This is a genomic window from Paraglaciecola polaris LMG 21857 (genome assembly GCF_000315055.1).
GTDB lineage: Bacteria > Pseudomonadota > Gammaproteobacteria > Enterobacterales > Alteromonadaceae > Paraglaciecola > Paraglaciecola polaris.
In genome coordinates this window covers 57,672-115,342 of sequence record NZ_BAER01000044.1, presented here as the reverse complement: position 1 = coordinate 115,342, position 57,671 = coordinate 57,672, and the positions used below count along the sequence as shown (strand labels likewise).

Genomic DNA, 57,671 nt, shown 5'->3' with positions numbered 1-57,671 from the left:
GATAAGCTGAGTCGTGTTGTACCAACAAGCTCGCCACTTTTAAGTTGATTTAGGCTGTGCAAAATAGAAAATCCGATTTAGGTAAATAAGAAATGCGACGCGGTAAAGTCGTGGAACGCGCGCTAGCCTAATGAAAAAGGGCGAAAAAAGATAGTTCAGTGGCTTATTGAAAAGCATCAGCAGTAGTGGCTGACAATCTGTGTCACAGTCACCGATTAAGCTTATATTGGCAGCAAAGTCACAGTTGCTGCTTGACGCACTAACGCTTTAAACAGCGGAAAGTTGGAGCGCTTTAGCCTGCGAGGGATTTTCCGGTGATTTAACTTGTTATGTAACATGTGTCACGAGCCTTTCATGATGTTTTGATTAAGCTCTTCAAATTCTTGCATTAATCTATCGCAGGCAGCCTTTTTAGCCTGACAAAGAGCTTTCATTTGAATATAAATACTTTGGTTTTTCTCAAGCACTGTACGCTTTACTGCTACTGGATGCGCAGGGTGAGAATCTGGAGTAAACGACCATAAGACCATATTAGAATTTTCTTGGTCTTCGATGATTGTCCACCCGCCTTGCACACTAGTTTTCGTCCCATCTTTATTTTTTAATGCATCCAAAGCTAGCGCGACTGTTTTAAAACCAATTGAGCTATTTTCATCAGCATATGACGGGGCGGAAAGTAATGCAGCCCAACAAATTACTATGATTCCAAATTTCACATTACTCTCCTTGTTACATAATGCTTATTATCGAGCATGTCGTATATGTAACTGCTCGGGTTAATTTTTATTGTCATCATAACAAGCATTTACCGTTTAATTTCATTAGATATTTTCACTCGTTACCCTGTTCTTACGGCAATAAGCGTAAGAACAAAAGGAAACCTGACGGGGTCGCCACGACTTTTATGCTTCTTATTAAAAGCGATGTGAAAAATATTTTCCATAATTAAATGGATAACTTAGCAATTTCCTGAAAAACAAAGTGAGACTTAAAAAATTTAAATAATATGAAGGGTTTACAGCAAGGCTGTACTAATAGTAAGCAACGGTTTAGTCTTTTGGGGCTAGGGCTTTGTGTACCCTTTATAACCTCGCGTGTTGATCAATCTGTTACTAATCACACTGATCTGCCCTATTCAGACTGATATCATAGGACTTGTTTTTTCTCGATGACCATTATCAAGAGTTCAGCGGCCGCTTTTGCATCACACAAGGCTCTGTGATGATGATCCAATGACAAGCCGTACTCCTTAGTCAACTTACCCAATGCATATGACTTTGAGCCTGGGTAATATTTACGCATCTCGCGCACGGTGCACAGCTTAGGCATAGAGAAAGTGCGATCTAATCGCTCGTATTCTAATTTAAAGAAACCATAATCAAAATTCACGTTATGAGCGACAAAAATACCGTTTTGCATAAACGCTTCAAGTGTGTCCAGCACCTCACAAAAAAGCGGGGCATCTTCTACCATTTCATTACTGATACCCGTTAAACGCGTGATAAAATGCGGTACGCGTCGCTGGGGGTTAATCAAGCTACTCCAGCTGTCCACCACCTTGCCGTTAATCACTTTTACCGCACCAATTTCGGTAATACGATGACCCGGTTTGCATCCACCTGTGGTTTCTACGTCAATTACCACATAGGGTTGCTGGGGGTTGTAGCGCCACTCAACTTGGCATACACCCACATCAAAACCAGCACTTTGCAGCGCATCAATACTGACCAATTGATTAGCACGCAGTTGATCCCCAGGTGCTTTAACTTCTTCGAAGCGTAGTTGATTATCTTCGATGACCATCAAGTCAGGGTAGCCGTCTTTTAACCCTTGATAATTTTTGGCCATAGCCCGTAAATGGTTCACCACCCACTGCCCGTCAACATGCTGTAAAAACATACCGACTATTTCAAGCATATCGCTGTGCCAGTGAAAGATCCCGTTAGGCTGACCATAGTAGCGACTGGCAATTTGCGTGATATACCTCATAGCAAAACTAGTGTTGCTACCATTTTTATATTGTGTGAATAGTTTTAGTCGAGACTCCACCTGTTCACTAAGCTCTTCATACAGACAGTTTTCTTTAACTAAGCGAGGTCGGCGTTCAAATTCTGAACCTGTGGCACGCGTAGCTTCATTAAATAGTTCATGCCAAAACGTTAATCCGAATAAGGCCCGAAATAGACGGTTTTCTGTTCTATAGGCAAGTATTGCCAAGCATTCATCCCCCGAGCTGCACGAGTCTTGTGCCCTGTTGGGCTGCATATCTTCGTAGTAACGTTTTACACCCAGTTCAACCCTATCTTTGTATACTTCATCGATATACAGTTTTCGACTATGTTCACGCAAACGCTGTGTGCGCACACTTAGCTTCTTTTGGTTGAACTTACGCTGGTAAAAATCAAAAGCGAACAAGCTTAGTTCGTCGTCTTTTGGGGCACTTAAGATCGCTTCAAGTGCGAACTTGGCTTGCGCTTTATCACTTTTGTAGATTTCCCTGATCAAACGCTCTTGGGCTTTTTGATGGGATGACAACTGCCAAAATGCCAGAGCCTTTTCTTTGTCTATGGCCAATAATGCGCAGCCTAACTCGTACCAAAAGTGTGCCGCATATTCGGTTGCTATGCTCCCTATCGGGCGTTGTTTAAGCTCAGCGTTATCCGTTAGTTCAAGCAGCACTTGTCCGTCAAGCAGGGCCAAGGCTTGCTTTTGACAGGCAAAATAGAAAGCGCTTTGGGCTTCTTCAATACAGTCGAATCCCGGGCCTTGTTGTGGGGATTTTTGGCGAGTTTTGAGTACACCCAAATCACGCATTGAGAATTTATCCAGTGCGCTATTAAGGTTGCCAAAAAATAAAAATAATAAATATTGCCACTCCTGAACAAAGGTTTTTATTTTGAAATCAGAGCATATATTGTGCTGAGCAATATGCTTGGGGTCAGCATCACACACCAGCGCGAATAATTCAGATTTTGCCGCGCTTTTCTTAAAAACTATGCCACTGCCACTAAGCAGCTCTGCCAATTGCATTTTATTGAGCCCGCTCAATAAGGATGGAATATCCTTAAACGTAAGGCTGCGTAAAATCCCCAGTTCCTGCAAAATATCTAGCTGAGTTTGACACGCTTCAATCTCAGCGTAGTTGAACTTACTACAGGCAATTAGCGGTCCTTTTCGATTAACGACTCTGACAAACATACACTGAGTATTATAGGGCAGCCGTTTGAACTTGCGGATAAAAGTCAGGTGCTCAGGCAGCAACAGTGATGCACAATGAGATTCTGTAAATCGAATAAACTCGAAGAAATGATCTAGGTAATATTTTTCAGGTAATACAAGGGAGCGCACCTTAGCGACTCCAGAGGCCTTATTAGTCATCAAGTGAAATGCTATCAATCAATAAACAAAACTCACCTTCTTGTCTATCGCTAATAAAAAAGCCAAGTTGTTGCACATCCAACCAATTAAGCTTAGGCGCATCGGGTACGCGCTTGCCACGCAAAGTCGCTTTAAATTCATTTAATTTAAAGCGGAAGGTTTGCCACACATTGGCTTGGGTAGTAAAGCCGGCGCTATAAGAAGGACAACCTTTTTGCACACCACTTTTGAGACGCAGTTGATAACGTTTGCCATCACCCATGACTCGGATCGTTAACTCACTTTCCAGTGCGACATTCGAAACAAACACACGCCTGTTAACCGATGCAAACCCGCCGTTGTTATCAAGAGAAACATGACCACTAAATACCGCCAACTTATCCAGGTGCGTTAACTGCGATTTAGACACACCACCCATCACGCCATCGTTCAGCGATTGCCAGCTGTCGTTTTCGTTAATTTTAAAGAGATTCATCGAGGCTGTGTCCATTTTCTGCTACCCACACTTTTATACAGTGGTTCATACAGTATTTTAACCAGCTTTTACAACTTGGTGCAACAAGGGAATTACAAATATCTGCCTTCATCCGTTTTTTTGCCAATACGTTGAGCATGATCCCAAAGTTCAATCACCGCCAACACATCAGGCTATGTTTACACATGCGATATGCTAAGAAACAGCGCATTTGCAATTGTGCGCCTTGACCATAGTAAAGGCGCCCACTTTCCCGCGATTCAATCCGTTAGGGATCCCCCATAGCGTTGCATAGCCTAAACAGAGCGTTTATCCTTCTTCTTAACCGCCTTTTCGGACTGAAAATCAACCATGAAAATCAAAGTTGTATGTTTATTATTTAGTATGTCTTGCGGTGTCGTTTTTGCCGCTCAAGATAATGCAACAGCAATCCCGAGCCAAACCCAAGTCATCGACCGATTTGCCCAGCTCGCGCTTGAATGTGTACACAAAGAGTACCCAAATATCATCAAACACATGATGACAAGTAATGAAGATGTTAAAAACCCTAAGCGGCTATACCCTGCTTTTTACGGATGCTTTGACTGGCATTCTTCGGTGCATGGGCATTGGTTACTGACCCGTATTGCCAGTCAATACCCCGACTCTGCCCACTATCAAGAAATTATGGCAAGCCTCAGTCAAAGTTTCACCGAAGAAAACATGCAGGGCGAGTTGGCTTATTTTAATCGTGAAGATACCGGCACCAGCTTCGAGCGACCTTACGGCCTTGCATGGTTTTTACAGCTCACCACTGAGCTGCGCGAATGGGATAACCCGCAAGCTAAGCTATGGCTAAAGAGATTAACGCCATTGGAGAATAAAATTGTCGCTAACGTGAGTGATTGGTTACCAAAGCTGTCGTTTCCCATTCGTGTGGGTGAGCATAGTCAAACCGCTTTTGCCTTTGGCCTGATGCTAGACTGGAGCAACAAAACTAATAACCTAGCTTTTCATCAGTTACTTATCAATACCACGACCCGTTTGTACGCTAGTGATGTGAATTGTCCATTAGCTTATGAACCGTCAGGGCAAGATTTTTTGTCTCCGTGTATTGCTGAAGCAGACCTAATGCGCCGTGTGTTACCCAAAAGTGAATACGCAAAATGGTTGGCTGAATTTTTGCCGTCTATCCCTAAAAATGGTGACGGCAGTTGGCTGACCGTGGCAACAGTGGTGGATAAAAGCGATGGTAAGTTAGCGCATTTGGATGGTTTAAATTTAAGCCGAGCGTGGATGCTCGAAGGTATCGCATCTGCCTTACCGGATGACGATAAAAGACTGGAAGCCATCCAAAGTGCAGCTCGAAAACATCACCAAGCTGGCATTAATTCAGTCATACATGATATGCACTATATGGGCAGTCATTGGTTAGGCAGTTTTGCCACTTACTTAACCACTCAGCGCGGTTTGCATCAAGAGTAAAAACCACCTTGTTAATAGAATTTCTATTGGGAACTTTGATGAGCAAAATGACAAAGGTTCCCAATATTCGCCATATGGCTGCTCAACCACCGGCGAAGCAGCAAAAGTAGCCGTTGCCGCTGCAGGGCTTGGCAACGGCTTTCCCATTCAATGCAATAACGGCGATCTCATTTCCCTAAATAGCTGATTCTCGTCGTTCTTAATCTTCAACCTTGACCCATTGTTGATTGTGTTTTTCCACTTCAAAGCGGGCCCAATTATGGAATTCTTTTCGCAGGCACATATGCGTTTCATACCCACCATCACCCGCTAATACCTTGTAAATCACTTTGTCTTTACTGCTGTGAGTATTAACAGGTGCGGCATCCACTACTTGGCGAATACTCCAAAGTCTGCCTAACTTGCCGTTACTGTATATGCGTCCGGCAATTATCTGAGCTGGATGCGTGATATTTTTCTCTGCATTGTTTTTTTGCTAACTCAAGCAAATCCGTTAGGCCATCTGGGGTGATATCCACATAAGAGTCAAGCTCCTGCATCGCGGCAGCAAAATCTTCTTGGGTCAGATCATATTGTCTATCGCTAGATTGCGGGCTCACGGGCTTTTTGAGTTTATGGGCTAAGTGTACTGGGTAACGACGCCAGCCAAAAAACCAGTTAAAACATGATGTTACCGTCATGATAACCAAAATATTGAGTGCTAAAGGCATCCACAAAAATTCATAGCCCAGCGCATCAATATCTGCGCCGCCAATAACGATAGTTAGCGCCGTTGCTCCCCCTGGAGGATGAATACAACGTAGGTAATACATGGCACCAATAGCGATACCCACGGCAAATGCTGCCACCCAAGGCCCATGGCCAAGTAATTTAACGCATGTTATGCCCAGCACCGCCGAAATAAGGTGTCCGCCGATCACCGCCCAAGGTTGAGAGAGCGCGCCGTGTGGCACTGCAAAGAGTAAGACTGCACTGGCCCCCATAGAAGCGATAATCAATACACTGCTGTTGACACTCAATATTTGAGACTGCACTACCATATGCATGACCCACATAATGCCCGCTATCCCCAGTGCTCCGCCTATTGCCGAAATCACTTTTTCACTATGGCTTGTGGTATTAACCGAAAATCCGAAAAGCAGTTTTAGTTCATTGATGGTGGCTTGTAACTTCATTAAATAGCGTGACATTGGGAAATCAGGCGAGGATCCTATGGGAAAACAAGCAAGAGGTACAAGTAAATCGCTATATTTCATCCATGTAAGCTAGTTATTTTTCATCTAATTTATAATCTCCAGCTAGACTGGCAAATTGGCAATACACTGCCCCTACGTGGCAACGCGATTCCCATACCTAGGTGATGTATGCCTGCCTTAACAGATAACATTATCAGCACAACCGTTTCAACAGTCGCCGTTTTAATCTAGTTCAACAACCATTAGTCACGCGCTTATTTATCCTCGGAGGTTTCCAGCCCGAGTGTTTTTTTCACTTCCTCGAACAAACCTTCTGATTCACCTCGGGAAGCAATCGACAAACCGCGATCAGATAAATAAAAGCTATCTAGTGAAAACAGATAGTCACGACTTTGGGTCAAATACGTCACCACATCGTCTTCATGCACATCCGCAGACTGAAGCTCTTTAGCATATTCTTGAGACTGGCCTAGTTCGTAGAATTCGGATAACGCATTTAGATCATTAAGCTTTGATTGTAACTTTGGGTTTTTATCTAAATACTGCTGTAACTGTGCTAGCCCTTTATGGTCGGGGTTTTGATCGCTACTGACTTGCCATTGACCATCCTGTTGACTTAACTGCACATCGAAGGTTAAACCTAAATCCTTTGCGGCTTGCGTTAAATCTTCTGTCACTGGGCGCAAATTAAAGCTCAACATATTGTCTAATGTTTGAAGATTTAGGCCATTCTCACCAGACTTTAAGCGCGCCAACGCATCATCTATATTTCCCGATGCTAAATTGCTTTGCACACCGGTAATTTCTGCGTAGATGTTGTTTTTTTGATTGCTTACCGCACTTTGCAGTGCGTTATCTGACTGAGTGGAATTAGAAATATAATCAAACAAAGTTAAAGCTGATTGCTGTATCTGCATCGGATGCGTCCTTCGTTTTCTCACAAGGTTATTGTGAAATCGGCTCACTCGGTAGGTAAAGTCAGCACGAAAAGTAATGAATATAGCTTTGAAATAGCAAACCTTAGGCCAATACTTATTTCAGTCAGAAAATAAAAACCGGAGTCAACTCAAGACACTACATGCATAAAATTTACACTTGCTCGGCTGCTCAGCCTATTCGCAACCTGTAACCATCATGATAAAGTGAGCGACAAATTCTCGTCTATCTTCATTTTACAAAAAGGAATTCACATGGACTTTTTTGTCGGCTCTTACGCCACTTCCCCCGCATGGGAAACTTGGGATCCTGAAGCAGAGCAAGCTTACTTTGCAAAGTTGAAAACCTTTACCCATCTGCAAGGGCTCGAACATCCCTTTACCGGCACTTTACATCCACATGATGATGACTGGTTTATGGCGAATGTCAGTGCTAAATGGCAGTTTGTTTTTACCTGCGTACCTGGCACCATGGGTGCACTTGGTAAAAACCCTCACTTTGGTATCGCTTCAGATGATGAAGCCGGACGCCAAGAAGCGCTTGTTTTTATGCAAAAAGCCTGCGATGCCATAGGCAAGCTTAACCGTGGCCTTGGGCGCAAAGCGGTAAAAGCCATAGAAGTACAGACCGCCCCGGATAGAAGCAAGGCAAGCGGTTCAGCGAGATCCCTGAAAGCTTCCCTAGAAACCATGCTAAGTTGGGACTGGCACGGTGCAGATATTGTCATTGAACACTGCGATGCACTGGTGCCTGAGCATGACCACGCTAAAGGCTTTTTATCGCTGGATGATGAAATTACTGTGTTAAAGGAACTTAACGCCTCCAAGGATGCAAACTTAGGTATCTTAATTAATTGGGGGCGTTCAGCCATTGAAACCCTCAGCACTGACGGCGTATTAACGCACATCGAGCAAGTTAAACAGCAAGGTTTATTCAAAGGCTTGATGTTCTCGGGCGTAACCGATCAATCGTCACCTTACGGTATATGGAAAGACACTCATATGCCTGCAGCGAAAAGCCCGAATGTTGCTTTCGGCGCTGAGCATTCATTGTTAACTGAACAAGAGATACACCGCTCATTGGCAGCTTGTGGTCACGCATTAACCCAGGACTCAATTGTTGGCATCAAACTAGGCATTCGCCCTAAAGATGCACCACTTGAACCTAGAGTGGGCTACAACCAGTCGGCGCTAGCTATGATCGAACGCTTTTTTAATTAGCTGTCGCCCTGCGGCTGATATAACAGGTCGCAGCAAAGTAACGCTATTAGCAGCGTATGTCTCTGCTTCTTAGGTTGATTGATACTTTCCTAATAGGTCTCGGCTGTCTACATTAGAATACGAAACAAGGTTTACTTAAATTTAAACGCTATCGAAAAAGGTGATTCATGGAAGAAATAGAAATAACCTGGCTGCGGGCAAGTCGAATATGGTGGAGTTGGGCGTGGCGCACCATGCTTTGGACTATATGCACAGCAATATTATTTGGCTTCATAATTGGTTTTGTCATTGCCATAATGGGCATTCCAATCGAACCCTTTACGCCATATATTCAAACTTTCGGGGCATCTATAGGCATATTTTTTGGGATTTTGGCGTTTAAAATTATCCTGGCCAAACGTTTTAACGGTTTTCGCATAGTATTACTGAGGACCATTGATCCAAAAGCGCTTAAGATCGATGCATAACTAAATTTAATGACATGATTATTCGCTGACCACTGTTGGCCAGCGATACGTGGGTCTGCTGTTATTTTGCAGCAATATGTACTTTGATTACCAGCTCAGATCGTCGGGGATTTCGTAGTCGGCATACCAGTCTTCATCTTCACTGTTTTTGGCTTTTTCTTCTGGCAGGATATCTGCACGATACAATACGTAACTTTCGTCACGCTCGGCAATTTTGTCGGCTACCGGCATAGGTATAAGCTCGTACGCGTCGTTGAGTTTAACAATAGCTAATTGACCTTGCGTGATCTGGCTATGTATTTTTTTATCCACGTAAATGCGCTTTATCACATTATTATCGCTGAAGTTACACGCAATATCACCGATTTTACGTGATTGTTTGTTCACATTAATCATTTGCACAATTTGCGCTTGAACCGCTTTTTTCTCAGCCTCTGCTTTCGCTTTTTGATTTAGCTCTCTGTCACGGGCTTTTTTCTGTTCTACTGACTTTTCTGCTGCAACTTTGCTTTCGTTCGTTTCTTGAACCTTATGATTTTGCTTCGCTTTCGCCTGTTTGTGTTTTTGCTGACGTACTTGCTTCGCTTTTTTCTTATCAGCGAGGCCTGCTTGTAAAAGTTGTTCTTGCAGTGACAATGCCATTCTCGAGCCTATTCAATTGAATGCATAAAGCCGGTAAGGATAAGTTACCAGCTTTTAACTATAAAGATTTGTGGGTAGTGAAATAAAACGCTACTTTGCTTTTTTGCGTTTATCTTCGACTGTCCATTTGTTATCGCTATACCAAGCAGACCAACCTGTGGCTTTGTTCTCTTCGTTTTCACTCATAACATACTGCTGCTTAGTTTTACGACTGTATCGAACCAGGGTGTCATTACCATCTGGATCTTTAGCAGGTGCATCAGCTAAGTAATAAAACTTAGGGGATAAACGATCTCTAAAGCGCGCTAATTCAGCCACATGCGGGGCTCTGGTTTCACGAGATTTAGGGAAGTTATGCGCCGCTAAAAATATACCAGACGCACCATCACGTAGTACAAAATGCGCGTCAGATTTAACGCACTCCAGCTCAGGCAAATCAACGGGATCTTCCTTAGGAGGTGCAGCCTCACCACTTCTTAATAATTTACGGGTGTTCTTACATTCTTCATTTGTACAACCGAAATACTTACCAAAGCGCCCTGTTTTCAGTTCCATGTTTGAAGCGCATTTATCACACTCAATAATGGGTCCATCATAACCTTTGATCTTAAAGGTACCGACTTCGACTTCAATGCCAGGGCAGGTAGGTGTGTTACCACAAACGTGCAACTTGCGGGTTTCATCTACTAGGTAGCTGTCCATGGCTGTTGCACAGATGGGACAACGACGCTTGGCTCTAAGTATTTCAGTTTCCAGCTCTTCTTCGTCCTCCACCTTGATGACTTCATCCCCAAAGGTCAGATTCATCGTACCCGTACAACGTTCCTTTGGCGGTAAGTTGTAACCTGAACATCCCAAGAAAACCCCAGTACTGGCAGTACGAACATTCATCGGACGGCCACATTTTTTACATTCGATATCGGTTGGTACGGCTTGGTTTAAGCGCATACCACCTTCTTCGGGATCTTTCTCAGCCTGAATAAGTTTTTTCTCGAAATCACCGTAAAAATCGTTCAGTACGTCTTTCCAAGACACTTTACCGTTGGCAATCTCATCGAGCTCTTGTTCCATTTTGGCTGTAAAGTCGAAACTTAATAGATCGTCAAAGTTCTCTAGCAATCTATCGTTTACAATTTCACCCATTTTTTCCGCGTAGAAACGCTTACTTTCAAGGCGCACATAACCACGATCTTGAATGGTAGAGATGATGCTAGCGTAGGTAGATGGACGACCAATACCTCGTTTTTCTAGCTCTTTAACCAAAGAGGCTTCGTTAAAACGTGCCACAGGTTTAGTGAAATGCTGTTTGGGATCAAGTTGCTTCAACACCAGGCTCTCGCCTTCTTTTACATCAGGCAACAAGAAATCTTCTTCGCCTTTTTTGCGCTGAGGATTTTGTACCTTAGTCCAACCATCAAACTTCAACACCCGACCTTTTGCCGTTAATTCGTAATCCGCTGCAGCAACACGAATTGTACTCGCGTCGTATTTCGCCGGCGTCATCTGACACGCAACGAACTGACGCCAAATCAACTCATACAAGCGCTGAGCGTCACGTTCCATTTCAGACATAGACTCAGATTTTAGTAACACATTTGACGGCCGTATCGCTTCGTGAGCCTCTTGTGCACCTTCTTTGCTACCATATTTAAGCGCATTTTCAGGTAAATAATTGGCACCAAAATTGTCACCGATATAATCGCGACAGGCATCAACCGCTTCTTTGCTTAAATTAGTTGAATCGGTACGCATATAGGTGATGTGACCCGCTTCGTACAAGCGTTGGGCCATCATCATGGTTTTCTTAACCCCAAAACCTAACCGCGTGCTCGCCGCTTGCTGTAGCGTCGAGGTAATAAAGGGAGCAGACGGACGGCTTTGTGTCGGCTTAGAGTCACGGCTCACCACCTTATAATCTGCACCATCTAAATGGGCTAATGCAGCGTCGGTTTGCGCCTTATTAACCGGTTTAAATGCCTTGTCGTTGAATTTAGCAACCTGCATGCGCAGATCACTTTCTTTTGCGGTAACAAGGTCTGCGTGCACATCCCAAAACTCTTCAGGAACGAATGCTTTGATTTCACGTTCACGCTCAACCACTAGGCGCACTGCAACGGACTGAACACGACCAGCAGATAACCCTCGGGCTACTTTTTTCCATAACAATGGCGAGACCATGAAACCAACAATTCGGTCCAAAAAGCGTCGTGCTTGCTGAGCATTCACTCGCTCAATATTGACTTTACCAGGTTCAGAGAAGGCTTCTTGAATCGCGTTTTTGGTGATTTCGTTAAACACCACACGCTGATAATCCTTGCTCGGATCATCAATTAATTCTTGTAGGTGCCATGCAATGGCTTCCCCTTCTCTATCCAAATCCGTTGCGAGATAAATGGTATCGGCGTTTTTGGCTAATTTTTTCAGCTCATTAACGACTTTTTCTTTACCATTTAACACTTCGTAATGGGCTGCCCAATCGTCTTTTGGATCGACGCCCATACGGTCAACTAATTTCCGATATTCATGCTCACGTAAATACGCATCACGTTTCTTTTCCGATAATAATTTCAGCTCTTTTGCCGGTTTTTTAGGCGGAACTTTGCCTAACGCTTTGGTTGGAAGGTCTCGAACGTGGCCTACACTAGATTTAACAATAAAATCTTTGCCGAGATATTTATTAATTGTTTTCGCCTTTGCCGGTGATTCGACAATGACCAGAGACTTTGCCATATAATTAGTCTTAACCTTTGAATTTAATAGGGTTTTTAGGTGAACCTCTATAGAAGGATGCGTTCACCTCTTTAAAATGCTTTTTAACATATATCGACAAAGTGAATAGAAAACAAGTTCTTCTTCATACTTATCCGATAATCGTTGCATGCGTGTACGGATCTCTGCTCAGATTTTAACCGCCTCGATTGGCAGCGACCATAAAACCAGTATAATGCTGACCATGACACACCTTAATGAAGATGGAATTGTCATTTTCAAGGTCAATTTTTTCGCTGTCGTTTAGCGAATACGGATGCGCACATGAGGATAAGATGAAGCAGTTTGAAGTGAATTTTGACGGACTCGTTGGACCGACCCACAATTATGCCGGTTTATCATACGGTAACGTTGCCTCGTTAAATAACGCGAGTGCCGTGAGCAGCCCTAAACAGGCTGCTAAGCAGGGTTTAAAGAAAATGAAAGCCCTTGCTGACCTTGGTATGATTCAAGGCGTGCTGGCCCCTCAGGCGCGCCCTGACGTAGATGCTTTAAGACGTTTGGGTTTCTCTGGCTCAGATGCTGACGTGTTACAGCAAGCTGCAAAGCAAGCACCTGCGATATTTCAAGCCTGCTGCTCCGCATCCAGTATGTGGACCGCCAATGCTGCAACTGTATCTCCAAGCGCTGACACAGCTGATGGTAAGGTTCACTTCACTCCAGCAAATTTGACCAATAAATATCACCGCTCTCTGGAGCCTCAGGTGACTGGAAATATTCTCAAGGCGACGTTTGCTAATTCACAATACTTTAGTCACCACACGCACTTACCGGACAACGAGCATTTTGGCGATGAAGGAGCGGCGAACCATACTCGCTTATGCCATGAATACGGTGAGAGAGGTGTCGAGTTATTTGTTTATGGCCGCTATGCATTTGATAAAAGTAAACCAGCGCCGGTTAAGTACCCTGCTCGGCAAACGTTTGAAGCCAGTCAAGCCATTGCACGCTTACACGGTTTGAGCGACGACAACGTGGTCTATATTCAGCAAAACCCCGACTTGATAGACCAAGGTGTTTTCCACAACGACGTGATCTCAGTCGGGAATCAAAATGTGCTTTTTTATCATGAACAAGCCTTTTTAGACACAGACAAAGCACTGGCCGAAATTAAACAAAAATACGGTTCAGGTGAACTGCATTTCATCAAAGTCACTAGTGAGCAAGTGAGTGTTCAAGACGCAATTAAAAGTTATTTATTTAACACCCAAGTGATTACCCTAGCAAACGGTGAAATGGCGATTATTGCGCCCACCGATTGTGAAGAAAACCCCGCGATTTCAGCATACCTTGATGAGCTTGTTACGCTCAATACCCCCATTAAACACATTCGATATTATGATGTGAAACAAAGCATGCGAAATGGTGGTGGACCTGCGTGCCTGAGGTTACGCGTAGCCATGAATCAAACGGAGTTAGCCGCCGTCAATCAAAGTACAATGATGAATGACGTACAATTTGAACGTCTCAACAATTGGGTCGATAAACACTATCGCGATCGCTTGTCCGTTGACGATTTACGTGATGTAGCTTTGCTAAATGAGTCACGCACTGCCCTTGATGAGCTAACGCAATTATTAAAACTAGGCTCGGTTTACCCATTCCAAAAAGGGTGATTTTTGCTCATTAATCCTGGGGTGTTTTCCGTAACTATTATCGTTAAAACGTAGGTAATAAAATCAACCTAAAAAAAAGCCCGACATCATGTATTTGATATCGGGCTTTTTTGTTGTTTTCTCTGGATATTTTAACGCATTTTAAAACGTCCTAATATCGAGATTCAGCGCTACAAGATATCGTTGCAATTGAATGACTCACCATAAGGGTTAGCAGGCGGGGCTGATGCTTGGTCAGTTAAATCGCCCGCCGCTACGCCCAAACTATAATCATGTTGTTCAGATGATTCACTGCCCTGGGACTCGCCATTGGCGGTAATAGAGACGGTCGTCCATGCTCCAAAGTTTCTAGGATAACTTAATGTAAAAACCACTTGGCCGTTGTCATCCGTTATGCCTTGGGATTGAACTGCCACCACATTGCCCGGCGTTAATTGCTCATCCCCGTTAGAGTCTTCACCTTCATCAAGAATACCATTGCCATTAACGTCTTCATTGTCACAAATGGCCGTTACATTTTTATTCCACACGTTGGTAGTGGTGTTGAATGTCCAGAACCCTTTTTGGTATGTGCCACCCACGTTAAATGCCTTTGGCGGGGCTGAAAACGTAATGTTGGCATTTTCAACTGGATTGGAATCAGGATCCGTCACAAAAGCAGAAAACTCTTTGGTGTATGAAGACTCGGTAGGTGACTGAATGAGGTTACCGGTACCAAATACAATATCGAAAGGCTTGTCCCCCACCGTCAGCAAGGTGAATGCAGACACACTCTGGGTATCATCCACTGTGCCATATACTTTAACGCCTTCGAACGAACTTAACGCATTCGAGGTATAAACGGTTTTGGCAATACCACTTCGATCAGTGGTGGCTTGATTAGGGGATATTTGTCCGCCGCTCACATCATCCAATAAAAAGTTAATGGTTTTGCCTTTGACTAAATTACCACGAGCGTCGCGTACAACCGCACTTATGGTACTGATTTCGCCCGTTGGGCCTATTGAATCTGGTGTAGCATCCACAATAATATTGTCAGCGACGGTTGCCACAAATTCAATTTGGGCGCGTGCAGTCACTTGATTGCCATCACTGTCTGTACCGGTAGCAGAAACGGTGGCAAAACCTGCATTATCAGATGAAATCGCAAAACTCACTAAGCCGTCACTATCCGTTGTTTTGGTGCTTGTGGCTATGGTACCTCTAGATGTGGTTAAAGTTACCTGGGCACCAGATACAGCGGCATTATTCGATAACCATGTTAAGCCCAGCGACTGTGATTGGTTTAACGCAATGTCGTCATTAGGCACACCCGTAAAGCTAAAGTTATCCGGTTGCACAGTAACACTGAATTCACCTTGGTCGTTTAAGGCACTGGCGCTAATAGTGTCAATACCAGCGATGTTGCCAGTATACGTAACCGTAACTTGACCATTGCTAGCAGTCGTTGGCGTGGTTGTGCTTAACAAACCATTCGACGCGGATAAATTAATCTGTTGATTGGCCACGCCATTGCCATCAGAGTCAAGCAAGCTCAAGGTTAAATCAACGGGATCGTTTAATATGACAGAACTTGGGCCATCAATATTTACTGTGGTCCCCACAACCGAAATCAATAATGTTTGACTTAGCACACCCGTAGTTGCGGTTACTTGAATTTTGCGGTTTTGACGGTTGTTCTGGGTGGTAAGCGTTGCTGTCGCTTGACCATCGGCGCCAGTTGTACCTTGCGTAATCATAAGCGCGGCATCAGCATCTGCTGAAAACACCACATCAACACCTTCCATCAGTACGTTCTGTGCGTTTTTAACCAGTGCAATCAGTTCAATACTATCGGTACCACTAGAGGGTAACTGCACTGCTCCAGCAAACAGATCGAGCGCGCTAGGCTGAACATTAACTTGTGTGGTTCCCTCTGAGGTGAAAGTAGTACTGGCGGTTTCACCGCTACTGAGCGTAGCAATGACTTCACCCGAACCGGAGTTTTCGCCTACCAGCAAGGTTATTATTGCTTCACCTGTAGTACCCGTGGTGGCGGTACCTGAGTCATTACTGAATTCTGCCAAATTTTCAGAGCTGAAGGTAAACGTGACCAGCTTGTCAGTAGCAATGGCGCCTGTGCTGTCAGTTACACGAGCCGTTAAGGTTAAAGGGGTTGAAGCACTTAATTGCGAGGCTGTTTGTCCGTTTACATCAACTAGGCTCAAGGTAACGACATAGGTTGTCGTACCACCGCTATTATCGCCGCCGGTGGATGACCCCTCTCGGGAAATAGAATCTGAACCGCCGCCTCCACAAGCAAATAATGTAAACAATAAAAAGCTGCTTAAAAGCAATCTTGTGCGTTGATACATACAAATAGTCCTTTGTTTTTAGTAGTTAATGAATGCTATGTGTCACATATCTGAACATTTTAGTAGTTCAGCTTGTCGAGCAAACTTGCTAACCTATGGGCAATAATAATAAATTCAGGAAAATCATGAGCCAATCCCTTCCCTCCAACCCCGAAAAATTCAGCTTAACTGCCAGAATATTTTTCGCCATGCTGGCCGGCATCGTAATCGGTAGCCTTCTTCAGCAACTGTTTGATGATAGCGGAGATTTTTCGTTTAGTGTATTCGGGTTAGAGGTTTCTACGTATGGGCTTTTAGTCGATGGTATATTTAACGTAGTTGGGCAAATTTTTATCGCCAGTTTAAAAATGTTGGTGGTGCCTCTGGTCTTTGTTTCTTTGGTCTGTGGCACAGCTAGTCTGTCAGATCCAAGCAAGCTGGGGCGCTTAGGCGGTAAGTCAATTTTGCTTTATATAGGGACAACCGCCATTGCTATCAGTTTAGCCGTGGGCTTTGCGTTATTGGTCTCTCCCGGTGAGTCGATTAATATGACAACCGATGCCGCTTATCAGGCGAAAGAAGCGCCAAGTCTGGGACAGGTTATTATCAATATGATGCCGTCAAATCCAGTCAGTGCTATGGCCGAAGGCAATATGCTGCAGATTATTGTCTTTTCTGTATTATTTGGCGTGGCCATGTCTATGGCTGGAGCAGCTGGCCAGCGTTTAACGGCAGTATTCGAAGACCTAAGTGAAGTCGTTATGAAGCTCGTGACGATTTTGATGAACTTAGCACCTTATGGTGTTTTTGCGCTAATGGCGAAGCTGTTCGCCACTATCGGTTTTGACACCATAGCCGGATTACTTAAGTACTTTTTGCTCGTCATGTTCGTCTTGGGTGTACATGCTTTTGTTTCCTACCCCATCATACTGAAATTATTCAGCGGGCTTAATCCCATCATTTTGCTCAGAAAAATGCGCGATGCTGCTATCTTTGCTTTTAGTACATCAAGTAGCGGTGCCACATTACCTGTCACTCTGGAAACTGCGACCAATAAACTTGGGGTGAAATCCTCAGTCGCTTCATTCACCATTCCCCTAGGCGCCACCATAAATATGGATGGCACCGCTATCATGCAAGGTGTCGCTACCGTGTTTATCGCCCAAGTATACGGTATAGATTTATCTCTGGGTGATTATATGATGGTGATCGTTACCGCAACACTCGCTTCTGTCGGCACAGCAGGCGTGCCTGGGGTTGGTTTGATTATGCTAGCCATGGTGCTGCAACAAGTTAACTTACCGGTAGAAGGTATTGCACTAATCATAGGGGTTGACCGCTTACTTGATATGACGCGCACAGCCGTTAACGTCACAGGAGATTGCATGGTGGCCTGTATCGTAGCGAAAAGCGAAGGTGAGTTTGATGTGGATAAATACAATGACCCTGACGCCGGTGTAAAAGAAGAGACGCTACATTCCCCTTCTAAAAGCTAATTAATTTTTCGCCCTAAAAAACAAAGGCAGTGCGTACTCGCACTGCCTTTTTTGTATCCGCCGATTAACGCGCATCCGTTAGCAGGTCAGCGCACGACGTATCAACCCTAGCAACCACTGTACTATTTACGCGCCAAAGTCTACTGGCGTAACACAAGCATTTAAGTCAACATCCACTTGGCGCCCATCATTCATTCGTCCTAACCTATGCCCGTCTAGGGCGTTAATGACCTAACACACTCGCGGGGTTAACCTCTGCTGCTTTTTTGGCGGGATACAAAGTCGCTAGTATAGTGAGGGACAAAGCGATGATACCGGTGACATAGACTTCATGCCATTTAAGCTGGGACGGTAAGAAATCAATAAAATAAATATCCCCTGATAAAAATTGGATCCCGGTTAACTGTTCAAATCCCTGGGCAACAGTGGACAAATTCAACGCCATTAACACACCACACGCAAGCCCGATCAACGTACCTATTAGGCCATTAATGAAACCTTGCAGCATGAATATTAAAACGATCCGCCCTTCTGTTGTTCCCATCGTTTTTAACATGGCAATCTCGGATTGTTTTTCGTTGACCGCCATGACGAGGGTCGAAACAATATTGAAGCAGGCGACCCCAATCACCAATATCAAGGTGATATACACCACTACTCGCACCAGTTGAATATCTTGATATAAATGACCTTGTGTACGCGTCCAGTCTGACATATACACTTCTTGGCTGAATCCATAGCCCATTTCACGGGTAATAATAGGTGCTATAAAGGGATCGTGATAACGAAACCTCAGCCCCTGTACGCCATGGGTAATCCCCAAGGTTTCGGATGCTAACTTGAGATGCATATAGCCAATATGATTATCCAGTTCCCCGCCGATATTGACCACGCCGAGTACATTTAACCACAGCGTTTTTGGGGCGCGAATCGACAAGTCATCACTTAATTGAGGAAGTAATAATTTCACTTTATCACCCACTTTGATGTCGAGTTTTTTCATGGCCCCTGCGCCTAACATTACCCCTTTAGGATCGTCACTAAAAGCTTGCCATTGCCCGGTCGGCACACTGTTGAGCATACCATCATTCTGTGCATACTGAGTATCAATACCAACCAACTCGATGGCCTTCATGTTTTTGCCTTTTTGCAACATGCCAGTCGCCTTGGTGTAAGGCTGGATCGACTCGATACGCGAGTCAGTTTCAAATGACGCTATCGCTTGTGGCCAGTCAGCAATGCCGTCGCTCCCGACTGCGTATAATTCGCCGTGAGGAATGATCGACAAAAGGCGATCTTTGAGTTCTCGTTCAAAACCGTTCATAACAGATAGCAACAAAATCAGAACAAAGCAGCCTAGAGCGATCCCTGCAGTGGATGAGGCTGAAATAAACGAAATGTAGCCATTTTGCTGCTTACTGCTGCGAAAACGCCAGGCGAGTTGAAAAATTAGCTTCATCTAAGGGTCTCTTGTTCTATTCGCTTTGCGGCGTCAATTGGCCGTTAACCAGACTAAGTGAGCGATCTAAACGTTTCGCTAATTGAATGTCATGGGTCACCACAATAAAGCTTGTTTGGCTAAGCTCTCGTAGCTCATTGAGCAACTGATATATCCCTTCGCCGGTTTTCGCATCCAAGTTTCCGGTAGGTTCGTCAGCAAGAACTAACTTAGGCTGATTAACCAAAGCTCGTGCGATCGCCACACGCTGACGTTCACCGCCGGATAACATGCTCGGCCTGTGACTTAAACGGTGTGCCAGCCCTACTTTGCTGAGCATTATTTCTGCATGATGCATAGCTTGTTCACGTCTTTCATTGGCAATCAAACGTGGCATGGCTACGTTTTCGAGGGCACTAAACTCGGGTAGTAAATGATGAGCCTGATAGACAAAGCCTAGAGATTGATTGCGAAATTTAGCTTGCTCTGCACTGGAAAACGCAAAAATGTCTTGTTGCTCAAAGAGCACCTGACCCGATGTGGGTTGATCGAGCGCACCAAGTAAGTGTAACAAGGTACTCTTGCCCGATCCCGAGGTGCCAATAATAGCTAGTTGCTCAGATACATTAACTGTTAAGTTCACGTCATTAAGAATTTGCACGCAATTTTTACCATCATCATACTGCTTGGATAGTCGAACACAGCTCAACAGTTCACGCATATTTTTATTTGTTCCTTAACTTGAAGTATCATTAAGACATTAGGATTTTGTCTGGGTGTTTTTTTGCAGGGCGGCACGCTCTCGGCGTTTCCACATTAGTCGAGCGAGTTTTTTCATACTCACATTCTTATCATTTTCATCGACGATTTCTACACCAAGTAATGACTCGGTGAGATCTTCATCTGTCATTATGCCTTCTAAGCCTCCGTACTCGTCCACTACCAGTAGCATATTAGCGCGCTTAGTGTGTAATGGGTGTAGCGCAGCTGACAAGGGCATGCTGCTTAATAAGGTCACCATGTCTTTGCGATAAACACTCAACAGGTTCTTCTCATTTTTACGGATCATAGCCAACAGAATGTCTTTTTTAAGCACATATCCGGTAATTTTTTCTGGCTCTGATTGCTCGTAAATAGGAATACGTGAGAATTCTACTGTGCCATGTTTATGATAAAAGGCTTCCACTGTCATATCTTCTGGCACCGAAAAGATCACCGTACGGTGTGTCATAGCCTTCTTTATCTTTAACTCATCCAAAGACAGCAAATTTTGTAGAATGTTGGCTTCTTGCTTGGCTATTTGCCCTTCCTGATATGACTCATCGGTTAGTACTGCTAACTCTGCCTTGCTTAGCCCTTTTAAAGGCGAATCATCGCTAAACCCAGCTGTGAGCTTGTTTGCCAACACCACAAAAGGATATAAGCATAAAATAAGATACTTTAGGAAGTGGGCTGTAACTGGCGCAAGTTTGCGCCAAAACGTTGCCCCTAAGGTTTTTGGAATGATTTCCGAAAAAACCAGAATAAATAAAGTAAGAATAGCGGAAATAACGCCCATATAGACTTCACCAAAGACTGCAGCGGCTTGTGCACCAGCACCAGCCGCTCCCATAGTATGAGCAACAGTGTTTAAGGTAAGTATTGCCGCCAGAGGGTTGTTGATATTTTGTATTTGCTTACGCAACAGCGCGCCACTCTTGTGGTTTTGTTTTTCAAGCACGGATATATACGAGGAAGACACACTTAAGATAACCGCCTCAGCAATAGAGCAAATAAATGATACGCCCAGAGCTAAGGCGATATAAAATAACAATAAGATCAAGTTAACTCACCCATTCGTCAAAAATACGTCCTGTGATTACGCGCACACAAGGGTAAAATATAAAACAAGCAGTCTACCTCAAGCATTAATTAATGACATGGGTTTCAGCTAGATAGCTGTATGATAGTTAAGATAAAATGTTTCAAATATTTGCCAAGAATTGGCGAAGATAAAATAGAAATAATACTGGTAGGTTACATCATAATAAAATTTAATGGCGGAACGGACGAGACTCGAACTCGCGACCCCCGGCGTGACAGGCCGGTATTCTAACCAACTGAACTACCGCTCCCCATATAAATTTTTGTGTTTTGAAATTGGCGGAACGGACGAGACTCGAACTCGCGACCCCCGGCGTGACAGGCCGGTATTCTAACCAACTGAACTACCGCTCCGCTGTTTCAAAACCGAAAGTACTAAAAGAAATTGGCGGAACGGACGAGACTCGAACTCGCGACCCCCGGCGTGACAGGCCGGTATTCTAACCAACTGAACTACCGCTCCAGTTTCTTTAATACTTTCAACGAGTTAAGAAGTTAATCTAGGACCTTCCCCTCAACCGCGGCGCAGATAATACGGTTAACCCCCTATTGAGTCAACCGCTTTTTCTGAATTTTATCGCTTAATTTCATTATTTTTGTTCGTTTGCCTACGCATTGAGCAATTTGACCAAATTGCACGCAGATTTAGGCTTTATCATCTGAACTATCTGATGCTGCTTTGCTCTTTTTACCTTTGCTTGCTTTATCTGCCTTAGTAGGCTTTTGATCTTTATTGCGTGATAAGCGTGATTTTAAGCTGGCTATCAAACCTAGCTTCGTTACTTCTTTACCCTTAACGGGTACTTTTTCTTTTAGTAACTCGTCAACCGTGGCCGGTTTTTCTTTGGTCATAAACCAAATCAACGTGCCACCGACCATTAATAAAAACACATTAATGCCAATAATCAGAGACACTAATGTCCCAATAGCCATTTCTGGCGCAACATCTTGTCCAAGCAAAGGCGCTGATAACATCCCTTGTGCATTAAGCTGCTCACTGGCTTGCATCGTTGAGGCTGCTATAGCGTTATCATCTATCTCAGGAGCGACAATCGGCTCTTCGGTTAAGAAACTAAATTCTGGCACATCCAATATTAGGTCGCGACCATCTAACGTATTACCAAACGCCGTTAATTTTATTCTGTATACACCATATTCATAATTAACAATCAGATGCTCGCGAACGTCAGGTGTCATGTCAGTAATAGAAAAATTTTGTATGTCCCCGTTTGGGAACTGTACTTTGCCATCAATAAGTAACGATGACATGTCAATATGTTCACGCTCGGCATCAATTATTAGCTTGTGATAGCCACCACCACCGCCATGTCGCTCCACCGAGATGTGAATCGGATTGGGATAAAGCATCACCGGCTCGCCCACTTGCTCTCGAGAAAACATAGGGGTGCTGACGATAAAGGTTGGGATCCATTCGCCAGAGGCAACAGACAAATTGAACTGACCGGTAAACGTCCCATCTAGCGGTTTTTCATCCATCCCCTGACCGTTGTCTTCAAAGGTAGCTATGGTTTGCGAGTCCGCACCAAAATTATTGTAATCAGGGTTATTGGTACTGAAAAATTGCATGTTTAGCGTAACGACATCTCTAAACTCTGAATAATTTATCGGCTCACCACCGTTAGTTAAATACGCGGTTTGCTTCAGGATTTCACCAGAAAAGATGATGTTTGGCAGTGGTTCGGCGTGCAGCGTTAGGTCGCTTATGACCATCACGCGGCTATCCGGCGTAATACTGCCTATTGCTTGCCACGGCCCTGGCACCGGCTTTTTAATGCTTACCATGTCATAGGTAGCAGTATCGAACCAAAATATACTCTCACCGTCGGCTTGGGATTGGTATATTTTACTGCCATCCGGCCTGACTAATACGACAGGTAAACTGCCATAATCACGAAAAAAGACCATGGTAATTTCTTCCACTTCATGATCTATTCGAAAGCGATTTTGCAGCAGCTTAATGCTGTTTTGAAATTCATTACCTAGGGACTCAAGAGGATTGTGCGCTTGTTGCTCCGTCGTGGGGGTTTGCGCATTGGCAGAAACAGACAATAGTAGCGCACTGAATAACAAGGGTTTTAACATAGCGTCCCAAATAATTAGTAAATTGGCGATTATTCACGCCATAAACAAGAACCGCCTTCCTTATTAACCAGATCTAGACGCTTCTCATGCTCTTCTATTTCATCGGCTGTGGCACGTAAAACCTTTAACTGATTTCGACTAGGGTCGAGTCTACGAATATGCTCCACCTTGCCACCACCGTCGGAATTTGATTTGCCTGACAAGTTCAGATCAGTTTGCCCCCCTGTCATCATCAAGTAAACGTCAGCTAATATCTCAGAATCCAGCAAAGCGCCGTGTTTTTCACGGTGGGAGTTATCTATGCCATATCGTTTACATAAAGCATCAAGATTATTCTTCTGCCCTGGGTGTATCTGGCGAGCCATGTTTAGAGTGTCTAAAACGGTGCATATATCAGCCGTTTTTAGTCCCTGCATGGATGCAACACGGGCAAATTCATGATCCATAAACCCCACATCGAACGGCGCATTATGAATAACTAATTGTGCACCTGTGATGAACTGGACAAAATCAGCCGCAACGTCAGAAAAGACAGGTTTATCCAATAAATACTCGTTGGTGATGCCGTGAACTTCTATTGCTTCTTGTTCGATTAAACGCTGAGGGTTAACGTACGCGTGAAAGGTATTGCCCGTTAGGCGTCGATTGAGTAATTCCACACAACCTATTTCGATAATTCGGTGTCCCTGTCTAGGGTCAATACCAGTCGTTTCTGTATCAAGTACGATTTGTCTCATGGGTTCTCAGTTTGTTTCAGGGTGGCGTTAAGTCGCGATTACATTATACTGCGAAAAATTTTAAATGATTGATAAATGAAATGAAACACTTAGAAATTTATACTGACGGTTCTTGTTTAGGTAACCCAGGGCCAGGCGGTTACGGTGCGGTACTGGTATTTGGCCAACACAGTAAAGAGTTAAGCCAAGGATTTATTCATACCACCAACAATCGTATGGAGCTGTTAGCCACCATTGAAGCCCTCGCCAGTTTAACTGAAACTTGCAAAGTCGATCTCACTACGGATAGTCAATACGTCAAAAATGGCATCAATCAATGGATCAAGAATTGGCGTAAAAATGGCTGGCGCACGTCCGACAAAAAGCCCGTTAAAAATGTCGATTTGTGGAAACGTCTAGACGAGCAAGTTAATCAACATCAAGTTGAGTGGCATTGGGTTAAAGGTCACTCTGGTCACCCAATGAACGAACGTTGTGACGTGCTCGCTAGAGACGCAGCATCTGGCAAAGATCTATTACCCGACTCAGGTTTTCAAGCTTAGTCCACTGTGACTGTCAACACAGCTGGAACGTTATTTATCGCTCCAGACTGCGTATTCGTTTCCGTTGGGGTCACTAAAATGAAAACGGCGACCACCAGGAAACGTAAAAATAGGCTGCACTAACTTGCCACTGTGCCTTTCTATTCGTTTTTGGGTAGCAACTAAGTCATCACTGTAAATCACCACTAACACACTACCATTAGCGGTTGATACCGTTTGTTGGGCACAAAAAAAACCACCATCAATACCTGCCCCTGTTATCGCCGCGTAATCGGGACCATAGTCGGTAAATTGCCAATCAAATACCTGACCAAAAAACTCTTTTGTCGCGCTGACATCTTTGACCGGAATTTCTATATAGTTAATTTTATGGTGGTTACTCATATTATCCTCTTTATCTAATGGCATGTGGTGCATCATTCATTATGTGCTAAATATGTCATTTATGTCTGCCAGAATACCAATAAATAGCTCACTCAATTTCCCGACTAAGAGACAACATCTCCGCAATAGCCTGAGTGCCAAGTCTTTTGCTTTGAAAAAGTAAATTTCACTAAAATGACGCTAACGTTTAATTATATGTACTAAAAAGCAGCATAAGTTACATTAATTTACACTTGTGGATTCTAAGATGATCGGATTTTGGTTAGGATGCAGCATCGTTTTTAAGTAAGTGAACCAATATTCATATGTCAACCGATAAAAGTTGGACCAAGTCACTGTTTAGCGGCATTTGGTCAGTACTCAATTTTAGCCGTAAGCTTTTCTTTAATATAATATTTTTAATTATTTTCATTGGGATTATCTCTGTGTTCTTCCGAGATAATGGGCAGATAGGTGTGCAACAAGATTCTGCGCTGGTGCTCAACCTCAAGGGTGATATTGTTATCCAAAAGCATGCAATTGATCCTTTTGAAGCGTTCATGCAAGAAGCGTTGGGACAAGCTGACGAAAAACCTGAAGTTTTGTTACAAGATATATTGCTAACAATAGACAACGCCAAACAAGATCAACGCATTAAAGCGTTAGTGCTGGACTTGCAGGAACTCAATGGCGCTGGCTTAGATAAGCTTGAACAAATTACGCAAGCCATTGATGACTTCAAGCTTAGCGACAAACCTGTTTATGCTATAGGTGACTATTACACCCAGGAGCAATATTACATTGCCAGCCATGCGGACCAAGTCTACATGAATCCAATGGGTTGGATGTTATTTGAAGGCTATGGCCGTTTTGGGATGTACTACAAATCAGCACTGGATAAAATTAAAGCCACCACCCATGTATTCAAAGTAGGCACGTACAAATCAGCGGTTGAACCCATTTTACGGGATGATATGTCTCAACCCGCAAAAGAAGCCAACAAAGCATGGTTAAATGCTATGTGGACACAATACAAAAACAGTGTTGCCCATGCGCGAGGATTGTCACCAAGCAACTTTGACGAGAAAGTGGAAGGCTTCATGGTCAAGTTTGAAAATGCTAACGGTGATTTCGCCCAGTACGCATTGGACAATGGTTGGGTTGATGGATTAAAAACCCGAGAACAAGTGTTACAAGAACTTGTTTCAATCGTGGGTAAAGATGACTCTCCGCGCGGCTACAAACATATTGCGTTTAAGCACTATCTGCACATTGTTAACCCACCCTTGCCCCACATGAGTGGAAATATTGACAAAGTGGGCGTAATCGTGGCCAAAGGTACAATTTTAAACGGTGAACAAAAACCAGGTACGGTTGGCGGTGACAGCACAGCTGAATTATTGCGAAAAGCCCGCTTAGATGACAACATCAAATCTGTTGTGCTGTATGTTGACTCACCAGGTGGCAGTGCGTTTGCTTCTGAAATCATCCGCCAAGAAGTCGAAAACCTCAAAGCTGCTGGCAAACCTGTCGTGGCCCTAATGAGCACATATGCAGCCTCCGGTGGTTATTGGATTTCAGCCAGTGCTGATGAAATTTGGGCTGCACCAAGCACCATTACCGGATCAATCGGCATTTTTGGTATGTTCCTCAGTTTTGAAAATACCTTAGACTACTTGGGTGTTCATACTGATGGCGTAGGCACGACCGATTTTGCAGGTATGGGAATTACCCGTGGTATCGACCCTAAAATGGGACAAGTTTTACAACGTAGCATAGAACATGGTTATGACCAGTTCATTAGCTTAGTCGCGAACGAGCGTCACATGAGTAAAGACGATGTTGATAGTATCGCCCAAGGTCGAGTGTGGATTGGTGAAACGGCACTCGAATTGAACTTAGTGGATCACCTAGGTTATATCGATGACGCCATTTCGGCTGCTGCTAAACGCGCCAACCTCTCAGAATATGACGTAACGTATGTTGAGCGGACGTTAAATAGCAGCGAATTGTTCTGGAACCAACTGTTTGCAAAAGCGTCCGTTATGCTTGCACAAACACAATTCGCCCAAAGTGACAGCAAACTTATTAGTTTAATCAGTAAAGTAACCGCTGATTTTGATAATGTAGTGAAACTAAACGACCCCCGTGGTGTATATGCTTTCTGCTTGACCTGCGATATTTAATAATCTTAATACAACACGCAGCACCCGAAACTATGTTGTTTATAGGTGCTGCGTTTGAATTTAGATCTAGATGTTTTTTCCAATGAAACCACTCCCCTTAACCCATCTTACACCCGTCCATATGCAATCAAACATCACGGCTAGAGTTATCGCTTGCATAGAACACGCAAACCGCCAATTAAACATACGTTTACCTGAGCCCAAAATCAGCTTTAATCAACGAGGGAAAATTGCTGGCTGTGCACGCTTGCAAACCAATGAACTAAGGTTCAACCCTGTCCTTCTAACAGATAATTTCACGGCTTTTATGGAGGAAGTTGTGCCCCATGAAGTGTGTCACCTCGTAGCTTACAACGTATACGGACGGGTAAAGCCCCATGGAAAACAATGGCAAGGATTAATGGAGCATTTATTCGGGTTAACGGGACACACCTACCATAAAATGGACGTGACTAAGGTAACGGGTAAAACATTTGCTTATCTGTGCTTGTGTGGTCAGGTTGAGCTAAGTATACGGCGACACAACAAAATTTTACGCCAACAACAGCGCTATATTTGCCGTCAATGTAATGAAGTTTTACGGCCATCTTAAACGTAAAAGCGGGATTCAGAACCAGCGCTGGGTAAATGCCTTGTCCAAATCATCAAATGCGGTTTTAAGTAAATCTGCTAATTCTTTGTATTTAGGCCGAGGTTTCACATTTGCCACTCGGCATCCCTGCTGTTGCATTTTATAATGAATATCGCGATACCAACTTAACGTTGATGGCGGTAACCACTGATTTGCTCTATGCCCAAGCCACAATAAGCCTTGTACCGGAATGGATAAGAAAAAGATGCCCATGGCAACAGCATTAGGCAAGGTTTCTACGCCGGTTACCGAATAAGCCGAAGCAACGGTTAACACAGCCAATGGCGGCATAGTTTTGATGGCAAATTTAGTAGCGGATATCACCCTACATTCAGGAAATAACGGGTACAATTCCTTCCTGATTGGCCATGTCTGCATATATTCCTGACCATCTTTGAACATTGTGAAAACGGTTTGAGCCATGAGTAACCTGCTGTTTAAGAACCAATGTGTAAGGCATGCTAAGGATTTTAGCGAAAAGTTCACCCTTTAGAAAGTAAACGATATGATTAGTTCGTGCTAAATACGATAGAAATATTACATATAGCAAATTTATTATCCCATAAAGATTGAAAGTTGCCTGTCTAGACGCATTTCTATGCGTAATGAGGGGGAACCTCTTTACCTAATTGGCACTATTGCATAAAATCGCCCACAAATTCATTTTGGAGACATTCATGTCTGAATCAAGACACGTAAAATTACTCATTTTAGGCTCAGGCCCAGCAGGCTACTCTGCGGCAGTTTATGCGGCACGAGCAAATTTGAATCCGGTACTGTTAACGGGTATTCAACAAGGGGGTCAACTTACCACTACCACCGAAGTGGAAAACTGGCCAGGTGATGCAAGTGGGTTAACGGGTCCTGATTTAATGGTGCGTATGCAACAACACGCCGAAAAATTTGATACCGAAATTATTTTTGATCATATTAGTAAGACCGATTTCAGCAAACGTCCATTTACATTAGTCGGCGATCAAGCCACTTATACTTGTGATGCATTGATTATTTGCACCGGTGCTTCGGCGAAATATTTGGGAATGGAATCAGAAACCGCATTCATGGGTAAAGGCGTATCAGCGTGTGCAACCTGTGACGGATTTTTTTATCGTAATCAAAAAGTAGCGGTAATTGGTGGCGGTAACACAGCTGTTGAAGAAGCACTTTATCTTTCAAACATCGCCTCAGAAGTTCATGTAATTCATAGACGTGACACTTTCAGAAGTGAGAAAATTTTGTCCCAGCGCCTGCTAGACAAAGCGGAAAATGGTAATGTGACACTGCACCTCAATAGCACTCTTGACGAAGTACTTGGAGATCAAATGGGTGTCACAGGAGTGCGTATAAGATCCACCACTTCTGATGAAAGTAAAGAATTGGATGTCATGGGATTATTTGTCGCCATTGGTCATCAACCCAATACCGGTATTTTCGAAGGGCAACTAGAGATGCACGACGGCTATATTAAAGTGAATAGTGGCACTGCGGGCAATGCGACCCAAACCAGCGTTGAAGGCGTATTTGCAGCCGGTGATGTGAGTGATCATGTATACCGCCAAGCGATTACTTCAGCAGGGACAGGCTGCATGGCTGCTCTTGATGCTGAGAAATTCTTAGACGCGCAATAAGCCCGTTTTATTAGGCCTCGCAAGAGGCCTGTTTACTGCTATTGAGTCAGTATGATTGAACTTTTTCAATTAGATAGTTCCCTACACTTCCCCCCTCCAGCCCACGCCTTAGACGAGCCTCCTGGTTTACTTGCTTTTGGTGGTGATTTGTCGGTTAACCGATTAATACATGCCTATCAGCATGGGATTTTTCCTTGGTTTAGTATCAATGAACCTATTTTATGGTGGTCACCCAATCCCAGAGGTATTTTGCCACTAAGCAATTTTACTGTTTCTAAAAGTCTGGCAAAATTTATCCGTAAAAGTCCCTATCGCGTCACCGTAAATCATAGCTTTGAGCGTGTTATTCATGCCTGTGCTAAGGTGCCTCGTCAAGCATCAGGTACCTGGATAACGCAAAACATGATCGATGCCTATATCACTTTGCATCATCATGGCAGCGCCCATTCAATCGAAGTATGGGACAGTAAGGAATTAATTGGCGGTTTGTATGGCGTCACGCCTGGTAATCTATTTTGCGGCGAATCCATGTTTCATTACGCGACGAATGCATCGAAGCTTGCTATGTTTCATTTAGTCGCACTGCTGCGTGAAAGTGGCGGCGAATTTATTGATTGTCAGTTACAAAACGACCATCTGGCCAGTTTGGGATGTATAGAAATCCCCAGAAATCAGTTTCTAAACAAACTCAAAGTGGCCGTCAAACAACCGATAAATCATCTATTATGGCAACCTAGGGAATTAACCTAAACACAATGAAATTCGGTATCAGTCAAAGTTTTGCCTGTAGTTACCTATCCGATGAACAAGAGACGCTCCTAGTATATGCTGAAGAATCAGATCACAGCACTTACTATGAAATGCTCATGGGTGCAGGTTTTCGCCGCAGCGGCACACAAATTTATCGCCCGCACTGCGCATCCTGTCATGCTTGTCAGGCAATTCGTATTCCCGTTAATAACTTCACACCTTCTCGCAGCCAAAAGCGTATTCTGAATCGTAATAGCGACATCAAGGTTGTATTGAGCGAAGAGGACAAGGCGCATTATTACCCCTTATATGAAAACTACATTAATTCTCGCCATCAAGATGGCAGTATGTATCCCGCGACCCCTGAACAATATGCAAGCTTTGCCCATGGACAATGGCTAAACCCACTTTATGTTGAGCTGCATCTAGAAGGTGAACTTATCGGCATCGCCGTGACGGATCCATTGGAAAAGGCGCTGTCGGCCGTTTACACTTTTTTCAAGCCATCCTTAGCGCAACGCTCTCTCGGAACTTTCGCAGTGTTGCAACAGATAGCAATTGCAAAACGTTTAAACAAACAGCATCTATATTTGGGCTACCAGATTGATCGCTGTCAAAAAATGCAATATAAGCGCAATTTTTTGCCCCACGAACGTTTTATTGGCCAAAAATGGCAGCTAATTACAAAAAAAGACTGGTAAAGCTTTACACTGAGGTGGTTATTGGGCAAAATCTGCGCGGAATTTTTGAGACTTATTTTATTGATAGAGGTAACAGAGCTACATGGCGAAAGAAGATTGTATTGAAATGGAAGGTACAGTGTTGGATACCCTTCCAAATACTATGTTTCGTGTCGAATTAGAAAACGGTCACGTTGTTACTGCACATATTTCAGGAAAGATGCGTAAGAACTATATCCGCATCTTAACAGGCGACAAAGTAACATGTGAAATGACGCCATATGATTTATCGAAGGGCCGTATTATTTACCGCGCTCGTTAGTATACAGAAAACGAAAAGGCCCAATGTTGCATGACATTGGGCCTTTTTCTATGTCTGAAATTGGGTGTTTAGCAGTTTCCCCCAAACACCAAATGACTTAATTAAGCTTCAGACTTTTCTTTTTTCAATGCTTTGAAGGTAAATACCAGCTTTTTGTTTTTCAGGGAAATTTTCACACTACCACCCTGACTCAATTCCCCGAACAGTAATTCACTGGCTAATTCTTTTTTAACATGCTGTTGAATAACGCGTGACATGGGCCGTGCCCCCATATTTCGATCATAGCCCTGTTCAGCTAACCATTGTCTTGCATCGTTCGTTACATCAAGAGACACGCCCTTATTGTCCAACTGAACCTGTAACTCAACAATAAATTTATCAACCACTTGCAGAATCACGTCTTTTTCTAAGTGATTAAACCAGACGATTGCATCCAAACGGTTTCTAAACTCAGGTGTAAAGACCTTGTTGATTTCAGACATAGCATCGTGGCTGTGATCTTGCTGCTTGAAGCCAATGGACGTACGTATCGTTTCTTGCACACCCGCATTCGTCGTCATGACTAACACTACGTTGCGAAAATCAACCTTGCGCCCATTATTATCCGTCAACGTTCCGTGATCCATCACTTGTAATAAAATATTAAATACATCCGGATGCGCTTTTTCAATTTCATCTAACAACACAACCGAGTGTGGATTTTTAATCACTGCGTCAGTTAATAAACCACCTTGATCAAAACCGACATAACCGGGAGGTGCACCAATTAGGCGACTCACAGCATGACGTTCCATATATTCCGACATATCAAAGCGTAATAACTCAACTCCCATGATATTCGACAGCTGCTGGGTAATTTCGGTTTTACCGACCCCAGTCGGCCCAGCAAACAAGAAGCTACCAATCGGTTTTGTTTCAGTGCCTAAGCCGGCTCGTGACAAACGAATAGCGTCAGTTAAGGTGTCGATAGCTTGATCTTGACCAAACACAACAAGTTTTAGATCTCTATCTAGGTTCTTCAAAGACTCTTTGTCACTAGAAGAAACTGACTTTTCAGGAATACGCGCTATTTTTGAAATAATATGTTCAATGTCAGTCACACCAATGGTTTTCTTGCGCTTAGAAGGCGGTAACAAGCGTTGGCTTGCCCCCGCTTCATCCATCACATCAATTGCTTTATCTGGCAAATGGCGCTCATTGATATACTTTGCCGATAGCTCAGCAGCTGCACGTAACGCTTTATGCGTAAAACGCACACTGTGATGCTCTTCGTAGCGCGACTTCAATCCCATCAAAATTTTCGTTGTATCTGCTACTGAAGGCTCAATCACGTCGATTTTTTGGAAACGACGCGCTAAAGCACGATCTTTCTCAAAAATACCTTGGTATTCTTGGTACGTCGTGGATCCCATGCAGCGAAGTTCTCCACTGCTTAATTTAGGTTTCAATAAGTTTGATGCATCCATCACACCACCCGATGCAGCACCGGCACCAATAATAGTGTGAATTTCATCAATGAATAAAATAGCGTCTGGATCTTTAGCCAACTCTTTCAAGATACCTTTAAGGCGCTTCTCGAAGTCACCACGGTACTTAGTACCCGCAAGTAGGGTTCCCATATCCAAAGAGTAGATTATGGCGTTAGCGATGACGTCAGGCACATCATTGTGAATTATTCTAAAAGCTAACCCTTCAGCAATAGCCGTTTTACCTACACCAGCTTCACCGACCAATAATGGATTGTTTTTGCGTCGACGACAAAGTATCTGAATACTGCGCTCGACTTCAAAGTCACGGCCGATAAGTGGGTCGATTTTTCCTTCTTTCGCCAGTGCATTTAAATTGGTCGCATACTGGTCCAACATGGATGAACCAGCTTCTTGACTCGTTCCTTCTTCATCTTGTTCCACAGAATGAGGACTTTCCTCATCACTTTTTGACACGCCGTGAGAAATAAAGTTAACCACATCAAGACGTGTTACATCCGCTTTCTTCAAAATATACACAGCTTGCGATTCTTGCTCACTAAAGATAGCAACGAGTACATTCGCGCCGGTTACTTCTTCTTTCCCCGACGACTGAACGTGAAATACTGCTCGCTGCAATACTCGCTGAAAACCTAGCGTGGGCTGGGTTTCTCGTTCATTATTTGCGTCTTCAAGCAACAAAGGTGTTGTGTCTTTAACAAAATCGGTGAGTTCTTTCTTAATCACGTCGACATTCGCGCCACAGGCTTGAAGCGCTTCGGTTGCGGAGCCATTGTCGAGCAAGGCTAATAGAAGATGCTCGACTGTCATGAATTCGTGTCTATGCTCTCTGGCAAAGATAAACGCTTCATTTAACGTTTGTTCTAATTCTTTATTTAACATTTTTAGACCCTCTTACTGCGCTAAACCTGTTCCATAGTACACATCAACGGATGTTGATGCTTCTTGGCATACTGGGTGACTTGCATGACTTTCGTTTCGGCAATTTCAGCGGTAAAAACACCGCAAACCGCTCGACCACGATAATGCACAGTCAACATAATTTGATGAGCTTTCTCTGAGTCTAGATTAAAAAACCGAACCAATACTTCGATTACGAAATCCATTGGTGTGTAATCATCGTTATTCAGCAAAACTTTATACATGGGTGGTGGCGCTAACTTTTGCTTAACCGTGTCTAGCTGCTTTTCGCGCTCAATATTAATAGTGTTATCTTTGCTCATAATAAGAAGAATAGTGCCCTTAGTGCAAATTTTGCAGTTTTATTAGCAATTGTTTAATTATCAATTTACCTTGACAAAAACAGGTTAAAAAATCTACATTTTCTAGTGCGACATCTGTTATTTTAACATTTTCGCCTTCCCCATAGTTCATTGTGGGGATAAATATGCGTCAGTTCAAGGGATTAAAAGGAAGCAGAAGTATGGCTGTTGGCAAAGTAAAATGGTTTAACAATGCAAAAGGGTTCGGTTTTATCGTTCCAGAAGATGGGGGTGATGATATTTTTGCCCATTACTCTACGATTCAAATGGAAGGTTACCGCTCTTTAAAAGCAGGGCAAGAAGTGAAATACGACGTACAGCAAGGACCGAAAGGTCTGCACGCTGAAAACATCGATTTTAACGGTGAGCCCGAACAATAAAAATTGAGCATAAAAAAAGCAGACCTTAGGGTCTGCTTTTTTATATCTAATTAAAATTTATTATTTAAATTCTTTTAGGATGGTGTTCAAAGTTTCACTTGGGCACATTGCTTTAGTCAGTAATGCGTCGTCAGGGAAATAATATCCACCAATATCTTCAGGTGATCCTTGAGTTCCATCGATTTCAGTCATGATTTTCGCTTCATTTTTGCTTAACACTGCAAATAACGGTGCAAATTTGGCCGCTAATCCAGCATCATCACTTTGGGTTGATAATGCTTCAGCCCAATACATGGCCAAGTAGAAATGGCTACCACGGTTATCAAGTTGACCCGCTTTACGTTGCGGAGACTTGCCTTCGTTCAACAACTTTTCAGTTGCGCCATCAAGCGCTTTAGCTAAAATTTTAGCTTTAGTGTTGTCATTTTTAATGGCGAGATCTTCAATTGATACCGCAATTGCCAAAAACTCACCCAGCGAATCCCAACGTAAATGTCCTTCTTCAACAAATTGCTGAACATGCTTTGGAGCACTGCCGCCTGCACCCGTTTCGAATAAACCACCACCGGCCATTAATGGCACGATAGAAAGCATCTTAGCACTGGTGCCTAATTCTAAAATGGGGAACAAATCGGTAAGATAGTCACGTAATACGTTACCCGTTACTGAAATAGTATCCAGGCCACGAAGTGCACGTTCCATTGAATAACGGATAGCACGTACAGGTGCCATAATCTCAATGTGTAACCCATCCGTATCGTGATCTTTCAGATACCCAGTCACTTTTTCAATTAATTGCGCATCGTGAGCACGTTCATCGTCTAACCAAAATATGGCCGGATCGCCTGACTGACGAGCACGGTTGACTGCAAGTTTTACCCAATCTTGAATAGGCGCGTCTTTCGCCTGGCACATACGCCAGATATCGCCTTCTTCAACATCATGCTCAATCAATGCATTTTCGTCTTGGTCGATAATGCGCACAACACCCGCACCAGTCATTTCAAATGTTTTATCATGAGAACCATATTCTTCTGCTTTTTGCGCCATCAAACCTACGTTTGATACTGAACCCATAGTGGTGGGATCAAACGCGCCGTGGGTCTTACAGAAGTTAATCATCTCTTGGTAAATTGTGGCGTATGTACTTTCAGGAATAACGGCTTTAGTATCGTGCAATTTTCCATCAGGACCCCACATTTGACCAGAAGAACGGATCATAGCAGGCATGGACGCGTCAACAATAACGTCGCTTGGTACGTGCAGATTTGAAATACCTTTGTCTGAGTTAACCATCGCAATCGGAGGACGGTCAGCATAACAAGCATTAATATCAGATTGAATTTCAGCACGCTGAGACTCAGGCAAAGTCGCTATCTTGTCGTAAACACTGCCTAAACCATTGTTTGCATCAACACCTAACTCTTCAAAAAGAGCAGCATGTTTTTCGAATAATTTCTTATAAAAAACTTTAACGCAATGGCCGAATACGATGGGATGAGATACTTTCATCATCGTCGCTTTTACGTGTAGAGAGAAAAGAATACCCGTTTGCTTAGCATCTTCAATCTGCTCTTCGAAGAACTCACACAGGGCTTTTTTGCTCATGAACATGCCGTCTATCACTTCGCCGGCCAACAAGTCAACGCGAGGCTTTAACACTTTCACTTGACCATTCTTATCCGTAAATTCGATACGTACATGGCCCGCTTTAGCCACTGTTACTGATTTCTCACCTGAGTAAAAGTCGCCGCCGCGCATATGGGCAACGTGTGTTTGTGAAGCTTGGCTCCACTCACCCATTGAGTGTGGATTTTTACGCGCATAGCTTTTTACTGCTTTAGGTGCTCGGCGATCAGAGTTACCTTCACGTAAAACTGGGTTAACGGCACTGCCCAGTACTTTTGAGTAACGTGCTTCAATGTCTTTTTCTTCATCGGTAGACGGATCTTCAGGGTAAGCTGGAACGTTAAACCCTTTGTCATTTAATTCTTTAATCGCCGCTTTAAGTTGCGGTTTGGACGCACTGATGTTCGGTAATTTAATGATGTTCGTTGCTGCATCTTGTGTGAGTTCGCCAAGTTCTGCTAGAGCATCAGGTACTTTCTGCTCGTCACTCAAATAATCAGCAAAATTGGCCAAGATACGCGCCGCTAAGGAAATATCACTAAGTTCGATTTCGATATCAGCAGATGAAGCGAATGACTCGACTATGGGCAGCAAAGAATAAGTTGCTAGCGCTGGTGCTTCATCAGTTTTCGTATAGATAATCTTTGACTTCTGAGTTGTCATTATATACCTCAAATGTTGCGGTAGAGAGCTACCGGATTAGTGTAGACTGGTAAAAGCACAATAGTTGCTGCTAAATATCCGTCATTTAGTAAATTTATCAGGAATTAATACATCTGATCCTGACATCAGGGTAAAGTTACATTGAAAAATTAGCTGGAAGATAATAAACAATTCATCGCAGAGTGCAAAATAACTCAGCCGTTTTATTCATAATAAGTTACAAGAAATGAACATTGATCAATCTAAAAAGCCCAAAAAGCCATTTGGCGGTACAAAAATCGTACTATTCAATAAACCTTTTAACGTATTGACTCAGTTTACCGATGCCACTGGTCGTCAAACCTTAAAAGACTATATTCCCATTGCTGATGTTTATGCCGCAGGTCGTTTAGATAAAGACAGTGAAGGGCTATTGCTGTTGACAAATGACGGTAAGCTTCAGAGCAAACTTACGGATCCAAAAAATAAAACCAGCAAAACTTATTGGGTACAAGTCGAAGGGATCCCCAGCGATGTGCAACTTCAAGCATTGCGCGATGGAATTGCATTAAAAGATGGCACGACACGTCCAGCTAAAGTCGAAAAAATGGAAGAACCCGACGTTTGGGTACGCAATCCCCCTGTGCGCTTTCGTCAATCTATTCCCACTAGCTGGCTGTCAATTACCATAAGTGAGGGCAAGAATCGACAAGTTCGACGTATGACTGCCCATATAGGTTTTCCAACTTTACGACTAATACGCTATCGCATTGGCAACTGGACGTTAGACGGGATTCAAAATGGTCACTATGTTGAATTAGCGTAACGCCCAACCTATCTCAACATATTGTGACATATTACGCGCAGAATCCAGATGACCTGTGCGTTGATATTTGCTAATATTCGCCACCATTTTTATAGAAACTTTGTTATTTATCATGTCTTATGTCCATTCCCTTAGTGCCTCCGAGTTAGCCAGCAACAGCCAAAAAAAGGTTATTGTTGGTATGTCTGGTGGTGTCGACTCTTCCGTTTCAGCCTACATTTTGCTGCAACAAGGCTACCAAGTGGAAGGCCTTTTCATGAAGAATTGGGAAGAAGACGACAATGACGAATACTGTGCTGCTGCAGATGACTTGAAAGATGCTCAGGCAGTTGCAGATAAACTTGGTATCGAATTACACCAAATTAATTTTGCCGCTGAGTATTGGGACAACGTATTCGAGTATTTTCTAGAAGAATATAAATCCGGACGCACACCTAACCCGGATATCATGTGCAATAAAGAAATCAAGTTTAAAGCATTTTTAGAGTTCGCTGCTGAAGAACTCGAAGCTAACTATATTGCCACTGGACACTACGTGCGCCGTCGGCAAGTCAATGGCCACTGGCAAATGCTACGCGGTATGGATGACAATAAAGATCAAAGTTATTTCCTGTATACACTGGGTGAGCAACACGTCGCCCAGACATTATTTCCCATTGGCGACATTGAAAAACCACAAGTACGTGAAATCGCACAAGAGCAAGGGTTGATCACCCATGACAAAAAAGACAGCACAGGTATTTGTTTCATTGGCGAGCGCAAGTTCACCGACTTTTTATCACAATACTTGCCTGCACAACCAGGCGTAATAGAAACCCCAGAAGGGCAAGAAATTGGCCAGCACCAAGGATTGATGTATCACACCTTAGGCCAACGTAAAGGCTTGATGATTGGGGGCATGAAAGAGTTTGGTGAAGAACCCTGGTATGTTGTGGATAAAGATATGCAACGCAATGTCTTAGTCGTTGGCCAAGGAGCAGACCACCCTCGCCTTTATTCTAATGGTTTAATAGCCAATCAATTGCACTGGGTCGATCGCAACGGCCCGCAGTCGCCAGTGAAATGCACAGTCAAAACACGATATCGTCAACAAGATATTCCTTGTACCCTGACTCCCGATGCTGACGGAAGCGTTACCGTTTTATTCGACAAACCGCAAAAAGCAGTCACTCCGGGTCAGTCAGCAGTCTTTTACGCAGATGAAGTCTGTTTAGGTGGCGGAATAATAGAGAGCTACATTCGTTAATGCAAAATTCGACTAAAAACAGTGTAAATACCAACGAAATTGAGAAATGCATTGCCCTTGCGGGTGTTTGTCAAGCCGCGGCATTGGTTAAACAAGTATCTAAACATGGAAGCTGTGATGAGCAGGCTTTTAAAGCCAGCATTGAAAGTATTATTATTACTGAACCAGACAATACTGAGCAGGTCTACGGACAGTTATCCAACTTAAAAATAGGTTTCGACACGCTTTATGCGCAACTTGGTAATAGCGCTCAACCTAAAGACACTGAAATTACCCGCTATATCGCAAATTTACTGAGTATTGAACGTAAGCTCAGCCGAGCAAACAAACGCTTGAACGAGTTAGGTGACAGAATTAATCACGTTAAACGCCAGCAGCTACATCTTGATCTGTTTGCCGAGCAGATGTTAACTAATCTGGCGAGTATTTATAGTGATATTGTGAGCCCCATCACAGCCAAAATTCAAGTATCCGGTGATCCGCAATTACTCAAGCAGAGCGATAACCAACACAAGGTTCGAGCATTGCTGTTGGCTGGTGTTCGCTCAGCCGTATTGTGGCGCCAACTGGGCGGTAAACGTCGGCACATTTTATTTAACAGGCAGCGCATCCTTGTGTGCGCTGAACAAGCATCAGCGCAAATTAACCAATCACGTTAGGAGCACACATTCCATGCAGTTATCCGCATTAACCGCCGTATCCCCCGTCGATGGACGTTACGCAGAGAAAACCGCTGAGTTACGAAGCATCTTTAGTGAATTCGGTTTACTAAAATACCGGGTACAAGTTGAAGTTCGTTGGTTGCAAAAATTAGCGGCTACCAATCAAATTGAGCAAGTTCCTGCTTTCAGCGTTGAAGCGAATACATTGTTGGACAACATAGTGGCTAAGTTCGACGAAAGCCATGCTAGCCGCATTAAAGAAATTGAACGTACCACTAACCATGATGTTAAAGCGGTTGAGTATTTCTTAAAAGAACAAGTAGCCCAACACGCAGAATTAAACGCAGTGAATGAATTCATTCACTTTGCTTGTACCTCTGAGGACATTAACAACATGTCCCATGCGCTGATGCTAAAAGAAGCCCGCGATAGCGTTATTTTACCCTACTGTGATAAGTTAATCAGTGAGCTTAAGCGCTTAGCGAAAGAATATCAGCGCATCCCTATGATGGCCCGCACCCATGGACAACCTGCATCTCCTACCACTATGGGTAAAGAGATGGCAAACGTGATGTACCGCTTACAACGCCAGCGTGATCAAATCGCTAACGTTACTTTGCTTGGTAAAGTAAATGGTGCAGTGGGCAATTACAACGCTCATATATCTGCTTACCCTAATGTAGATTGGGCTAACTTTGCCGATGAGTTCGTATCAAGCTTGGGGGTGACATTGAACCCATTTACTACCCAGATAGAGCCCCACGATTATATCGCAGAACTTTTTGATGCAATGGCACGCTTTAACACCATACTTATCGATTTTAATCGCGACGTATGGGGTTACATTGCACTCGGCCACTTTAAACAGCGTACCATTGCCGGGGAAATTGGCTCGTCTACCATGCCCCATAAAGTTAACCCCATCGACTTTGAAAACTCTGAAGGTAACTTAGGCTTAGCCAATGCACTATTTGGCCATTTAGCCACTAAATTACCGGTATCTCGTTGGCAACGTGACTTAACCGATTCAACCGTTCTACGCAATCTTGGTGTAGGCGTCGGTTATGCCATTATTGCATATCAAGCAACGTTAAAAGGTATCAGTAAACTACAGGTTAACGAGCAAAGTTTACTTGATGAGTTAAACAATAACTGGGAATTACTCGCAGAACCGATTCAAACTGTCATGCGCCGTTACGGAATCGAAAAGCCGTACGAAAAATTAAAAGATCTCACTCGTGGGAAGAAAGTAAACCAACAAATTATGGCTGAATTTATTGATGGCCTCGACTTGCCTGATGAAGCAAAAGAACAGCTAAAAGCGCTCTCTCCGGCAAATTACATCGGTCAAGCTATCGGGCTCGTTGAACAACTTTAAACGGTTAATTTAGCCTCTCTAATTCTCCGCCTAATACTGCGCGCCACATATAAGCTAACCATAAACGTTACGCCTATATGTGGTGCGGCTATTTGTACGAAATCGTCAAACTAACGATCAACCTTTTGCCTCTTCACACGCTCAATTAAAACTGCCTAAATTTCTATCCTGAATTTTTGACCTATACTATTCAACCTACGGTCAAAAGGAAGGCCCCATGGTCACTCGTATATTGCACACATGGATTTGGTGCGGAATTCGTCCTACTGCTACCAACAACATCAACCCAACACGTATCAGTAACATTCTAAGCCTGATGGTTATTTTTGTATTGGTACTGCAAATTCCTATCGCCATTTATTACTGGCGTTTCGGAGGCGTATTCAAATTAACGTTATTACTGAGCCACAGCGCCCTGTTATTTTTAGTGCCCCTGTTGAATTGGGCTCAATATCAACGAACGGCAAAATTGGCACTGGTCGTTATTTTTATTAGCTATATTGCATGGTCTAGCTTTATTTGGCAGGCCAATGTGCATGTACATTACTATCTGCTTTTAGGAATATTTGTTTGTCCCTTTATTTTCGTTTCACAAGGTTTCACCATGTGGGCATGCATAACCTTTCACGTGGCGGTATTTTTACTGATTGATGGTTATTATGTCTGGCTGATTAATCCACAAAAGCTGTCTGAATATCATCAAATGGTAAGCATTTCGAGCGCCTGTTTCCTCGCATTATCATGCACCTTGACAAGTTTTCATATTGGCAGAAATGTAACTCGAACACAGAGCAAGCTTTCAATCGCTCGACTACGCTCAGAGCGTTTACTACTAAACATCTTGCCCGCATCGATCGCCCAGCGCTTAAAACAGCAAGAAGGTAAAATTGCCGATCATTACGAGCAAGCTTCAATATGTTTTTTAGATTTAGAAAACTTCAGTTTGTCAGCAAAAACATTGAAACCCGAAGAGCTGGTTGACATGCTAGATGATATTTTCAGCCTGTTTGATCAGTTGAGTCAGCTTCACGGATTGGAAAAAATTAAGACTATCGGTGATGGCTACATGGCTGCCGCCGGCGTACCCGACGCTAATAGCTCCCACGCATTGCAATGCTGTGCTTATGCGCTGGCTGCCAAACACGCATTCGCTTCGTTACAAAGCAAATACCAACTAAAAACCGGATTACGTATAGGTATCGGTTCCGGAGAAGTGGTTGCTGGTGTCATTGGGCGCAGCAAATTCTGTTACGATTTGTGGGGCGAAGCTGTTACCCTTGCCGCTCGCATGGAAAGCCATGGTCTCGGTGATCGGATTCAGGTTACCCAATTTACTTACGAGATGGCGAAACATAAATTTCACTTCTGTGCTAGGGGTGAAATATCAGTCAAAGGTTTAGGCCAAATCCAAACTTATTGGTTACTGGGTGAAAAGTAAAAATCCTATCTTGCAAAGTAAACCAAGCACACAATTAACCATTTTCTGCACAAGGGCTGTATTTACGATGTATGTATTTGATAATTTTGACCCTGAGATATTCTTAGACTACCACTGGCAAAAACGCCCCGCCGTTTTTAGACGGACCTTTGCTAAATTTGTCGACCCATTAGACGAGCATGAACTTGCCGGGTTAGCCCAAGACCCGAGAATCGATTCACGGGTTGTCTCTTACACTTCGCCGAACTGGCAGGTTGAGCATGGGCCGATAAATGACTTTGAACAGGCATGTCAGGGTCGATGGAGTTTATTAGTACAAAGTGTTGATCAACATATTAGTGATGCTGATGCATTGATCCGCATGTTTAATTTCATCCCTTATTGGCGCTTAGATGACCTAATGGTTAGCTTTTCAAACGAAGGCGCAGGTGTGGGTCCACACCTTGACCAATATGATGTATTTATTATTCAAGGCAAGGGTAGCCGTCGCTGGAAAGCAGGTGAAAAAGGTGAGTATTCTACTTATCGTCCCCATGCTGACTTGACCCAAATTACCGAATTCGAGCCTACGATAGACGAAGTTCTGTTACCAGGAGATATGATCTATATCCCAGCAGGCTGCCCCCATAACGGCGTCGCTCTTGAAGATTGCATGAACTATTCGGTAGGCTTTAGAGCCCCTACCCAGCAAGACTTATTATCTTCATTGGCAGATTACAGCATCGATTTGGGCCTATTTAAAAAGCGTTATCAAGATGAGAATCTAACGCCGAGACGCGATCCCAGTGAATTGGCCCCATCAGAAATAAACAGTTTTAGAACTATGTTGCACGAAGTCATCGATTCGCCCAAATTCGACCGCTGGTTGAGTTGCCACTTTAGTGATACGCAATTAAATCAAGGATATGATCCCCAGCACAACCCAGATTATTCGCTGGAAGAGATCCTTACCTTGTTTGATCAACACACTGTTTTCGAACGTCAGCCTGGCATTCGGCCCATCTATTTAGCCAAGCATGACCCTGCACAATCCTTAGAAATATTTATTGAGGGTCAAGCGTACTTTGCCCCGGCAAAACATGTGACAGAGGTGCGTAAAATGCTAAAAATGCCCAGTTGGCAGTATAATATAGAAGGTGACGATGCCACGCCGCTGTCAGTTAATCATTTTTGGGTTCACCTTTTGTGCGAACTGGTTAACGCAGGTGCTTGGTTACCCCAAGAAAAGACAGAATTTTAAAGCTATTTTTAGTGTGGCCCCACAACGCGAGCCACACTAAAAAGATTAAGGCGCTATTTGGCTCGGCCCAAAGAAGTCAACATAGAACCGCACACTACTACACCGGCCCCTACGTACGCCCATAGGTCTAGTTCGCTCATGACAAAATGCTCTGGTAACCAGGCCACGGCACACCACATACTGATAAAGGTAAAAATAGGCGCAAGGGCGATAACCGCACTAACTTTTGACGCTTGCCACACACTAAGTGCTTCGGTAAATGCGCCATAACCGACTATGGTATTCACGCAGCAAAACACAAGAGCGGCAAACTGTAGCGCTGTCATTTTCAGTAATTGATCAAGTTGAATAAAGGGCAATAACAGCACCATACCCAGTAGATATATTGTCATGGTTAACTGCCTAGCAGTGAACACTCGCAACAACGGCTTTTGTAATAAGGCGTAGACAGCCCAAGTGGCAGCAGCACCAATCACGTACATGATACCTGTATTAAATTGGTTCAAGGCACCAAATACAGTGTCGAGTCGGTCGTTAAAAAACAGTAACAAACCGGCGAAAATGCACAGGGCTCCAATTTTTTCAATGCCAGACAAACGTTCAGCAAAAAACACGATACCGCCAACCATTAATAAAAATGGCGCAAGCTGCATCACTACTTGTGACGTTTCAGGGTTTAAGTATTCCAACCCTTTTACATTGCCCACATAATTGAGTACCAAAAACAGCGTCGCGAGCACGGTCAACACGCCAAAATACGAAGCAAAGCTGCGCATAACGGGTAACGCGCGCTGCTTGGCTAAAACAACAAAGACAAATATACCGGCAACCAAAAAGCGATACCAGGTAATGGTTGGGGCATCCATTACTTGCAAACAAAGCTTGATAAACACCGGTAATACTCCCCACATAACCGCCGTGAGCAATGACAAACTAAAGCCATACCAATGTTTATTCGAGTCATGCATTACTAATTAATCTTCTTGTAAGTCGGAAATATCATCAATAATGTCTTGCAGCTCATCCATGGCTTTACGTTTTTGTTTAGGGCTTAAGGATGTCGTTAACGCTGCAAGCATAGCGGCGTATACCTGATTATTATGAGCAGACACCAACGCCAGCCCCTCATCCTGATAAGCTTCAGGATGGGTTAATAATGTTAGAAATTTTTGCGCAAAATCAGGCTTGCTGCGTTCTTTTAGTAACATCCCATGTGCTGCCTGCTGAATGCGCTGCCGGTACGTCATCCACAAATCAAAACTGCTTTGAAATTTATCCGTATACGTCACTATGATGTTTTTTTGCTCCGGACTTAACTTGCCGATAAATTCCCGGGCGTTTTCTTGTGTGTCTTTGATATTCTCTGTTAAGCGTTGTTCGAAATTTTTACGTTGGTGTTTTTCAATCCGTTTTTGATTTTGTTTTTCTAATTCAGCAAACATTGTGTTGACCTGTTCATCGCTCAAATGAGGAGCAAGGTGCGCCAATTCAGGGCTAACATGGTCGCGAACGCGCACCCAATGTAGCTTCGCATTATCGAACTGTTGCCCCCATTGTTGAGCACTGATCGTCTCTTGTGACAGTTGCCATTTAATGTGTTCAAGCTGTGCTTTATATTCGCTTAATTCCTCTTGACGATGCCATGTCATCCACTGATCGACATGGCCATCAAGCAATGATTTTTGACGTTTGTCCAACTCGACATAATCATCGATATACCAATACATCAACCAATCGATATTGTTATAGGCAAATTTAGAACTGCACCCTGTCAGTAATATACTTAGGACGCTAAAAAGTAGCAGGTATTTTTTCATCGTAATCTCGTTAACTTTGACTAAAGGAAGCGCCGACACTTCCTCAGCTAGTCATTGGAATATAACCAGTTACTGATGGTAAGTCGTTAATATTATTTGGATTAGTTAAAAAAGCGTTAGCCGTTAATCATGGCCTTAACGTTATCCCGATGGCTTCTGCTCACTTTTAGCTCAGTGCCGTTTGACAAAATTAAGTGGTATTCGCCGCTAATATGGCTAACCAATTTTTGTACAAACTTAATGTTTACGATCGCCGAGCGATGTATACGTACAAATAGACGTGGATCCAATTCTTCTTCAAGCTCTTTCATCGTGCGGCGCATAATATGTGTTTGCTCTAACGCGTGCACACACATGTAGTCTCCCGCAGCATCAATCCACTGAATGTCTGCCAGCTCAACGCGAGTCACTTCTGTACCATCTTTAATGGCTAACACATCAGCGTATTGCGTGGTGCTGATCGATTCACCTATCGCTAAGCGGCGTAAAATATCTTCGCAATCATCGCCGGTAAAATCGGCAACCAACTGCGCTAACGTCTGTTTGTGATCTGATTCGCTGCTTAACGAGACGTGCTTAATCACTTTGTCTACTGCGACTCGCAATCGGCGCTCATCAACAGGCTTTAAAACATAATCAAGGGCATGGGCATCAAAAGCTTTAATGGCGTAGGTGTCATAAGCAGTCACAAAAATAACCATGGGTACAGGCTGATTGAGTTCGCGTAACTTATTGATTACCTGAAATCCATTTAAGCCCGGCATTTGAATATCTAAGAAAATGAGGTCAGGTCGTAGTTGCGGGATCAAGGCTACGGCTTCAATACCGTTTTTACATTGGGCCACAACATTTAACTCATTGAACTCAGCCAAACGCATCGCGAGTCCCTTGCGAGCAAGGGGTTCATCATCAATGATGACAGTATTAATCTTCATGTGGGGCTTCTTGCGTTTCAAATGGAATACGAATGCACACTTTTATACCAGAAGGTTGGCTATTAGAGATACTAAACGAAAAATCATTTTTGTATAACGAGGCTAATCGCTCTTGGATATTTTGTAAGCCTACCCCATTAGCACGGTACATTTGGCCGTTGTCTAAATCTGCTCCCGGGCCGTTGTCAGTGACTTCCAACATCATATCTCGCCCAAATACCTTAGCGGATACCGCTATACAGCCTCCATCTTCTAATTTTGAAATAGCATATTTAATGGCGTTTTCAATCAGCGGCTGCAATATTAGGCTGGGGACCAGTGCATCATTTGCATTGGGCTGAATATCCCAAATCACCGTCAAACGATCTTCGAAGCGCACTTTTTCAATTTCCAAATAAAGCTTAAGCGCCTCTATCTCTTGTCGAAGAGGGACTTTTTTGATCGGATCTTTATCTAACGAATAACGTAAAAAATCACTTAGCCGACTTACCATCGCTTCGGCAGTTTTATTTTCTTTCATTAGAATAAGGGTCGAAATCGCGTTTAATGTATTAAACAAAAAATGTGGGTTTAGCTGATAACGTAACATTTTAATATGTGCTTGATGCGCCATAGTAGAGGCGCGCAGACTGTTTTGCTTTTCTTTTAGCAACATCTGATAGTTCTTAATACCGAAATACAAACCGGTCCAACAGCCAATCATGATCAATGAATTTACCGTGTTAGTGAAATACATATACCACTCTTCAGGACGGTAACCTTTTTTGTATATTTCCCAATAATTGACGTTTTTAACCAATGCCCACATCAGAGCAACAATGTATATGCTGACCACTACGACTGTCAGCATTTTTAGTGGACTGAGCTTCATGGCTCTGGCATAAATATAACGAAGGGGAATAGTAAGCAACCAACCCGCGTAAGCATTTAAAATAATGACAAACAGCCAAACGCTACGCATATCATGCAAGAAAGAACCGATGTAATAGATTACCGCAAATCCACCCCACCCCAAGGTGTGTAGAGTCCAAAACATACGTTCGCGGGTGTCAAATAAAGCTTGCCACTTCATTACAGGAATACCATTAAAATTCAATGAAATACAATTATACGAGAAAGGTTGGCTAAGGTCTTACAGTTGGGCGTGTGCCCTTCCCCGTTTATCGCATATTAGCCAGCAAACGGGGACAAAATTTGTTTAATAAGGAATGTTCATGCGCTTAAGCCAATGCACCCACCACCATGCAGGACCGACTAATAAAAATTGCACATCCTTGAAAAAAGATGGGCTTTTGCCTTCTATTTTGTGACCAATAAACTGCAATATCCACATCACGACAAATAAAGTTAAGCAGACTTCCCAGACTTCGTAACGTGTTCCTTCAAGTAACATAATGCCATATAGCGCCACAACACTGAGCAATGTCATTGCGGCCCCAATGGGGCCGGATAATCTAAAGTAGTAATAAAGCATAGGGACCACTGCTATGTGTGCCCAAGTCACATCAAAATGCAGCAATACTTCAGGCCGAGGGACTGACCACAATAAACCCAATGTCACGAAATATATTGCGGGAACCGCAACGGCGTGAATAAAGATATTCAGTTTATTAGTATGACTGTGGCCATATTCGTTTAACAGCAACTCTATGCGGCGCATGTAAGTTCTCGCTCTTCTTTTAACAATTTATTAACAGCAATATATTGAGCATACCTAAAACCCGAACTTTCGTCTATTGACCTTTTGGCTTGCTCAAGGGACGTCATTATTGATCAGTAGTTGCGATAAAAGCTTAGCCACATCATTTTCTTCGGCACAAAATTGGATCCCAAAATATTGACGAGTATCATCCTCTTTTTTGTTACGCACGTAACCTGACAGACTAATATCGTCTCCTTGTGAATTAGGGATAAGCAATTCAAGTTCTTGATCAATGGCTGGTCGCACACCTTTGGCGTCGCGACCAATACTGATCATGCAGCCCTGATTTGATATATCCCGTACCAAACACGGAACAATATGACTGCGCTCTTGAGTATCAATAATCATGGCGGCAATGCGTGTTTGTGCTCGCTGTTCGGCTCTTAGTCCATGACTTTGTATACTTTCGGGAAAGGAGGTAAAAACCAGCTTAGACGGCTTGGTTATAACAATGGTAATTTTGACTTTAAACGCGACAATTTCTCCGGTTTCATCTTCCAAGATACAGCGCACAATCATACTATTGTTCATGTAAATCGCCCCTCCTAACCCTGCCCACTTACTTTCATCAGGAAAGCGGAAAATCAGGTTACGGTTGCCATCAATGCCAACAAATTCCGTTTTAACCCGTCTTTTTAACGTCGGTGAATGGATCTGCAAATCAACGACCATACCTGGACGCATGGAACGCAATTTAAATAAATCATCGCTTGATAAACCAGAGTTATGTGGCAAGAGTCAGATATCCTGTAAAATCTAAAACAAAGGTATGTCTAATCAGTTCATTTAACGTAAAATTCACCTGAATATAAAGTGTTTTCGAAAAAGTTATCGCTAAGATGACTGAAAATTCCCATCATCTTCGTGTTTTTAAGGTTGCTGCTCATGTCTCAACACTCTGCTGCTATTCATTATACCCTTGACGTTTCATCTCTTGCTGGTCACATTTTAGGGGTGGTGCTGCACATTGATTTACCCTCTTCTGAGGGGCACGTATTATCACTTCCCGCTTGGATACCAGGCAGTTACATGATCCGTGATTTTGCGAAAAATATCGTACAAATCCACGCTGAGGACGAACAGGGTGTTCAGTTAACGCTGCGAAAAAATGACAAGCAAACTTGGCAACTGCCCCCTACGTCCGGTCCAATAAAGGTCCATTATCGTATTTATGCCTTTGACCTTTCGGTGCGTAGCGCATACGTATTTGATGACTTCGCCTTTTTCAACGGCACCAGTACTTTTTTAGCGGTAGAGGAACATCGCAACCAGCCCTGCGGGATAACGCTGATGAAGCCCAAACAAGCACAGTGCTCAAACTGGCGTGTAGCCACCACATTACCCGTGGCGAATAACACACTACATCATGATTTTGGTGATTACCTTGCCGCTGATTACAATGAGCTTATTGATCATCCTATCCTATTGGGTGAATACGACATTGTCCCCTTTGATGTCGTTACTCCCCTGAACCGCACCCCACTAGAAAAAGGAATGCCACCGGCGCATACCTGCCATTTCGAGCTCATACTTGCAGGTGGACATCGCAGCGATACCCAGCGTATCGCCAAGGACTTACGGGCGCTGTGCGCACATCACTTTGCTCTGTTCAATGATGTACCTCCCATTGACCGATATTTATTTATCACTATGCTCACCGGTAAGGATTTTGGTGGTTTGGAGCACATGTCATCCACAGCGTTATTGTATAGCCGTGACGATTTACCCAGCATCGCCCAAGCGGATCATATGCCTGACGGTTATCGTACGTTTTTGAGTTTGTGTAGCCATGAATTTTTGCACACCTGGCACGTCAAGCGCACTAGGCCTGCCGTACTTAAATCAAGTACTCTTGCTGAAGAAGCGTACACCCCGCAATTATGGATCTACGAAGGCTTTACCAGTTATTATGATGATATGAGTTTAGCTCGCAGTCAGGTAACGGATGTTAGCAGCTACCTTGAGGTACTGGGTCAAACGTTAACCCGTTTAGAGCGCAATATCGGTCGTCATAAGCAAACGGTCACCGAATCAAGCTTTGATGCTTGGACCAAGTTCTATCAACAAGATGCCAGTGCAATCAATAACATAGTGAGTTATTACGTAAAAGGGGCTGTCATCGCTCTTTGTCTCGACTTACAAATTCGCTTAACAAGCCAGCACAAACGTAGTCTGGATGATGTTATGCGCTATCTGTGGCAACATCATGGCAAAATTGATGTGGGTACCCCAGACGATATAATTCAGCAAATTATACTCGTGGAATTTGAACTGCCTTTACAGTCATTCATGCACGATGCCCTGTATACAAACAAAGACTTACCGGTACAAAGTCTATTGGAGACATTTGGTGTAAGCCTGCAACGTCGTCCACGGGTTGATGCGAATGATATTGGTGGTAAACCTGCAACTCGCACAAGGCCTAATCATTTTGGTGCAGCCTATAAAGCAGCAGATACCGGCGTCATCATCACCCAAGTAAGCGAAAATACACCTGCTTTTCACGCAGGCCTTCAGGTGGGCGATCAGCTGATTAGTCTGAATGACTGGCAGCTAACAAACACAAACTTACTTGATATCTATGACCACTTCCCTGAAAGCAGCGACTTAGTTATGTTTGTTCTTCGTCATCAACGACTCAAGCAGCTCACGTTAACGATTAATCAGGCTCTGCACGACACGATTTTTCTAACGGTAAACGACGAGCAAAAGTTGCTAAAATGGTTGTCAAACAAGCAAAAGTAACAGTCAAGTGTATCCCTATTAAGGCACGCATTCCCCCAACCAAAACAGTGCACCAGTTTTGCGCAAAGTGTTGCGATTTAAACTATTCTGGTGCACGGGTCCCGCGTTACTATCCATTTTAGTCAACAAGCGCCATAAAAATGCCAAGTTTACACTGGTATTTCTTGGGCATGAACTTTGCTCTGGTGTTCTGTATATATAATCAGTTTGCTACTTAATCAAAATTATCGAAAAGGATTAATCCATTGCACAGCCAACCATTAGATATGCAACAATTCATCAGTGAAATGCCAAAAGCAGAGCTTCATGTTCATCTTGAGGGCACACTTGAACCTGAACTCAGTTTTGCGTTAGCAACAAAGAATAATATTCCGCTGGAGTACAAAACGCCCGAGCAATTAGTTGCGGCCTATGATTTTCATGATCTCCCATCGTTTTTAAAAATCTATTACGCTGGCATGAATGTGCTGATTAACGAAAGTGATTTTTACCAACTTACCTGGGATTATTTAGTTAAAGCAGCCAGTGAAAACATTGTATATGCCGAGCTTTTTTTCGACCCTCAAGCCCATACAAGTCGTGGTGTTAGCTTTGAGACTATTATCACAGGAATTCACAAAGCACAGCTCGATGCTGAGCAAAAGCTGGGGATAAACAGTCAATTAATCATGTGCTTTCTGCGCGAGCTAAGCGCGGAATCTGCAATGGAGCACCTCAAACTCGCCATGCCTTATTTACCTTGGTTAGTCGGGGTAGGACTAGATTCGAACGAAAGGGATAACCCGCCAACAAAATTCGCTGAGGTATTTGCTAAAGCCCGCGCCCTCGATCTTAAACTCACCATGCACTGCGATGTGAACCAGCTAAATACCTTAAACCATATCGAGCAGTGTTTAGATGAGATACAGGTTGACCGTATCGATCACGGCGTGAATGCGCTGCAAGACCCTGTGTTGCTTGAAAAAATCAAACAAAAAAAACTCGGGTTAACCGTATGTCCGATCTCGAATCGCTTTGTGGTCCAGTCATTAACCTCAGCGGAAATTCGTCAGATGCTTGAACACAATATACTGGTCACAATTAACTCTGACGATCCGGCATACTTTCGTGCCTACTTGAACGAAAACTTTATAGAATTACAAAAAGAGGGGCAATTCAGTGCACAGGATATCGTCACCATGGTAGAAAACTCATTTAAGGTGGCTTGGTTAAAAGACAGCGAAATAAACCAATATTTAGCTCAGGTCAGTCAATATACAAAGCAGGCTCAAAAAGCAGCCTAACATCAATCCAGTTAGTTATATCACTGACAAGCAATTCGTTAGTGATATATAAGCTACTGTGCTGAGTGACTATCAATTGTTGTGATGCAAATTTTGATTGTGATTAGCACGTCTAATCGCACACTGTGTATGATGATTAAAATTTGTTGAGGAATCCCCCATGATAAAAGCTTACGCAGCACACGAACCAAAAGGTCAACTCACCCCTTTCGAATATGATCCTGGCGAACTCAAGCCCAATGAAGTTGAACTTGACGTTATGTATTGCGGTGTCTGCCACAGTGACTTAAGCGTTATCGACAATGAATGGGGGTTTAGTCAATATCCTGTTGTTGGCGGTCACGAAGTCGTTGGTACCATCCGTCAGATCGGCAGTGAGGTCAAAAGCCTTAGAATAGGCCAAGTTGCCGGTTTAGGCTGGCATGCTGGTTATTGTGATCATTGTCGTCAGTGTGACACAGGCGATCATAATTTATGTGCAAAAGCGCGACCGACCATTGTCGGCCATCATGGCGGTTTTGCCGACAAAGTGCGCGCGCAGGAAAGTGCAGTGGTCGTTATTCCGGATGGGATCGATCTCGCATCGGCTGGGCCATTATTTTGCGGCGGAATCACGGTATTTAATCCCTTGAGTGAATTTGCGATTAAACCTACAGATAAAGTCGCCGTAATCGGTATTGGTGGTTTAGGGCACTTAGCTTTGCAGTTTCTCAATGCATGGGGATGTGAAGTGACTGCATTTACGTCCAGCGAAGCAAAGCAACAAGAAGCCAAGTCGATGGGCGCCCACCACGTGATTAACTCACGGGACAAAGCACAAATTAAACAAGCCGCGGGGGAATTCGACCTCATTATATCTACCGTCGCCGTTACGCTGGATTGGGAAGCTTACATCAGCACGCTTGCACCGCGGGGTCGTTTGCATTTTGTTGGCGCGATAACCGAACCATTAAAAATCAGCGTTTTTTCGTTAATGTCACAACAGCGTAGTGTTTCTAGCTCCCCGGTAGGTAGTCCTGCCACCATTGCAAAAATGCTTGAATTCGCCAAACTGCATGACATAAAACCGGTTATCGAAACCTACTCATTCGACGAAATCAACCAGGCGCTTGAGCGGCTTCGTGTGGGTGATGTGAAATATCGCATCGTATTGAAGCGCTAGGCAAGTCTTTCAAATCCCTATTTGTCTGGCCCCGTATAACCGGTCGCGTTTGATCAGTAATATGAGGGCCTGACAAACAGGTGGTGTTAAAGCCACCATACATTGTGCGCCATGCGTGATTAGCGAACGAACATCCAGATCCCCGCTGCAATCATAAACAGATTCTCTGTCAAAGAGACAAAACCCAATGGCACATTGGTATCACCGCCTGCGCAAGCGCATTTCAGGTCTCGTTTATCTATGTAAACGGCCTTAATCACCGACACGGCGCCCACTGTACCGATAAAAAGTGATACCGGTGCGACTAGCCACGCAGGGAGCCCCGCTATCATACCTATACCTGCAAATGCTTCAGCAAACGGATACACGTAGGCATAACGCACCACCTTCATGGCAAATAAATCGTAGGTAATAAACTGATTTGAAAAACTGTTTAAATCACGCAGTTTTTGCACTGCCAACACACTCATGCTCAACGCAACAAAGACCTCCAAAGTGCGCATTGAAAAGATGTTTTGCATGACAGCGCCTTGGCCGACATGATAGGAAAATGCAATGGCGAGAACAAACGCCATTGCAAATATGGAGGTGACGGGTGTGTACGTTTTCCCTTGAGGCGCGGCAGGCGGCTTGCCAAAATAACTGCGCAGCTCATCGTACCCTCCTACCCGCTCATTATCGATAAACGTTTGTGGTGTAGTTTCAACGTCATGTTTTGCTTTAAAGGCATCGGCTTCTTCACGTGTTGTTAATGTATGATCTTGTACTTCAAACCCTTTTCTCTCGAGCAGATCTTTGGACTTAAGACCAAAAGGACAGATGTGCTCAGGCGTGACCATACGATATAGACTGGCTGTTTTACTCATGTTCTTCTCCCTTATTTAAACACTTAAATAACACCTGTATTAACGGCCTCGTCAATACAGGGTAAAAATCGAACTATAAATTGACGTTAAATTTAGGCACTGGGCGATGTTCAGCGCCAGCCCTATCTTGGGCTACTCCATTGACCCGAATATCGTCGAGCAGCCATTGCATTTCCTTAATTTCACGTCGCTGAGCCTTAATGATGTCATCCGCTAATTGGCGCACTCGATAGTCTTCGATATTGGCCCGCTCACTGGTCAATATTGCAATGGAATGATGGGGGATCATGGCGCTCATCCATGCGCTATCGTCGATGGTATCTTGTGAGCGCACTAGGTAAAGAGATGACACAAAAATCAATGTGCTAACAACAAAAATAGCGATATTGCCTTTTTTGTTGCTGTACATTTTGAGCATGAATAGCAGCATAATGATTGCCATGGCAGCGCCCATATAAATGGCCATGTAGACTCGAGTTTCACTGAAGAATACGTGCCCAAAGGCATAGGTATTCAAATACATTAATCCAAACATAACCACCGTAGATGTGACTATCATGGCCAAAAATTTTATATAATGAGACATTACTCACTCCTGTTTTTTTCTAACTTTAGGCGTGTCGGCCGGACAAAACGTAATACCGTACTGACACGCGCTTTATTAACATGGGGGATAAGCTGAAAACGTAATGGCATGAAAAATCAACGCCACAACTAAAATTAGCTGGGTATCGGAGGGCGAAGATCCCGTGAGAAATGTGCTGAAAGGTAATCAGATATTGATTCTGTTATCTCAATGCTCTCATTCATTGGTTCGAAGGTGATATGACTGGGAATAATAGCAAAATGTGCGCACATCCCCCCAGTACAATTACACTGTCCCTCACAGCAGTCTTGCATGGGCTGCCCGGAATGTTGATGCTGCAGCGACTTAGTACTGCCTTTCACAGGATTTTCGGTGTGAGCATTGAGGGACGGTAAAAAACGACGGTTCTCCAACGACGGTACTTTTAATCTGAGCGTCATTTTGGAAAGCCCTTCGACAGCAACTTGACTTTCAAACGTTTGGACTTGCCCAGCAAACATAGCCTCGTCAGTATGATGACATGCAAAGGCATCGGCGGCATAAAACACACAGCTAACCAACACCATAATCAACTTGATCATTGTGCGATTCGTCGTGCTGCTATGTTTTATTAATGGCACTTTGTATCTCCTTTATTGACTCAGGCAATCTAAAGTATCAGGCCGTCACATTGCCGCTAAACAAGCATTACTTTTTTGGGCAATATTACCGCTCACTAAGTAAAAATTACCGAATAACATAATTAATAGAATATAAATAAAAGAATAAAATTCTATTAAAACAAATAGTTAAACAAAACAGGCAGGTGTATTGAAATGATGAAAATGCCTTTTGTCTATGTATGCAGCAAAGATTGCACCAAATTATATTGATTGCATTGAAACAGAAGGTTATGTCAAAAGCTGTTTGATAACGGAGATGACATTAGACATGTGCCTAATGTTGTTAGGATAAAACGGCACGGTATTTTTCGTACACATACCAAGAAGGGAAATGGATTAAACAAAGAATCAACCTAAGCCCCATTGAAGCGGTCACTTAGGTTGATCGAAAGTACAATGCTTTATCATTCGTTTAGGCGCTGATTGTACTATCAGTTATAGGATGAATTTAGCCTCGCGTTTGCGCCACAAGAAATACACGACAGGTACAACGAGCAAACTGAGCACTAGTGCACTAGCCATCCCGCCCACCATAGGCGCGGCAATACGACTCATTACTTCAGATCCGGTGCCACTGCCATACATTACAGGTAACAAACCTATGATCACTGTGGCCACCGTCATCATGACAGGGCGTACTCTTAACCCTGCCCCTTGCATTACGCTGTGGCGTAATTTATCAATGGAAAGTTGACCACCTTTTCCTAACTCCTCCTTGCATAATTGTTCATACGCTTGATTCAAATACACCAACATGATCACGCCGATTTCAACCGCCACGCCTGCCAGAGCAATAAAGCCCACCCCCACGGCCACAGACAGGTTAAAATCGGCCAAATACACTAGCCAAATCCCCCCTATCATGGCTAATGGCAACGTACCCAAAATGATCGCCACCTCAGCAAAGCGTTTAAAATTAAGATAAAGCAATAACACTATGATGGCCAGAGTGAGGGGAATAACATAATTAAGCTTTTCTTTGGCCCGCTCAATATATTCATACTGCCCCGCCCAAGTCACGCTGTACCCTGGCGGTAGCGTTAATTTCTCCTGCAGTAACTTTTTGCCATTTTGCACATAATGACTCACATCGATATCCGCAATATCGATAAATATCCATCCGTTTAAACGTGCATTTTCGCTTTTAATCGCCGCGGGTCCGTCATCTATATACACCTTTGCCACATCACCTAAGGTCAAATGCTGACCGTTTTTTGTGACTATAGGCAATATCTTCAATTGCTCTGGGCTATTTCGATATGCTTGAGGATAACGAACGTTAATCGGGTAACGCGCCAGTCCTTCTACCGACTCACCAACATTGACTCCCCCTACAGCCATGGAGACCACTTGTTGAATTGCACTCACGCTCAAGCCGTAGCGCGCTGCTGCTTCTCGGTCGATATCCAATTTAATGTATCGTCCACCCACAGCGCGCTCTGCATAAACGGACGCCGAACCCTGCATGGGGGTGAGTAGCCGCTCAATATTTTGACCAATTTGCTGGATCACCGCCAAATCTTCACCCGCCACCTTAATACCCACAGGGGTTTTTATGCCCGTTGCCAACATATCAATACGGGTTTTAATCGGCATGACCCACGCATTTGTTAAACCCGGCAGGTTAACCGTATTTTCTAACTCTTTGCGCACATCCGCCTTAGTCATTCCCGGGCGCCACTGATCTTGTGGCTTAAATTGAATAAAGGTTTCTATCATGGTCAGCGGCGCCGGATCGGTCGCTGTATCGGCCCGGCCAATTTTACCAAACACATTTTTGACTTCAGGAACACTGCGAATGAGCTTATCAGTTTGCTGTAGGATCTCCCGTGCTTTGCCAACCGACACCCCAGCATAAGTCGACGGCATGTACATTAAATCGCCCTCATCTAAAGGGGGCATAAATTCACTGCCAATTTCGCTAAGGGGATAAAACCCCACTAGCGCAATAATAAACGCCCCAAGCAAAGTGCTTTTGGGATAATTCAACACCTGCTTCAATAGCGGCATATACAGCGCTACCAACGCCCGATTGACTGGATTTTTATGCTCACTGATAACTTTGCCCCGTATGGCGTAGCCCATTAGCACAGGTACAACGCTAATCGCTAAGCCTGCTGATGCTGCCATGGCATAGGTTTTGGTAAACGCCAACGGTGCAAACATTCGGCCCTCTTGAGCTTCAAGCATAAATACCGGCAAAAAGCTGACCGTGATAATAAGCAGGCTAAAGAATAACGCAGGGCCCACTTCAGATGCGGACTTGATCACAATTTCCCAGCGATTTTTCTCGGTGAGTTCTGTGTCTTGCATATGTTTGTGCATGTTTTCTATCATGACGATGGCACCATCTGTCATGGCACCAATCGCTATGGCAATCCCCCCTAGCGACATGATATTAGCGTTGATCCCCTGCCAATACATGATAATAAACGCAATCAATATACCCAGTGGTAAGCTGATGATGGCCACGAGCGATGAACGTATA

General features: G+C 43.6%; 52 protein-coding genes and 3 tRNA genes (2 of these 55 cut by a window edge). 22 read left to right on the top strand and 33 right to left on the bottom strand.

From position 1 onward, the window contains the following. The 4 genes from GPLA_RS08785 to GPLA_RS08770 form a co-directional block, all read right to left on the bottom strand. A protein-coding gene (locus tag GPLA_RS08785) for a leucine-rich repeat-containing protein kinase family protein (RefSeq protein WP_007104523.1) crosses the window boundary here: on the bottom strand, positions 1–62 show its start. 1,129 nt of this gene lie to the left of the window's left edge; 62 of the gene's 1,191 nt are visible here — the first part of the coding sequence; its start codon is at positions 60–62; its stop codon lies beyond the left edge, outside the window. A 279-nt stretch (positions 63–341) separates the two neighbouring features. Further along, on the bottom strand, positions 342–716 hold the full coding sequence (locus GPLA_RS08780) for a hypothetical protein (protein WP_040514271.1): 375 nt from the start codon (positions 714–716) through the stop codon (positions 342–344). Positions 717–1,146: 430 nt separating this feature from the next. Then, the gene (locus GPLA_RS08775) at positions 1,147–3,378 is read right to left on the bottom strand and encodes an exonuclease domain-containing protein (RefSeq protein WP_051997656.1); all 2,232 of its coding nucleotides are present in this window, start codon (positions 3,376–3,378) and stop codon (positions 1,147–1,149) included. Further along, positions 3,371–3,868 (bottom strand): CIA30 family protein, encoded by a 498-nt coding sequence (locus tag GPLA_RS08770; protein ID WP_226993076.1) that lies wholly within the window; start codon positions 3,866–3,868, stop codon positions 3,371–3,373. Before GPLA_RS08770 ends, GPLA_RS08775 begins: the two co-directional genes overlap by 8 nt. A gap of 336 nt (positions 3,869–4,204) precedes the next feature. On the opposite strand from GPLA_RS08770, the gene GPLA_RS08765 reads away from it, so the two are divergent. Beyond that, the gene (locus GPLA_RS08765) at positions 4,205–5,317 is read left to right on the top strand and encodes a DUF2891 domain-containing protein (RefSeq protein ID WP_007104518.1); all 1,113 of its coding nucleotides are present in this window, start codon (positions 4,205–4,207) and stop codon (positions 5,315–5,317) included. Positions 5,318–5,516: 199 nt separating this feature from the next. Here GPLA_RS08765 and GPLA_RS23945 read toward each other — a convergent pair whose 3' ends face one another. From GPLA_RS23945 to GPLA_RS08755, 3 genes are all read right to left on the bottom strand, one after another. Beyond that, positions 5,517–5,687 carry a hypothetical protein gene (locus tag GPLA_RS23945; protein WP_226993075.1) on the bottom strand — a complete coding sequence of 57 codons (171 nt, stop codon included), beginning with the start codon at positions 5,685–5,687 and terminating at the stop codon, positions 5,517–5,519. A 37-nt stretch (positions 5,688–5,724) separates the two neighbouring features. Continuing rightward, a complete protein-coding gene (locus tag GPLA_RS08760) occupies positions 5,725–6,573 on the bottom strand; it encodes an HPP family protein (RefSeq protein WP_226993074.1) in 849 nt (282 codons plus the stop codon). 194 nt (positions 6,574–6,767) lie between these two features. Continuing rightward, positions 6,768–7,430 carry a hypothetical protein gene (locus tag GPLA_RS08755; protein WP_007104515.1) on the bottom strand — a complete coding sequence of 221 codons (663 nt, stop codon included), beginning with the start codon at positions 7,428–7,430 and terminating at the stop codon, positions 6,768–6,770. Positions 7,431–7,703: 273 nt separating this feature from the next. Here GPLA_RS08755 and GPLA_RS08750 point away from each other — a divergent pair, with 273 nt between their 5' ends. Together GPLA_RS08750 and GPLA_RS08745 are read left to right on the top strand one after the other, a co-directional pair. Next, positions 7,704–8,669 (top strand): DUF4862 family protein, encoded by a 966-nt coding sequence (locus GPLA_RS08750; RefSeq protein ID WP_007104514.1) that lies wholly within the window; start codon positions 7,704–7,706, stop codon positions 8,667–8,669. A gap of 167 nt (positions 8,670–8,836) precedes the next feature. After that, positions 8,837–9,136 carry a hypothetical protein gene (locus tag GPLA_RS08745; protein ID WP_007104513.1) on the top strand — a complete coding sequence of 100 codons (300 nt, stop codon included), beginning with the start codon at positions 8,837–8,839 and terminating at the stop codon, positions 9,134–9,136. 87 nt (positions 9,137–9,223) lie between these two features. Here GPLA_RS08745 and GPLA_RS08740 read toward each other — a convergent pair whose 3' ends face one another. Together GPLA_RS08740 and topA are read right to left on the bottom strand one after the other, a co-directional pair. Continuing rightward, positions 9,224–9,778, bottom strand: coding sequence for a DUF2058 domain-containing protein (locus GPLA_RS08740; RefSeq protein WP_007104512.1), 555 nt, complete (start codon positions 9,776–9,778; stop codon positions 9,224–9,226). Between the two features lie 90 nt (positions 9,779–9,868). After that, a complete protein-coding gene (gene topA / locus GPLA_RS08735) occupies positions 9,869–12,508 on the bottom strand; it encodes a type I DNA topoisomerase (protein WP_007104511.1) in 2,640 nt (879 codons plus the stop codon). 314 nt (positions 12,509–12,822) lie between these two features. Between topA and astB the strand changes: the two genes are divergently transcribed. Further along, positions 12,823–14,163 carry an N-succinylarginine dihydrolase gene (gene astB / locus GPLA_RS08730; protein WP_007104509.1) on the top strand — a complete coding sequence of 447 codons (1,341 nt, stop codon included), beginning with the start codon at positions 12,823–12,825 and terminating at the stop codon, positions 14,161–14,163. A 170-nt stretch (positions 14,164–14,333) separates the two neighbouring features. On the opposite strand, the gene GPLA_RS08725 is transcribed toward astB, so the two are convergent. After that, positions 14,334–16,517 (bottom strand): beta strand repeat-containing protein, encoded by a 2,184-nt coding sequence (locus tag GPLA_RS08725; RefSeq protein WP_007104508.1) that lies wholly within the window; start codon positions 16,515–16,517, stop codon positions 14,334–14,336. 125 nt (positions 16,518–16,642) lie between these two features. Here GPLA_RS08725 and GPLA_RS08720 point away from each other — a divergent pair, with 125 nt between their 5' ends. Beyond that, a complete protein-coding gene (locus tag GPLA_RS08720; protein WP_007104507.1) occupies positions 16,643–17,992 on the top strand; it encodes a dicarboxylate/amino acid:cation symporter in 1,350 nt (449 codons plus the stop codon). Between the two features lie 223 nt (positions 17,993–18,215). Here the strand turns inward: GPLA_RS08720 and GPLA_RS08715 are convergent, their stop codons facing one another. The 8 genes from GPLA_RS08715 to dnaQ form a co-directional block, all read right to left on the bottom strand. Beyond that, positions 18,216–19,451, bottom strand: coding sequence for a lipoprotein-releasing ABC transporter permease subunit (locus GPLA_RS08715; protein ID WP_007104506.1), 1,236 nt, complete (start codon positions 19,449–19,451; stop codon positions 18,216–18,218). Between the two features lie 16 nt (positions 19,452–19,467). Then, the gene (gene lolD / locus GPLA_RS08710; protein ID WP_007104505.1) at positions 19,468–20,151 is read right to left on the bottom strand and encodes a lipoprotein-releasing ABC transporter ATP-binding protein LolD; all 684 of its coding nucleotides are present in this window, start codon (positions 20,149–20,151) and stop codon (positions 19,468–19,470) included. Between the two features lie 39 nt (positions 20,152–20,190). Next, positions 20,191–21,252, bottom strand: coding sequence for a CNNM domain-containing protein (locus GPLA_RS08705; protein ID WP_007104504.1), 1,062 nt, complete (start codon positions 21,250–21,252; stop codon positions 20,191–20,193). 215 nt (positions 21,253–21,467) lie between these two features. Then, positions 21,468–21,544: transfer RNA gene (locus GPLA_RS08700), tRNA-Asp, on the bottom strand. Between the two features lie 26 nt (positions 21,545–21,570). Further along, positions 21,571–21,647: transfer RNA gene (locus GPLA_RS08695), tRNA-Asp, on the bottom strand. Positions 21,648–21,679: 32 nt separating this feature from the next. Continuing rightward, positions 21,680–21,756, bottom strand: a tRNA-Asp gene (locus GPLA_RS08690). Positions 21,757–21,938: 182 nt separating this feature from the next. Beyond that, positions 21,939–23,396, bottom strand: a complete 1,458-nt coding sequence (locus tag GPLA_RS08685) for a TIGR03503 family protein (RefSeq protein WP_007104503.1) — start codon at positions 23,394–23,396, stop codon at positions 21,939–21,941. A gap of 29 nt (positions 23,397–23,425) precedes the next feature. Further along, positions 23,426–24,133, bottom strand: a complete 708-nt coding sequence (gene dnaQ, locus GPLA_RS08680; RefSeq protein ID WP_007104502.1) for a DNA polymerase III subunit epsilon — start codon at positions 24,131–24,133, stop codon at positions 23,426–23,428. A gap of 80 nt (positions 24,134–24,213) precedes the next feature. Between dnaQ and rnhA the strand changes: the two genes are divergently transcribed. Then, on the top strand, positions 24,214–24,675 hold the full coding sequence (gene rnhA, locus GPLA_RS08675; RefSeq protein WP_007104501.1) for a ribonuclease HI: 462 nt from the start codon (positions 24,214–24,216) through the stop codon (positions 24,673–24,675). A gap of 30 nt (positions 24,676–24,705) precedes the next feature. On the opposite strand, the gene GPLA_RS08670 is transcribed toward rnhA, so the two are convergent. Beyond that, positions 24,706–25,059, bottom strand: a complete 354-nt coding sequence (locus tag GPLA_RS08670) for a VOC family protein (RefSeq protein WP_040514266.1) — start codon at positions 25,057–25,059, stop codon at positions 24,706–24,708. A gap of 305 nt (positions 25,060–25,364) precedes the next feature. On the opposite strand from GPLA_RS08670, the gene sppA reads away from it, so the two are divergent. Next, on the top strand, positions 25,365–27,224 hold the full coding sequence (sppA, locus tag GPLA_RS08665) for a signal peptide peptidase SppA (protein ID WP_007104499.1): 1,860 nt from the start codon (positions 25,365–25,367) through the stop codon (positions 27,222–27,224). 82 nt (positions 27,225–27,306) lie between these two features. Further along, positions 27,307–27,816: a SprT family zinc-dependent metalloprotease gene (locus GPLA_RS08660; protein ID WP_153810548.1), complete on the top strand. Its 510-nt coding sequence runs from the start codon at positions 27,307–27,309 to the stop codon at positions 27,814–27,816. A 15-nt stretch (positions 27,817–27,831) separates the two neighbouring features. On the opposite strand, the gene yfbV is transcribed toward GPLA_RS08660, so the two are convergent. Next, positions 27,832–28,278 carry a terminus macrodomain insulation protein YfbV gene (gene yfbV / locus GPLA_RS08655; protein WP_040514264.1) on the bottom strand — a complete coding sequence of 149 codons (447 nt, stop codon included), beginning with the start codon at positions 28,276–28,278 and terminating at the stop codon, positions 27,832–27,834. Between the two features lie 254 nt (positions 28,279–28,532). Between yfbV and trxB the strand changes: the two genes are divergently transcribed. From trxB to infA, 4 genes are all read left to right on the top strand, one after another. Then, positions 28,533–29,483: a thioredoxin-disulfide reductase gene (trxB, locus tag GPLA_RS08650; RefSeq protein WP_007104495.1), complete on the top strand. Its 951-nt coding sequence runs from the start codon at positions 28,533–28,535 to the stop codon at positions 29,481–29,483. Positions 29,484–29,534: 51 nt separating this feature from the next. After that, on the top strand, positions 29,535–30,233 hold the full coding sequence (aat, locus tag GPLA_RS08645; RefSeq protein WP_007104494.1) for a leucyl/phenylalanyl-tRNA--protein transferase: 699 nt from the start codon (positions 29,535–29,537) through the stop codon (positions 30,231–30,233). 5 nt (positions 30,234–30,238) lie between these two features. After that, positions 30,239–30,934, top strand: a complete 696-nt coding sequence (locus tag GPLA_RS08640) for an arginyltransferase (protein WP_007104493.1) — start codon at positions 30,239–30,241, stop codon at positions 30,932–30,934. A gap of 82 nt (positions 30,935–31,016) precedes the next feature. After that, positions 31,017–31,235, top strand: a complete 219-nt coding sequence (gene infA / locus GPLA_RS08635; protein ID WP_006990869.1) for a translation initiation factor IF-1 — start codon at positions 31,017–31,019, stop codon at positions 31,233–31,235. A gap of 101 nt (positions 31,236–31,336) precedes the next feature. Here infA and clpA read toward each other — a convergent pair whose 3' ends face one another. Continuing rightward, positions 31,337–33,604 carry an ATP-dependent Clp protease ATP-binding subunit ClpA gene (gene clpA, locus GPLA_RS08630; protein WP_007104492.1) on the bottom strand — a complete coding sequence of 756 codons (2,268 nt, stop codon included), beginning with the start codon at positions 33,602–33,604 and terminating at the stop codon, positions 31,337–31,339. A gap of 20 nt (positions 33,605–33,624) precedes the next feature. Then, complete coding sequence (clpS, locus tag GPLA_RS08625) at positions 33,625–33,945, bottom strand: ATP-dependent Clp protease adapter ClpS (RefSeq protein WP_007104491.1); 321 nt, start codon at positions 33,943–33,945, stop codon at positions 33,625–33,627. A 200-nt stretch (positions 33,946–34,145) separates the two neighbouring features. On the opposite strand from clpS, the gene cspD reads away from it, so the two are divergent. Then, positions 34,146–34,364: a cold shock domain-containing protein CspD gene (cspD, locus tag GPLA_RS08620; protein WP_006990872.1), complete on the top strand. Its 219-nt coding sequence runs from the start codon at positions 34,146–34,148 to the stop codon at positions 34,362–34,364. 60 nt (positions 34,365–34,424) lie between these two features. On the opposite strand, the gene GPLA_RS08615 is transcribed toward cspD, so the two are convergent. Beyond that, entirely contained in the window at positions 34,425–36,656 is a 2,232-nt protein-coding gene (locus GPLA_RS08615) for an NADP-dependent isocitrate dehydrogenase (RefSeq protein WP_007104489.1), read from the bottom strand. A 226-nt stretch (positions 36,657–36,882) separates the two neighbouring features. Between GPLA_RS08615 and GPLA_RS08610 the strand changes: the two genes are divergently transcribed. The 6 genes from GPLA_RS08610 (at position 36,883) to GPLA_RS08585 (ending at position 43,425) form a co-directional block, all read left to right on the top strand. Further along, complete coding sequence (locus GPLA_RS08610) at positions 36,883–37,461, top strand: pseudouridine synthase (protein ID WP_007104488.1); 579 nt, start codon at positions 36,883–36,885, stop codon at positions 37,459–37,461. 112 nt (positions 37,462–37,573) lie between these two features. Next, on the top strand, positions 37,574–38,707 hold the full coding sequence (mnmA, locus tag GPLA_RS08605) for a tRNA 2-thiouridine(34) synthase MnmA (RefSeq protein ID WP_040514260.1): 1,134 nt from the start codon (positions 37,574–37,576) through the stop codon (positions 38,705–38,707). Continuing rightward, the gene (hflD, locus tag GPLA_RS08600) at positions 38,707–39,366 is read left to right on the top strand and encodes a high frequency lysogenization protein HflD (RefSeq protein WP_007104485.1); all 660 of its coding nucleotides are present in this window, start codon (positions 38,707–38,709) and stop codon (positions 39,364–39,366) included. Before mnmA ends, hflD begins: the two co-directional genes overlap by 1 nt. Positions 39,367–39,379: 13 nt before the next feature. Next, positions 39,380–40,747: an adenylosuccinate lyase gene (gene purB / locus GPLA_RS08595; protein WP_007104484.1), complete on the top strand. Its 1,368-nt coding sequence runs from the start codon at positions 39,380–39,382 to the stop codon at positions 40,745–40,747. A gap of 217 nt (positions 40,748–40,964) precedes the next feature. Continuing rightward, positions 40,965–42,185 (top strand): adenylate/guanylate cyclase domain-containing protein, encoded by a 1,221-nt coding sequence (locus tag GPLA_RS08590; protein ID WP_007104483.1) that lies wholly within the window; start codon positions 40,965–40,967, stop codon positions 42,183–42,185. Further along, positions 42,175–43,425 (top strand): cupin domain-containing protein, encoded by a 1,251-nt coding sequence (locus tag GPLA_RS08585; RefSeq protein WP_226993073.1) that lies wholly within the window; start codon positions 42,175–42,177, stop codon positions 43,423–43,425. Before GPLA_RS08590 ends, GPLA_RS08585 begins: the two co-directional genes overlap by 11 nt. Before the next feature lie 53 nt (positions 43,426–43,478). On the opposite strand, the gene GPLA_RS08580 is transcribed toward GPLA_RS08585, so the two are convergent. From GPLA_RS08580 to GPLA_RS08555, 6 genes are all read right to left on the bottom strand, one after another. Beyond that, positions 43,479–44,393, bottom strand: coding sequence for a DMT family transporter (locus tag GPLA_RS08580; protein ID WP_007104481.1), 915 nt, complete (start codon positions 44,391–44,393; stop codon positions 43,479–43,481). Between the two features lie 6 nt (positions 44,394–44,399). Next, positions 44,400–45,242, bottom strand: a complete 843-nt coding sequence (locus GPLA_RS08575; protein ID WP_007104480.1) for a DUF6279 family lipoprotein — start codon at positions 45,240–45,242, stop codon at positions 44,400–44,402. Between the two features lie 116 nt (positions 45,243–45,358). Then, a complete protein-coding gene (locus GPLA_RS08570) occupies positions 45,359–46,177 on the bottom strand; it encodes a LytR/AlgR family response regulator transcription factor (RefSeq protein WP_007104479.1) in 819 nt (272 codons plus the stop codon). Continuing rightward, positions 46,167–47,249: a sensor histidine kinase gene (locus GPLA_RS08565; protein ID WP_007104478.1), complete on the bottom strand. Its 1,083-nt coding sequence runs from the start codon at positions 47,247–47,249 to the stop codon at positions 46,167–46,169. Before GPLA_RS08565 ends, GPLA_RS08570 begins: the two co-directional genes overlap by 11 nt. A gap of 126 nt (positions 47,250–47,375) precedes the next feature. Then, entirely contained in the window at positions 47,376–47,837 is a 462-nt protein-coding gene (locus GPLA_RS08560) for an Mpo1 family 2-hydroxy fatty acid dioxygenase (protein ID WP_007104477.1), read from the bottom strand. A 93-nt stretch (positions 47,838–47,930) separates the two neighbouring features. Beyond that, positions 47,931–48,551, bottom strand: coding sequence for a PilZ domain-containing protein (locus GPLA_RS08555; RefSeq protein WP_040514306.1), 621 nt, complete (start codon positions 48,549–48,551; stop codon positions 47,931–47,933). Positions 48,552–48,764: 213 nt separating this feature from the next. Between GPLA_RS08555 and GPLA_RS08550 the strand changes: the two genes are divergently transcribed. The 3 genes from GPLA_RS08550 (at position 48,765) to ahr (ending at position 53,069) form a co-directional block, all read left to right on the top strand. Continuing rightward, positions 48,765–50,624: a M61 family metallopeptidase gene (locus tag GPLA_RS08550; protein WP_007104474.1), complete on the top strand. Its 1,860-nt coding sequence runs from the start codon at positions 48,765–48,767 to the stop codon at positions 50,622–50,624. Positions 50,625–50,869: 245 nt separating this feature from the next. Further along, the gene (gene add / locus GPLA_RS08545) at positions 50,870–51,907 is read left to right on the top strand and encodes an adenosine deaminase (RefSeq protein WP_007104473.1); all 1,038 of its coding nucleotides are present in this window, start codon (positions 50,870–50,872) and stop codon (positions 51,905–51,907) included. Positions 51,908–52,067: 160 nt separating this feature from the next. Continuing rightward, positions 52,068–53,069 carry an NADPH-dependent aldehyde reductase Ahr gene (gene ahr, locus GPLA_RS08540; protein WP_007104472.1) on the top strand — a complete coding sequence of 334 codons (1,002 nt, stop codon included), beginning with the start codon at positions 52,068–52,070 and terminating at the stop codon, positions 53,067–53,069. Positions 53,070–53,188: 119 nt separating this feature from the next. On the opposite strand, the gene GPLA_RS08535 is transcribed toward ahr, so the two are convergent. The 4 genes from GPLA_RS08535 to GPLA_RS08520 form a co-directional block, all read right to left on the bottom strand. Then, a complete protein-coding gene (locus GPLA_RS08535) occupies positions 53,189–53,935 on the bottom strand; it encodes a glutaredoxin family protein (RefSeq protein WP_007104471.1) in 747 nt (248 codons plus the stop codon). Positions 53,936–54,008: 73 nt separating this feature from the next. Continuing rightward, complete coding sequence (locus GPLA_RS08530; RefSeq protein WP_007104470.1) at positions 54,009–54,521, bottom strand: DUF305 domain-containing protein; 513 nt, start codon at positions 54,519–54,521, stop codon at positions 54,009–54,011. Positions 54,522–54,655: 134 nt separating this feature from the next. Then, the gene (locus GPLA_RS08525) at positions 54,656–55,141 is read right to left on the bottom strand and encodes a hypothetical protein (RefSeq protein ID WP_040514259.1); all 486 of its coding nucleotides are present in this window, start codon (positions 55,139–55,141) and stop codon (positions 54,656–54,658) included. A 477-nt stretch (positions 55,142–55,618) separates the two neighbouring features. Continuing rightward, positions 55,619–57,671: the 3' portion of an efflux RND transporter permease subunit gene (locus GPLA_RS08520; RefSeq protein ID WP_007104466.1), read on the bottom strand. Its footprint extends 1,076 nt past the window's final position; only the last 2,053 of its 3,129 coding nucleotides appear in the window; the start codon falls outside the window, past its right edge; it ends in the stop codon at positions 55,619–55,621.

What these genes read in the sequence shown, in the direction of transcription:
- ahr (WP_007104472.1), top strand. Translation starts at nt 52,068, where the DNA reads ATGATAAAAGCTTACGCAGCACACGAACCAAAAGGTCAACTCACCCCT.
- GPLA_RS08775 (WP_051997656.1), bottom strand. Translation starts at nt 3,378, where the DNA reads ATGACTAATAAGGCCTCTGGAGTCGCTAAGGTGCGCTCCCTTGTATTA.
- GPLA_RS08610 (WP_007104488.1), top strand. Translation starts at nt 36,883, where the DNA reads ATGAACATTGATCAATCTAAAAAGCCCAAAAAGCCATTTGGCGGTACA.
- GPLA_RS08570 (WP_007104479.1), bottom strand. Translation starts at nt 46,177, where the DNA reads ATGAAGATTAATACTGTCATCATTGATGATGAACCCCTTGCTCGCAAG.
- GPLA_RS08670 (WP_040514266.1), bottom strand. Translation starts at nt 25,059, where the DNA reads ATGAGTAACCACCATAAAATTAACTATATAGAAATTCCGGTCAAAGAT.
- sppA (WP_007104499.1), top strand. Translation starts at nt 25,365, where the DNA reads ATGTCAACCGATAAAAGTTGGACCAAGTCACTGTTTAGCGGCATTTGG.
- GPLA_RS08590 (WP_007104483.1), top strand. Translation starts at nt 40,965, where the DNA reads ATGGTCACTCGTATATTGCACACATGGATTTGGTGCGGAATTCGTCCT.
- aat (WP_007104494.1), top strand. Translation starts at nt 29,535, where the DNA reads ATGATTGAACTTTTTCAATTAGATAGTTCCCTACACTTCCCCCCTCCA.
- hflD (WP_007104485.1), top strand. Translation starts at nt 38,707, where the DNA reads ATGCAAAATTCGACTAAAAACAGTGTAAATACCAACGAAATTGAGAAA.
- GPLA_RS08575 (WP_007104480.1), bottom strand. Translation starts at nt 45,242, where the DNA reads ATGAAAAAATACCTGCTACTTTTTAGCGTCCTAAGTATATTACTGACA.
- GPLA_RS08660 (WP_153810548.1), top strand. Translation starts at nt 27,307, where the DNA reads ATGAAACCACTCCCCTTAACCCATCTTACACCCGTCCATATGCAATCA.
- GPLA_RS08725 (WP_007104508.1), bottom strand. Translation starts at nt 16,517, where the DNA reads ATGTATCAACGCACAAGATTGCTTTTAAGCAGCTTTTTATTGTTTACA.
- GPLA_RS08555 (WP_040514306.1), bottom strand. Translation starts at nt 48,551, where the DNA reads ATGGTCGTTGATTTGCAGATCCATTCACCGACGTTAAAAAGACGGGTT.
- GPLA_RS08530 (WP_007104470.1), bottom strand. Translation starts at nt 54,521, where the DNA reads ATGTCTCATTATATAAAATTTTTGGCCATGATAGTCACATCTACGGTG.
- GPLA_RS08755 (WP_007104515.1), bottom strand. Translation starts at nt 7,430, where the DNA reads ATGCAGATACAGCAATCAGCTTTAACTTTGTTTGATTATATTTCTAAT.
- GPLA_RS08765 (WP_007104518.1), top strand. Translation starts at nt 4,205, where the DNA reads ATGAAAATCAAAGTTGTATGTTTATTATTTAGTATGTCTTGCGGTGTC.
- GPLA_RS08640 (WP_007104493.1), top strand. Translation starts at nt 30,239, where the DNA reads ATGAAATTCGGTATCAGTCAAAGTTTTGCCTGTAGTTACCTATCCGAT.
- mnmA (WP_040514260.1), top strand. Translation starts at nt 37,574, where the DNA reads ATGTCTTATGTCCATTCCCTTAGTGCCTCCGAGTTAGCCAGCAACAGC.
- GPLA_RS08615 (WP_007104489.1), bottom strand. Translation starts at nt 36,656, where the DNA reads ATGACAACTCAGAAGTCAAAGATTATCTATACGAAAACTGATGAAGCA.
- GPLA_RS08770 (WP_226993076.1), bottom strand. Translation starts at nt 3,868, where the DNA reads ATGGACACAGCCTCGATGAATCTCTTTAAAATTAACGAAAACGACAGC.
- rnhA (WP_007104501.1), top strand. Translation starts at nt 24,214, where the DNA reads ATGAAACACTTAGAAATTTATACTGACGGTTCTTGTTTAGGTAACCCA.
- GPLA_RS08740 (WP_007104512.1), bottom strand. Translation starts at nt 9,778, where the DNA reads ATGGCATTGTCACTGCAAGAACAACTTTTACAAGCAGGCCTCGCTGAT.
- trxB (WP_007104495.1), top strand. Translation starts at nt 28,533, where the DNA reads ATGTCTGAATCAAGACACGTAAAATTACTCATTTTAGGCTCAGGCCCA.
- lolD (WP_007104505.1), bottom strand. Translation starts at nt 20,151, where the DNA reads ATGCGTGAACTGTTGAGCTGTGTTCGACTATCCAAGCAGTATGATGAT.
- GPLA_RS08745 (WP_007104513.1), top strand. Translation starts at nt 8,837, where the DNA reads ATGGAAGAAATAGAAATAACCTGGCTGCGGGCAAGTCGAATATGGTGG.
- yfbV (WP_040514264.1), bottom strand. Translation starts at nt 28,278, where the DNA reads ATGGCTCAAACCGTTTTCACAATGTTCAAAGATGGTCAGGAATATATG.
- clpS (WP_007104491.1), bottom strand. Translation starts at nt 33,945, where the DNA reads ATGAGCAAAGATAACACTATTAATATTGAGCGCGAAAAGCAGCTAGAC.
- GPLA_RS08550 (WP_007104474.1), top strand. Translation starts at nt 48,765, where the DNA reads ATGTCTCAACACTCTGCTGCTATTCATTATACCCTTGACGTTTCATCT.
- clpA (WP_007104492.1), bottom strand. Translation starts at nt 33,604, where the DNA reads ATGTTAAATAAAGAATTAGAACAAACGTTAAATGAAGCGTTTATCTTT.
- GPLA_RS08750 (WP_007104514.1), top strand. Translation starts at nt 7,704, where the DNA reads ATGGACTTTTTTGTCGGCTCTTACGCCACTTCCCCCGCATGGGAAACT.
- purB (WP_007104484.1), top strand. Translation starts at nt 39,380, where the DNA reads ATGCAGTTATCCGCATTAACCGCCGTATCCCCCGTCGATGGACGTTAC.
- GPLA_RS08535 (WP_007104471.1), bottom strand. Translation starts at nt 53,935, where the DNA reads ATGAGTAAAACAGCCAGTCTATATCGTATGGTCACGCCTGAGCACATC.
- GPLA_RS08560 (WP_007104477.1), bottom strand. Translation starts at nt 47,837, where the DNA reads ATGCGCCGCATAGAGTTGCTGTTAAACGAATATGGCCACAGTCATACT.
- GPLA_RS08760 (WP_226993074.1), bottom strand. Translation starts at nt 6,573, where the DNA reads ATGAAATATAGCGATTTACTTGTACCTCTTGCTTGTTTTCCCATAGGA.
- GPLA_RS08580 (WP_007104481.1), bottom strand. Translation starts at nt 44,393, where the DNA reads ATGCATGACTCGAATAAACATTGGTATGGCTTTAGTTTGTCATTGCTC.
- infA (WP_006990869.1), top strand. Translation starts at nt 31,017, where the DNA reads ATGGCGAAAGAAGATTGTATTGAAATGGAAGGTACAGTGTTGGATACC.
- dnaQ (WP_007104502.1), bottom strand. Translation starts at nt 24,133, where the DNA reads ATGAGACAAATCGTACTTGATACAGAAACGACTGGTATTGACCCTAGA.
- astB (WP_007104509.1), top strand. Translation starts at nt 12,823, where the DNA reads ATGAAGCAGTTTGAAGTGAATTTTGACGGACTCGTTGGACCGACCCAC.
- GPLA_RS08685 (WP_007104503.1), bottom strand. Translation starts at nt 23,396, where the DNA reads ATGTTAAAACCCTTGTTATTCAGTGCGCTACTATTGTCTGTTTCTGCC.
- cspD (WP_006990872.1), top strand. Translation starts at nt 34,146, where the DNA reads ATGGCTGTTGGCAAAGTAAAATGGTTTAACAATGCAAAAGGGTTCGGT.
- GPLA_RS08720 (WP_007104507.1), top strand. Translation starts at nt 16,643, where the DNA reads ATGAGCCAATCCCTTCCCTCCAACCCCGAAAAATTCAGCTTAACTGCC.
- GPLA_RS08565 (WP_007104478.1), bottom strand. Translation starts at nt 47,249, where the DNA reads ATGAAGTGGCAAGCTTTATTTGACACCCGCGAACGTATGTTTTGGACT.
- GPLA_RS08715 (WP_007104506.1), bottom strand. Translation starts at nt 19,451, where the DNA reads ATGAAGCTAATTTTTCAACTCGCCTGGCGTTTTCGCAGCAGTAAGCAG.
- topA (WP_007104511.1), bottom strand. Translation starts at nt 12,508, where the DNA reads ATGGCAAAGTCTCTGGTCATTGTCGAATCACCGGCAAAGGCGAAAACA.